This is a genomic window from Lichenibacterium minor (assembly GCF_004137685.1).
In the GTDB taxonomy this organism is placed as follows: domain Bacteria; phylum Pseudomonadota; class Alphaproteobacteria; order Rhizobiales; family Beijerinckiaceae; genus Lichenihabitans; species Lichenihabitans minor.
In genome coordinates this window covers 1-56739 of the sequence record NZ_QYBB01000007.1, presented here as the reverse complement: position 1 = coordinate 56739, position 56739 = coordinate 1, and the positions used below count along the sequence as shown (strand labels likewise).

Genomic DNA, 56739 nt, shown 5'->3' with positions numbered 1-56739 from the left:
CCCTGCAGGGAGGTGACGAGGTAGATCACGGGGCTCGCCGGCCGCAGCCCGATGTCGGGCGCCGAGGTCGAGAGCATGTTGAGGAACGAGTAGACCAGGAGGTCGAAGGGGTTCTCGGTCACGCGCTTGATCTCGCCCGCCGGCCCCTGCGTGACGCGGTCGAGCGATTCGGTGATGCCGTAGAGGGCCGCGAAGAGCACGATCAGCGTGCCGAAGGCGCGCATCACCCGCCACAGGCTTTCGCCGTAATCGCAGAGCCATTCCACGAAGGCGTCGGACAGCCAGTTGGCCCCGTGGCGCGCGGCCTTGCGCCAGTCGCGCTGCGCCCACCCGTGCAGCGCCGTTTCGCGCTCGTGCAGCTTGCCCATCAGCCGGCCCTTGCGGAACGCCCAGGACGCGCCGTCGCCGTTGCCGAGCGAGCGGAAGTTCTGTTCCAGCACCACGTAGGCGTCGCGGGCCGCGTGGAACTCCTTCGCCACCTCCTCGCCGACCGCGCCGCCGAGCTGTTCGGGGCGCAGGCGGGTGTTGTCGAGCCAGGCGCCGGCGAGGCGGGCGTGCTTCAGCGAGCAGGTTTGCAGGTTCAGCCGCGGCAGGCTGGCATTGCTGAGGTCCGCCCCGTCGAAATGCGCGCCGTCCATCGTGGCGCCGTCGAACTTCGCGCCGCGCAGCTTGGCGCCGCCGAACCTCGCCTTCTTCAGGCTGGCCCCGGTCAGGTCGACGCCGGCGAGGTTGGCGCCGGCGAAATCGGCCTCGTCGCACCGCGCGCCCTTGAAGCTCGCGTCGTCGGCCTCCGCCCCGGCGGCGCGCACGCCCCACAGGTCGGCGCCGGAAAAGTCGGCGCTGTCGAGCAGCGCGTCGACGAGCGTGGCGTAGCGCAGGTGGGCGCCCGCGAAGCGCGCGTCTTCCAGCATGGCGTCGGTGAAGTCCGCTTCCCCGGCGCTGGCACCCGCGAAGGACGTGCCGCCCATGTCGGCGCCGACGAAGCGCACCTGCTCCAGCACCGCTTCGCCGAGGTCGGCCGAGCGACCCACGACGTCGCTGAGGTCGGCACCGCGCAGGTTGGCGCCCCGAAGCTGCGCGCCCGCGAGGCGGCCGCCCGACAGGTCGACCCCGCTGAGCGCGAGCCCGCGGCTGTCCGCGTCCCACCAGGGGGGCGACGCGCCCTCGGGCGGCGCGACGGCGTCGCGCCCGCCCAGCAGGCCGGACAGGTCGCGGCCTCGCAGCGCTTCGGCCAGCGGCATCCGCCCGGCCTTCAAGCGGACCACGAGGCCGTCGTCGGGCGGCGGTGCCGCGGCGGGACGCGTTTCCGGATCGGTCATGCGCGTCGTCATCGCCCCCGCGGAGCCCGCCGGTCAACCCGCGCCGACGTGGGGTGGTTCGCCCCGCCGCGACGGGTTAGGACGGGCTTTCCCGCCGCAGGATCCCCGCTCCCCCATGAACCCCGTGATCGACGCCGTGCTGCCGGTCTTCGCGCTGATCGGCGTCGGCTACCTCGCCGGGGCCCGCGGGCTGCTCGGCCCCTCCGTCACCGACGCGCTGAACCTGTTCGTCGTTTGGCTGGCGCTGCCGGCCCTGCTGTTCGGCGCCACGGCGCGGATGAGCTTCGCCGACATCGACCATCCCGGCTTCGCGCTCGCCACCGGGGCCGGCATCGCCCTGACCTTCGGGCTGTCGATGCTGCTCGACCGGCGCCCGGGCAAGCGCCTCGCCGACCGCGCCATCGAGGGGCTCGACGCCGCCTACGCCAACACGGGGTTCCTGGGCATCCCGCTGGGGCTGGGGCTGTTCGGCCAGGGCGTGCTGCCCGCGCTCGTGATCTCGACGCTGCTGACCGCCTGCCTGCTGTTCGGCTTCGCCATCGTGCTGATCGAGGTCGACCTCGCCACGACGCCGAGCCTGCGGCGGACGTTCGGCAAGGTGGGGCGCTCGCTGTGCCGCAACCCGCTGCTGGCGTCGCCCGTCGCCGGTGGCCTGTGGGCCGCGACGGGGCTGCCGCTGCCGGTGCCGGTCGACCGCTTCGTCGCGCTCCTCGGCGCCGCGGCAGGTCCCTGCGCGCTGGTCACCATCGGGCTGTTCCTGCACGGGCAGCGCGAGCGCGCCGACCCGCGCGAGGTCGGGCGCCTCGTCGCCCTGAAGCTCGTCGCCCAGCCCCTTCTCACCCTCGGCTTCGCCTGGTTCGTGCCGATGCCGAAGCCCTGGTTCGACTCCGCCCTGCTGCTCGCCGCCCTGCCCACCGGCACCGGCCCCTTCATGCTGGCGAAGCTTTACGAGCGGGAAGCGGCCGCGACGTCGCGCGCCATCCTGCTGTCCACCGTGCTGAGCGTCGCCACGGTGTCGGCGCTGGTCGTGCTCATCGGGCGGTGACGCCGGGCGACCCCGGCCCGGACGTTCTAAATCGCACGATGCGTGGAATGGGGGTTCCGAAATGGCCGGGCCCCGCCTTATGATGGGCCACGGCGCCCGCGACGGGGCGGCGATCAAGGGAGGGACGGGATGGCGACGACGCTGGGGGTGGGGCTGATCGGCTCGGGCTTCATGGGCAAGGCGCATGCGCTGGGGTTCCTCAACGCCGACCGCGTGTTCGACCTGCCCGTGCGGACCGAGCCGGCGATTCTGGCCGACGCGTCCGATGCCGCGGCGGCCCGCGCCGCGGCGGCGCTCGGCTTCCCGCGCTCGACCGGCGACTGGAGGGCGCTGGTCGACGACCCCGCGGTCGGCATCGTGTCCATCACCACGCCCAACGTGCTGCACCGGGAGATGGCGCTGCGGGCCATCGCGGCCGGCAAGCCCGTGTATTGCGAAAAGCCGCTCGCCCCCACGGCCGCCGAGGCCGGCGAGATGACGCTGGCGGCGGAGCGCGCCGGCGTCGCCACGCAGGTCGGCTTCAACTACCTCAAGAACCCCATGGTGCGGCTCGCCCGCGACCTCGTGCGGGCGGGCGAGATCGGCGCCGTTCGCAGTTTCCGCGGCGTCCACGCCGAGGACTTCATGACGGACGCCTCCAACCCGTGGACGTGGCGGCTCGACCCGTCGGGCGGCGGCGGCGCGCTGGCCGACATCGGCAGCCACATCATCGCCCTGGCGCGCCACGTCGTCGGGCCGATCGCGGCGGTGACGGGCGAAACCGCCACGCTGGTCAAGGATCGGCCCTTCGAGGGCGGCACCCGCGCCGTGGAGGTCGACGACGTCGCCACCGCGGCCCTGCGCTTCGAGAACGGCGCCGTCGGCACGATCGAGGCCAACTGGATGGCCACGGGGCGCAAGATGGGGCTGGAGTTCGAGGTGTCGGGCTCGGAAGGCGCGATCCGCTTCACGCAGGAGCGGATGAACGAGCTGAAGCTCTACCGCACGCGGGACCCCGCCGGGGTGCGGGGCTTCCGCACGATCGAGGCCGGGCCCGAGCACGAGCCCTACGGGCGCTTCTGCCCGGCGCCGGGGCACGGGCTCGGCTTCAACGACCTGAAGGCCATCGAGGTCGCGGACTTCCTGCGCGCCATCGCGGGCGAGCGGCCCGGCCACGCCGACTTCCGCGAAGGCTGGGAGGTGGCCAAGACCGTCGAAGCCATCTACCGCGCGGCCCGCGAGGGCGGGTGGGCCACGGTGGGGTGAGCCCGCGCGACGCCTGAGCCGCCCCCGTCCCGCGCCGCAGGTCGACCCGCCCCGCCCCCGGCGGGCCGCTGCGACGCCGCGGCACTGGCGCCCCGCTCCCGCCGGGCGTTGACTGGGCCGTGCGCTCCCCGGGGCGCCGACGGCACATCGTGAAACGGGACGGGCATGGCGGGGATGGATGGGGAACGCGGAAAGGTGACGTCCCTGCCGTCGGGCCCCTACGTCGATTGGTACGAGACCTGGCTGGCGCAGCACGGCAAGCGCTCGAAAGCCGAGGCGGCGGCGCGGGCGAAGGCCGAGCGCCAGGTCAGGTTGATCGTCCGGCTCTTCGTCGGGTGGGCCGTGGTGGTGACGGCGGCCACCTTCGCGTCGATCTGGTGGATGCTGTGACGGGCTCACCCGACGCATCGGTCCGCACCATCGGCGAAGTGTCCGACCTGGGGGGCTGCAAGCGCCTCTCTTCGGAACCGACGAGGAGCGGCGGCGATCCGCGGCGAAAGCTGTGGATCGTCATCTCGCACCGGGACTGGCCCGCCCATGGCGAGCGCCGGGCGCCCCTCGCGGCTCCGCCGGACCTCGTATCCGCTCGTCGAACGCCGTCTCGGGAGCTCGACGGCTTGGAGCGCTCGTCGCGCTGAGCGTCGCCTGTCGAGCCCCGACGGCGATGGGCCGCCCCTCGAAGGGCCGCTGCCGCGGAGGTCGGCGCCGTCAATCCCCCTCGACCCGCCCCCGCATCGCCTTCACGTCGCCGCGGATGCGCTTGCCCTCGAGCCGCCGCTTCTTCGAGCCGAGCGTCGGCCGCGTGGGCCGGCGCGGCGGCGGGGGCGGCACCGCCGCCTCGCGCACCATCTCGACGAGCCGCTCCAGCGCGTCGGCGCGGTTGCGCTCCTGGGTGCGGAAGCGCTGGGCCGTCAGCACCAGCACGCCGTCCTTGGTCAGCCGCCGCCCGGCCAGCCGCTCCAGCCGCCCGCGCACGCCTTCGGGCAGGTTCGGCGAACCGCGCACGTCGAAGCGCAGCTGCACCGCCGTCTCGACCTTGTTGACGTTCTGCCCGCCCGCGCCCGACGAGCGCATGAAGTCCTCGTGCAGTTCGTCGTCGTCGAGCGCGATGCGCTCCATGATCCTGATCACCGGAAAGGCTCCATAGCATCGGGCGATCCTTACAGCTTCGGGTCCGGGGGCGCGAGCCGATCGGGGCGGGGCTTCACCGCTCCCCCAGCGCCCGAACCGCCAGCACGGCGGCGGACGCGCGGTTCTCGACGCCGAGCTTGGCGAAGACGGTCTCGAGGTGCTTGTTCACCGTGCGGGGGGCCAGCTCGAGGATGGCCGCGATGTCGCGGTTGCTCTTGCCGCGCGCGAGCCACAGCAGCACCTCGGCTTCGCGCGCCGTGACGGGGAAGCGCGCCTTCAACACCGCCTCGTCGCCGCGCGGGTCGTGGACGCTCAAGCGGAACAGCAGCTCGCCCGCCCCGACCGCGCCCACGAAGGCGAAGCTCAGCGAGGGCTGCCCCCCTTCCCCCGGCGCCAGCACGGGCGCATCGCGCCCCGCGAGGAGCCGTGCCGCGAGCCCTGGCGGCAGGGCCGCCCCGTCCCCCGGCGAGGCCGCGCGCAGCAGCGCCGCCGCCTGCGGGGTCGACCACAGCACGGCGCCGTCGGGCGCGAGCGCCACCAGCGCCGACCCCGCGGTGTCGAGCGCCGCACGGGCGCTCTGCGCCGCGCGGGCGTTGCCGAGGTGGACGCGGATGCGCGCCATCAGCTCGTCGAGGCGGATCGGCTTGGTGACGTAGTCGACGCCGCCCGCGCCGAGCCCCGCCACGACATGCTCGGTGTCGCTCAACGCCGTCATGAAGATCACCGGCACATGGGCGGCCGGGCCGGCCTTGAGCTGCCGGCAGCATTCGAAGCCGTCCAGCCCCGGCATCACCGCATCGAGCAGGATCAGGTCCGGCACCACGCGGCCGACCAGCGCCAGGGCCTGCGCGCCCCCGGTCGCCACCAGCGCGGTGATGCCGGCGCGCTCCAGCGCTTCCGTGAGGAAGCCCAGCGTGTCGGGCGTGTCGTCGACCACCAGCACGGTGTCGCGCAGCGGGGTCGAGGCCCCGCTCACGGCGCGAGCGCTTCGGGCGCGCGCATCCCTTCCGCGCCGTCGAGCAGGCGCGCGAAGCCGTCGAGGTCGAAGCGGGCGAGGCGCTCGCGCAGCGCCGCCGCGACGGGCCCGTCGCCGACCTCGCCGAGCTTCGCTTCGAGCCCGCGCACGTAGCCGATGGCGCACAGCCGGCGCAGCTCCGCGATATCCGCGGCGGCCAGCCCCGTCCCGGCACCGCCCGTCGCCGCGGCGGCGGGCGCCGGCGCGCCCTCGATCCAGTCGAGCGCCAGGAGCGAGCCCAGGAGGTCGATGAGCCGCGCGAGGTCGAAGGGCTTCGGCAGCGCGGCGTCGTGGGCCGCGCCCTGGGCTGCGTCCTGGGCCCCGTCGCGTCCCGGCGCGTCGCTCGCCGGCGCCCCTTCGCCGAGGTTCGCCGACATCATCAGGATCGGCGCGTCGAAGCCGCGGGCCCGCAGCGCCGCGGCCAACGCCCAGCCGTCCATGCCCGGCATGGACACGTCGAGCGCGAAGAGATCGGGCGCGACGTCGGCGACGAGCGACAGGCAGGTCGGCCCGTCGCGCGCGCTCAGCACGGCGAACCCGAGCGGCTCCAGGATGGCGCGCATCAGCACCGGCTGCTCGGGGTCGTCGTCGACCACCATGAGGGTGCGCCGCCGCCCGCGGTAGCCCGACACGGCACGCGGGGCCGCCGCGGCGGGTGCGGCGGCGGCCGACAGCATCAGGCGCACCCGGAACAGCGCGCCGCCGTCCGGCGGCTCGACGACCGCGATGTCGCCCCCCATCAGCTCGGCGAGCAGCCGGGTGATGGTGAGCCCGAGCCCGAGGCCCGGCACGGCGTCGGCCCGCGCCCGCGGCCCGCGGTCGAAGGGCTCGAAGATGCGGGCGCGGTCCTCGGGCGCGATGCCGGGGCCGCTGTCGGCCACGTCGAGCGTCGCCACCTGGTTGCGGTACGACACCGACAGGGCCACGTGGCCGGCCGGCGTGAACTTGATGGCGTTGGACAGGAGGTTGATGAGGATCTGCCGAAGCCGCTTCTCGTCGGTGCGGACCGCGGCGGGGAGCGCGTCGAGGCCCGACACGCGGAACGCGAGCCCCTTGGCGTCGGCCTGCAGCCGGACCATGTCGACGAGCCCGGCGAAGAACTCGGCGGTGCGGACGCGGTCGGAGCGGACCTGCAGCCGCCCGGCCTCGATCTTCGACACGTCGAGCAGCCCGTCGATGAGGCCGCTCAGGTGTTCGGCCGAGCGGCGGATGACGCGCAGGCCGTTCCGACGCGCCGGCGGGATGTCGCCGTCCCGTTCCAACAGTTGCGCGTAGCCCAGCACGGCGTTGAGCGGCGTGCGCAGCTCGTGGCTCAGGCCCACCACGTAGCGGCTCTTGGCCGAATTGGCCGCCTCGGCGACGTCGCGGGCGCGCTGCAGCTCGGCGTCGGTGCGGCGGTGGGCGGCGATCTCGTCGAGCAGCAGCGCGGTTTGGCGCGCGGATTCGTCCTGCGCGGCGCGGCGGCCCTCGCCCGACAGGGTGAAGAACCAGGCCAGCACGCCCGACACGATCGACAGGATCGCGAAGGCCGCCCAGAGCGTGCGGTCGACGACCCCGCGGATCGCCGGGCCGGTGGCGGCGGCGCCGAAGTCGATCAGCAGCAGCACGAGGCTGACCGTCGCCACGAAGCACAGGAAGGTGGCGCCGAACTGCACGGCGGAGCGGCTGACGCGCGTCCCCCAGCGCCGCGGCAGCAGGGCCTTGAGCGCCGCCATCACCTGAACGGGGGCGGTGGCGCGCGGCCGGCACAGGTCGCCGCAGCGGGCGTCGAGCGAGCAGCACAGCGAGCAGATCGGCCCCGCATAGGCGGGGCAATGCGCCATGTCCTCGGGCTCGAAGGGATGGGCGCAGATCGCGCAGGCGACGGAGGCCCGCCCGGCCCAGGACGCGCGGGGCCGGCGGGCGAGGTAGAACCGGCCGCCCGTGCCCCAGGCGATCAACGGCGCCGACACGAGCGCGGTCGCGAGCGCCACGAAGGGCGCGAGGGCCGCGGCGGCGTCCCCGAAGGCGCCCGCGGCGGCCAGCAGCGCCACCAGGGTGGCGAGCGCCATGGCGCCGCAGCCGACCGGGTTGATGTCGTGGAGGTGGGCGCGCTTGAACTCGATGCCGGGCGGCGACAGGCCGAGCGGCTTGTTGATGGCGAGGTCCGCCACCACCGCGCCGAGCCACGCCACCGCCACGACGGCGAAGAGCGCGAGGATGCGCTCCAGCGCGGCGTAGATGCCGAGTTCCATCAGCAGCAACGCGATGGCGACGTTGAACACCAGCCACACGACGCGGCCGGGGTGGGAATGGGTGAGGCGCGAAAAGAAGTTCGACCAGGCGAGCGAGCCCGCATAGGCGTTCATGACGTTGATCTTCAGCTGCGACACCACCACGAAGCCGGCGGCGAGCAGCGCCACGGCGTCGGGGTTCCCGAACACGTACCCGAAGGCGATACGGTACATCTCGGCCGGGTCGGCGGCGTGATCGGCGGGCACGCCGGCGCGCAGCGCCATCACGGCGAGCAACGAGCCGAACAGCAGCTTCGGGGCGCCGAGCACGATCCAGCCCGGGCCCGCGGCGAGCAGCGACCACCACCACGCCCGCGTGGCCCGCCCCGGGGCGGGCCGGGCCGGGAGGAAGCGCAGCACGTCCACCTGTTCGCCGATCTGCGGCATCAGGGCGAGGATCACGGAAGCGGCTCCGCCGAACTTCTGCAGGTCGAAGCCGCCCGCCGGCCCAGGCCCCGCGGCGAGGCCGCCGAACGCGGTCCAGTCGAGGATCGCCGCGCGGTCGTGCCAGGCGATGAAGCCGACGGGCAGCAGGTTCAGCCCGATCCACAGCGGCTGGGTGACGAGCTGGAAGCGGCTGATCCAGCTGATGCCGTGCGTCACCAGCGGGATCACCGCGACGGCGCTGACGAGGTAGCCCAGGGCCAGCGGCACGCCGAAGAACAGCTTCAGCGCCGTCGCCATGATCGACCCCTCGATGGCGAACAGCATGAAGGTGAAGGTGGCATAGACCAGCGACGTGACGGTGGAGCCGATGTAGCCGAAGCCGGCGCCGCGCGTCAGCAGGTCGACGTCGACGCCGTAGCGGGCCGCATAGACCGAGATCGGCAGGCCCGTGGCGAACAGCAGCGCGGCCACCACGAGCGTGGCGGCGAGCACGTTGGAGAAGCCGTAGGTGAGGGTGACGCTGCCCCCGATGGCTTCGAGCGCCAGGAACGAGATGGCGCCGAGCGCCGTCTGCGACACGCGCGACGACGACCAGCGCCGCGCCCCCTTGGCGGTGAAGCGCAGCGCGAAGTCTTCCAGCGTCTCGTCGGCGACCCATCGGTTGTAGTCGCGCCTGACGGGCAGGATGCGTTGGCGTCCGGTCATCGATCCCCCGTGCGGGCCCATGCAGGTTATGGGCCGGGAGGCGCGGGTTTGGCAAAGACGCGGTTCAGGGCGATCCGCCCGTCTCCGCCATGTCGGGCAGCCCTTCGCAGCAGTCGCCCAGCACGGCGAGCAGTGCCTTGACCCGCGCCGGGACGACGCGGCAGCGCCGGATGCGTCCTTCGCGGGCCTGGACCATCAGCCCCGAGGCGGCGAGCTGGGCGAGATGATGGGCCAGGGTCGAGCGCGGGATGGCGAGGCGTTCCGCGAGGTCGCCCACGCTCAATCCGGCGTCGCCGGCCTGCACCAGGAGGCGGAAGGCTTCGAGCCGCTGGGGGTGGCCGAGGTCGGCCAGGCAGCGCGCGGCCTCGGCGAAGCCGAGTTCCATCAGCCGCACCCCCGCAACGACGGCCGGTAGCGAGGTTGCGGCCGGACAGGCGATGCCGGCCAGGGCAGGACGGAGCGCACGTGGGCGGGGATGTCCCACCGCTCCAGACCCATATCGGCGAGATATCGGTCGCTCAAGGCTTCCAGCTCGGCTGAAACGCGGCGGCGAGCCCAGGCGACCTCAGCGGCGTCGCGGCAAAGCACCAGTGCGTCCCACATGGCCCTGCTCCTGCCCACACTTGACGACATAACTAGATATGTCGTTATATGAGGCAGCGTCAAGGGATGGGGAACGGAATATGACGACGACGAACGAGGAGACGACGGCGACGGGCAGTTGCCTGTGCGGCGCGGTCCGCTTCGCAGTCCGCGGGCCGTTGCACCCTGTCTCGATCTGCCACTGCGCCATGTGCGCTCGCTCAGCCACGAGCGTGGGCGCCTACACGGCTTGCGCACCGGACGACCTCGCGATCGAGGGCCGCAAGCTGCGCTGGTTCCGCTCGTCTCCCGTCGCCGAGCGCGGCTTCTGCTCCGCCTGCGGGTCTCAGCTGTTCTGGCGGCGGCTCGGCGGCGATCGGGTTTCCGTGTCGGCCGGCAGCCTCGACGACCCGTCGGGCCTCGTCTTCGGCCGTCACATCTTCACCGGGGGCATGCGCGAGGGCGCCTGACGGCAGTGCCCCGTGACCCCATATGCGCCCTGCCCGACCTCCACCCGTCACCGGGACGGGCGCGGAACGCGAGACCACGCCATGCCCCCACCCGCCCCCGGCATCTCGCTGTCGACCCGCCTGGAACTCAACGCCATCGCGGACGAGATCGCGGGTGACGGCGACACCTTTTCGGGCGCCCTGGCGCGCCGCCTCGTCGCCCTGCTGCCCCTCACCCCCAGGCCCAGCGCGGTGCAGTTGGGGGCGTCGTGGTCGGCGCCGGGCGGCGTCGCCGAAGCGCTGACCGACACCGGCCACACCGCTTCGGCGGGCGGCGGCGCGGAGAAAGGCGGCTTCACGCTCGGGTCGGACGGCACGTTCCGCGTCGGGCAGTGGAAGCTCGGCCACCGCCCCGGCACCGTCGAGATCGGCCGGGTGATGGAGGGGCGGGCCGAGCCGCGCCAGTGCCGCCTGCGCTACGACAGGGGGAGCGGGGCCCCCGTCGACATGCAGTGGCGGCGGTGGGTGCGGCTCGGGTTCGGCCGCGTGTCCGTGAGCGTCATGGCGGGGTGGCGGTTCTGGAAGCGGCCGGTCCCGTGACGCCGCTCACGGGCTCGGGCGTTCGAAGCGCGATCCGGCCCCGCCCCGGTCCGCGCGACCGATGTTCCGTTTCGCGCGTTGACCGCCGTCGTGCATGCAAGGCCCCACAGGGAGCCTGCCGATTCACGAGGGAGGACGAACCCATGGCGCCGATCCAACGCCGCACCCTGTTGCGCAACTCCGCCGCCGCGGCCGCCGCGGCCCTGACGGGCGGCACGGCCGTCGCCCAGACCGGCCCCGCGCCGGACGCCAAGCCCGCCGCCGCCCCGCCGCCCGGCGCGGCGCCGAAGGGCCCGCCGCCGGAGCCCGTCACCCATATCCTCGCCCGCTATGCCGCGACCGCGCCCGCGTCCGACATCCCTCCGAACGTCCGCCACGAGGCGGCGCGCACGCTGCTGAACTGGGTCGGCGTCGCGGTCGGCGGCTCGCGCCAGGGCGCGCCGAACCACGCCGTGAAGGCGCTGCTCCCCTTTTCCGGCCCCGCGCAGGCGAACCTGTTCGGCCGCGCCGAGCGGATGGACGCGCTGCACGCCGCGCTGGTCAACGGGATCTCGTCCCACGTGCTCGACTTCGACGACACGCACCTCCGGACCATCATCCACCCCGCCGGCCCCGTCGCTTCGGCGCTGACGGCATGGTCGCAATACCGGCCCCTGTCGGGGGCCGACGCCATGAACGCCCTGGTGATCGGCTGCGAGGTCGAGCTGCGCCTGGGCAATTCGGTGTTCCCCGAGCACTACGCCAAGGGCTGGCACATCACCGGCACCACGGGCGTGTTCGGCTCGGCGGCCGCGACCGGGCGCGCGCTCGGGCTGGACGAGCGCCGCATGACCTGGGCGATCGGCCTCGCCGCCTCGCAACCGGTCGGGCTGAAGGTGCAGTTCGGCTCGGACACCAAGAGCTTCCACCCCGGCCGCGCGGCGCAGAACGGCATGGTGTCGGCGCTGCTGGCCGAGCAGGGCTTCACGGCGTCCGAGGTCGCCATCGAGGGCTTCGACGGCTGGGGCCAGGCGATGAGCACCCGCCACGACTGGTCGGAGGTGACGGAAGGGCTCGGCACCCGCTACGAGATCGCGCTGAACACCTACAAGCCCTTCGCCGCCGGCATCGTCAGCCATCCCGCCATCGACGCCGCCATCCAGCTCCGGGACGCGGACCATATCCAGCCCGACCAGATCAAGTCGGTCGACCTCAAGGTCCACCCGCTGGTGCTGAACCTGATGGGCAAGACGGACCCCAAGGCGGGGCTGGAAGGCAAGTTCTCCATCTATCACGCGGTCGCGGTGGCGCTGGTGACGGGCCACGGCGGCGAGAAGGCCTTCACCGACGCCGCCGTGACGGACCCGCAGGTCGTGGCGGTGCGCAAGACCGTGACGGCGGAGATCGACCCCGCCATCAAGGCGGACCAGGTCGACATGACCGTGACGCTGAAGGACGGGCGCGTGCTGCACAAGTTCATCGAGCACGCGGTGGGCAGCCAGGCGAACCCGATGACGGACGCCCAACTCGCTGGCAAGTTCACCGACCTGTGCGACGGCATCCTGCCGCCGGACCGCGCCAAGCGCCTCCTCGACCTGTGCTGGGGCGTGTGGGACCTGAAGGACGTCGGCGAGATCGGCCGGGCCGCCGCCGCCCTGGCTTGAGCCTCCGGCGGGCGCCCAGGGATGACCCCTGGGCGTCACGGCACCGCGGGAGCGCCCGGCGTCGCGGCCGCGGTCGCAGCCCGCGGCCGGGGCACGCCGCAGCCGGGCTTGCCGGCGGCGACGTCCATCTCGCCGCAGATCTTCCGGGCCGTGCCGGTGCGGATGCCGTCGACCTTGCCGGCCGCCGCGGGGGCGGTCCGGGCGTCGCCGTCCTTCCTGGCGGCCAGGAACGCCCTCAGCTCCGCCGCTGAGCGGCGCACGTCGGCGGCGAGCGGGCCGTCGTTCGTGTCGATGACGAAGGGTTGGCGCCAGCTGTCGGGGCGGGCCCCGGCGGGGTGGAAGTCGAAGATCTGGCGCGGCGAGGGCACCGCCGAGGCCAGGACGGTCGGGACGGCGGCGGCCGGCGCTTCCGCGGCGTCGACGGCCGGCGCCCGCGCGGCGCCGCGGGGCCGCACCGTCCGGATGCCGGGGCGGGACAAGGGCGCCGCATCCGCCTCCGCGGCGGGAGCCGCCGCGGATCCGACCCGGCCGACGGCCTCGACGCCGCGGTGCATCTCGGCGCAGCCGGCGAGCGGCGCCGACGCCAGCGCGAGGGCTATGGCGAGCGCGGGACGGGCGATCGAGGTTCGGCGGTGGCGCATGCGGGGCTCCTGACGCGGCCGGAGATCACCACGGGCGGCACCCGCGCGTCCAGTGCACGGCCGTCGGTCCGCGCCGGAAAACGCCGCGGCCGGCGTCGGGAGCCCGCCGGCGCGGCGTCACCGCCCGAGGTGCCGATCGAAGAAGCCGGCGAGCTGCTCGAAGGCCAGCCGGTCCTCGGGGATGCGGTCGTCCCGGTAGAACTGGGCATGCGCCATGCCCTCGAACACCTGCAGGTCGGCTTCCACGCCGGCCTCGTGCAGCTTCTGCTGCACCCGCACCGTGTTGCTGAGCAGCAGGTCGCGCGTGCCCGTCGTCAGCATCGTGGGCGGGAAGCCGTGCAGGTCCCCGTAGACCGGCGACAGCATCGGGTCGGCGAGGTCGTGCCCCTGCGCGTAGAACAGCGTCGCGGCGTGGCAGAAACCGTCGGGCGACACCAGCACGTTGTCGACGAGCGCATTGGTGCGGAACGAATCGCCGCGCTTCGTCGCGTCCGACATGGGCGTGCCCGGCGCGATGGCGCCCGGCATCGGCAGCGCGTCCCGCTTCGCCCGCAGCACCGTTTCGAGGGTCAGCGCCCCGCCGGCGGAGCTGCCGAACACCCCGACGTTCGCGGGCGGCACGGTCGCGATGGCGGCCTTGTAGACCGTTTCGGCGTCGTCCAGCGCCGCCGGGAAGTAGGCCTCGGGCGGCATGCGGTAGTCGACGGCGATCACCGGCATGCGGGCGATGCCGGCCATCATCACGGCTTCGGGCAGCGCGGCGAGACGCGGGTTCAGCACGTAGCAGCCGCCGTGGACGTGGACCAGCAGCCGATGCGCGTTGGCCGGCGGCAGGTCGCGCGGGGTGACGCGGTACACCTTCACGCCGTCGATCGTGTCGGGGCGGATGTCGACGCGCAGCCGCTCCGCCATCGGGGCGACCTGCGGCCCGAGCCCGGCTTCGAGCTTGGCGGCGAGGTCGCGCCACCCGTCGGGCGTGGTGGGCGGGGTGTTCCAACCGTCGTGCAGCGGCTGGGCGATGACGGCCTGCAGCTCGGGGCTGACGGTGTCGGGCACGGGAAGCGTCTTGGCGGGCTCGTCGCGCGGCGCCAAGCCGTCGGCGGCGAGGACGGGGAGCGACAGGCCGACGAGGGCCGCGATGGACAGCGCGGCGGTGCGAAACGGTTGCATGGTCATGGTTCCCCCTGGGCCTTCGGCGCCGCGTCCGTCGCGTCCGTCGCCGGCCCGGCGGGATCGCCAACGCGCCCGTCCTTTCCCGGGCTCCCGCCGGGCCCTACACTTTCCGCCATGACCCTCGAACAGCTCCGCATCTTCGTCGCCGTGGCCGAGCGGGAACACGTCACGCGGGCCGCCGAAGCGCTGCACCTCGCGCAATCGGCCGTGTCGGCGGCCGTGTCGGGGCTGGAAGAGCGGCACGGGGCGAAGCTGTTCCACCGCGTCGGCCGCGGCATCGCGCTGACGGATGCCGGCGCCGTGTTCCTGGGGGAAGCCCGCGCCGTGCTGGCGCGGGCCGCCGCGGCCGAGCTGGCGCTGAGCGAACTCGGCGGGCTGAAGCGCGGCACGCTGAGCGTGATGGCGAGCCAGACCATCGCGGGCTATTGGCTGCCGCGCCACCTCGCGGCGTTCCGCGCTCTGCACCCGGGCGTCGCCCTCCGCCTCGGCATCGGCAACACCGCCGAGGTGGTGGCGGCCGTGCTGGCCGGCACCGCCGCCCTCGGCTTCGTCGAGGGCGCCCATGCCGATCCGGCCCTGGCGGGCGAGGTCGTGGCGCGCGACCAGCTCATCGTGGTCGTGGCGCCGGACCATCCCTGGGCGGGGAGGACCGACGCCGCCCCGCCCGACGCCCGCGACACCGAATGGGTGCTGCGGGAGCCGGGCTCGGGCACGCGCTCGGCCTTCGAGGCGGCGTTGCCGCCGGGCGCGGCGCCGCTGCGCGTGGCGCTGGAGCTGCCGTCGAACGAGGCGGTGCGCGGCGCCGTCGAGGCCGGCCTCGGGGCGACGGCCCTGTCGGCCTCGGTGGCGGCGCCGAGCCTCGAAGCCGGGCTGCTGGTGCGCGTCGCCTTCCCGCTGCCCGAGCGCGACTTCACCGCCATCCGCCACGCCGGGCGCTACGGCAGCCGCGCCGCCGACGCGCTGCTGGCGCTGACGAAGGGCTGAGCGCCGGGCGGGTTGGACGCCGCGGCGGCGGCGCCCCACATCGCGGGGGGCGGGGCGATCGTTCCCGCGCGGCCGCGGTCCACGCGGCGGAACCAGACCGGGAAGGCCCGCGATGCTCCATCTGTTCGGCAAGTCGGACGACCTCATCGTCCATGGGCGCGCGCCCTTCAACGCCGAGCCGCCGCTCGACCGGCTGCGCGCCTCGTTCATCACCCCGCAGGCGCTGCTCTACGTCCGCTGCCACGGCGACATCCCGGCGCTCGACGCGACGCACCGCGTGTCGGTCGGGGGCCTCGCGGCGACGCCGTTCGACGCCGACGCGGCGGAGCTCGCCGCCCGCTTCGCGCCGCACCGGGTGCGGTCCGTCATGCAATGCGCCGGCAACCGCCGCGCCGACATGCGCGCCGTGCGGCCCGTGTCGGGCGATCCCTGGGCGGCGGGTGCCATCGGCCACGCCGAATGGACCGGCGCGCGCCTGGCCGACGTGCTGCGCGCCGCCGGCTGCCGGGACGGCGACGGGCTGCACGTCGCCTTCGAATCGCGCGACGTGGCGGAAACCCCGGACGGCCCCGCGCGCTTCGGCGTGTCGATCCCGCTCAGCAAGGCGATGCACCCCGACGTGCTCGTCGCCTGGGCGATGGACGGCGAACCGCTGACGCCCGAACACGGCTTCCCGCTGCGGATCGTCGTGCCGGGCTACGCCGGGGTGCGCAGCCCGAAGTGGCTCGGCAGCATCACGGTGCAGGACCGCCCGTCGGACGCCTTCCAGCAGGCCAAGGACTACAAGCTGTTCCCGCCCGACATGCGGCCGGACACCGAGGACCTGTCGCGCGGCTTCACCATCGACGAGATGCCGGTGAACTCCGCCATCTGCGTGCCGGCGCCAGGTGCGGCGCTCGCGGCCGGGGGCGTCGCGGTCGGCGGCTGGGCGGCGGCCAGCGGCCGCGCCGTCGTGCGCGTGGACGTGTCGGGCGACGGCGGGCGGAACTGGACCCAGGCCGAGATCGAGGAGCACGACGGGTCCCCCTGGTCCTGGAGCTTCTGGCGGGCGACGCTCGACCTGCCGGCGGGCGAGCACGAGCTCTGCGTGCGCGCCTGGGACGCAGCCGGCCAAACCCAGCCCGCCCTCCCCGACGACACCTGGAACTTCAAGGGCTACCTCAGCGCCGCCTGGCACCGGGTGCGGGTCACCGCCGCCTGACGCCCGGCCGTCCGGTCCGGAAGGGCCTGGCGCGAGGCGACGGGGATGCCGTTCGGGGTGGGACACGGCCGCGCCCCACATCGGCCACGCTGCCTCGCCAGGCTGCGCCACCAGGGTGCGACGGCCCGCGACGATTTCGCCGTCGCCCCGGACGCGCCGCGGTGGAATTCGAGGTGGATCGGTGTTCCCTGTCCCGGTAGCATCGCGATGGGCCCGGTCCTGGCCCGGTGCACGCTGACGCCATGCGATACGATCTCAAGGAGCGGGCCGCCGCCGCCGTCGGGATTCTCCGGGCCGGGTCCCGGCACGTCGTGTATCGCGCCGCCGCGGCCGCGGCACTGCTCCTCGTCCTGCTGGTGGCGGGCGTGCTGTGGGGCTACTGGTCGAACCTGTACAAGGACGCCCAGTCGCGCTCGGGGACGCTGGCCTTCCTGCTCGCGGAGCAGACCACCCGCACCTTCCAGGCGGTCGACCTGACGCTGTGCGGGCTCGAACCCGTGCTCGACGCCGCGGCGGCCCGTCCCGACCATGCGCCCGCGATCGAGAAGCTGCTGGCCCAGCGCGTGGCCGAGCTCGACTTCGTCCACGCCATCTACGTGGTCGACCTGGCGGGGCGGGTGACGGAAACGTCCGGCGCCGTGACCGAGATCGTCGAGGATGTGTCGGCGCGCCCCTATTTCGCCGAGTTCCGGCGCGACCCGGCGTTGAAGTTCCTCGTCGGCCAGCCATTGTTCAGCAGCCCCGGCCGGCTCAGCGCCATCCCGGTGATGCGCCGCCTGTCGACGCCTTCGGGCGAGTTCGGCGGCATGATCGTGGCGAGCGTCGAGCCGCGCTACTTTTCCGACTTCTACCGCAACCTCGACCTGGGACGGCGCGGCTCCATCGACCTGTACCAGGACAACGGCTCGATCCTGCTGGCCTCGACCGGGGACGCGCCCGCCCCCGACGCACCGCCGCTGGCCGCCGCGCCGAACTTCGACATCGCCTCGACGCTGGGCAACTTCCGCTCGCGCGGAACCGTGGCGGACGAGCGGTTGATCGCCTTCCACCGGGCGGGCTCCTACCCGCTCGTCGTCGCGGTGGGCATCGACCTCGCCGACCTGTGGGGTCGCTGGTGGCGCATCGCCGCCCCCTCGATGGCCGCCACGGTCGCCATCGAGGCCCTGGGCTGGGCGCTGGCGGTGATGGGGGTGCGCCACCTGGAGGAGCGCCGCCGCGCGCGGAGCCGCGCCGTGATGGTGCAGAAGCTCGAAGCCCTGGGCCAGATGACCGCCAGCGTGTCGCACGACTTCCGCAACCTCCTCGCCGTGATGACCTCGACGCTGCGGCTGGTGCGCCGGCGCGGGCCGGACGAAACGGTGCTGCGCGCCGCCGAGGAGGCGCTGGAGCGCAGCGACAAGCTCATCGGCCAGCTCCTCGCCTTCTCGAAGCGCCACGACCTGCAGCTCCGCCCGACCTCGATCAACGCGCTGCTCGACGGGCTCGACGGCGTGCTGCGCCACGCCGCCGGGCCGGGCGTGACGCTCACCTGCGACAAGGGCGAGGACCTGCCCCTGTGCCAGGCGGACGGGACGCAGTTCGACGCCGCCCTGATGAACCTCGTCGTCAACGCCCGCCAAGCGATGCCGGGTGGCGGCCGGGTGACGATCACCACGCGCGACGCCGGCGCGCGCGGGGTCGCGCTCAGCGTCGCCGACACCGGCACCGGCATCGCGCCGGGCGACCTGAAGAAGGTGTTCGAGCCCTTCTTCACCACCAAGGCGGACACCGGCACGGGCCTCGGCCTCGCCCAGGTCTACGGCTTCATGAGGCGCATCGGCGGCGACGCCACGGTGGCGAGCCAGCCGGGCGTCGGCACGACCTTCACGCTGCTGTTCCCCTTGGCGGCGGAGCCGCGGAAGGCGAAGGCCGCGGCACCGGCGGCGTGACGGGCCGCTCCGGGGACGGGGCGGGACCGGCGGCGGGCTGCGTCGCCTAGCGCCCCGCCCCCGCCTCGATCATGGCGCGGATCCGGCCCGCCAGCGCGTCGATGGTGAAGGGCTTGGTGAGCATCTGCAGGCCGGGGTCGAGGTGGCCCTCGCCGAAGGTGGCGTCCTCGGCGTAGCCGGTGATGAACAGCACCGGCAGGTCGGGCCGCAGCCGCCGCCCCTGCTCGGCCAGCTGCCGCCCGTTCATGCCCGGCAGGCCGACATCGGTGACGAGAAGGTCGATGCGCTGGCCGTGTTCCCGCAGCAGCTTCAGTCCCGCGGGCCCGTCGGGAGCCTGCAGGGCGCGGTAGCCGAGGTCGACCAGGACCTCGACGACGAGGTCGCGCACCGACGGCTCGTCCTCGACCACCAGAACGGTTTCCCGAGCCGGGGCGCGATGCGGCGCGGCCGGGCCGGAGGGGGGGACGTCGCTCGCCGCCGTGCCGGCGAAGCGCGGCAGCACGATCCGCACGCGCGTGCCGCGGCCGGCCGCGCTGTCGATCGCGACATGCCCCTCGGACTGGCGCACGAAGCCGTAGATCATCGACAGGCCGAGCCCGGTGCCCTGCCCCATCGGCTTCGTGGTGAAGAACGGGTCGAAGGCCCGCGCCGCCACGTCGGGGGCCATGCCGTGGCCCGTGTCGGTCACCGTCAGGGCCACGTAGGCCCCGGGGTCCGGCCCGTCGGGCTCGGCCGCGTCGACCGTCACGTTGGCGGTCTCGATCGTCAGGCGCCCTCCGTCCGGCATGGCGTCGCGGGCGTTGATCACGAGGTTGAGCAGGGCGTTCTCGAGCTGGTGCGGGTCGCACAGCGTCGGCCACAGGTCGTCGGCCAGCGCCACCTGGAAGGCGATGGCCTCGCCGGTGGTGCGGCGCAGCAGGTCCTCCATGGAGCCGACGAGGCGGTTGGCGTCGGTCGGCCGCGGGTCGAGCGGCTGGCGGCGCGAGAAGGCGAGCAGCCGGTGCGTCAGGGCCGCCGCCCGGTTGGCCGAGCCGATGGCGATCTCGACGTAGCGGCCGACGTCGGCGGTGCGGCCCTGGCCGATGCGCCGCTGCATCAGGTCGAGCGCGCCCGTGATGCCGGTGAGCAGGTTGTTGAAGTCGTGGGCGATGCCGCCCGTGAGCTGGCCCACCGCTTCCATCTTCTGCGATTGGCGCAGGGCCTCCTCGGCCTTGGCGAGCGCCGCCGCGGCCTCCTTCTCGTCCGTGATGTCGCGCACGATGGAGTAGATCAGCCCCTCGTGGGGCACGGCGTTCCAGGAGAACCAGCGGTAGGAGCCGTCCTTGTGGCGGTAGCGGTTCTCGAAGCCCGGCACCGAAAGCCCGTCGCCCAGCACCGCCATGGCGCTGGCGGTGCGCCCCCGGTCGTCGGGATGGACGAGGTCGAAGAACGGCGTGTCGAGCAGGTCCTCCGGCGTCCAGCCGAGCGTTTCCGCCCAGGCCGGGTTGAGGCGCATGAAGGTGCCGTCGAAGCGGGCCACGCAGAACATGTCGCGCGAATGGCGCCAGATGCTGTCGAGCTCGTGGGTGCGCTCCGCCACCGTGGCTTCGAGCGTCCCGTTGAGCCGGCGCAGCGCCGCTTCGGCGGTCTTGCGGGCCGCGATGTCCTCGATGCAGACGACGCCGCCCGCGATGTCGCCCGCGGCGTCGCGGATCGGCGCCGCCGTGAGCTGCACCCAGGCCAGCGAGTCGTCGCCGCGCCGGTACAGGTATTCCTCGCCCGCCGAAGTTTCGCCCCGGGCGAGCGCCCTCACCAGGGGGTAGCGGTCGAGGGCGAGCCGCTCCCGGTCCGGCGTGTAAAGGATCCAGTCGCCATGCCCCTCGACCACGTCGGTGGGGATCACCCCATGGCCGAAGATGCGGTCGGCGCGCGGGTTCTGCCCCACGATGCGGCCCGAAGCCTCGGCGAACAGGATGCCGACGGGCGCCGCGTCGAGCACGGCCTTCAAGCGCAGGCGCTCGGCATCGCGCTCGGCCACCAGCGAAAGCTGGTCCCGCTCGGCCAGGATCTCGGCGGTGATGTCGCGCGACACGCAGAGCAGGCGCTCCGGCGCGCCGCCGGCGTCGACGATCGGCGTCACCACGACATCCCACCAGCGCGAATTGCCCTTGGCGGTCGCGGCGGGGCCCCGGAAGCGGCCGGACCCGCCGTGCCGCGCCGCCGCGAGGGCGCGCCCGATCGCTTCGCCCTCGGTGGCGGGCCACAGCTTCTCCCAGGGCCCGCCCAGAAGGTCGGCGGCATCGTCGACCTCCAGGGCCTGCAGGCCGCCGGCGTTGACGAAGCGCACGGTGCCGTCGAGGTCCATGACCACGATGCAGTCGCCCGACGACGCCAGCACGCGGCGGTTCAGCTCCTCGCTGGCGCGCAGCGCCGCTTCGGCCGAGCGCGACGCCGTGACGTCGATGGCGATGCCGGTCAGGCGCGGGGGCTTGCCGCCTTCCGCGCGGTAGCAGCGGCCGCTGAGCAGCAGCCACCGCGCTTCGCCGCCGTCCCGCGCGACGTGGAACTCGGACACGAAGTCGGTCCCCTCGGCGAAGCTCGCCCCCACCTGCCGCTGCACGGCGTCGCGGTCCGCGGGGTCGATGCGGCCGAGCAGCTCCTCCGGGCCCACGCCCGCCGCGGCTTCCGCCTCGGACAGCCCGAGGAAGCCGGCGAAGCGCGCATCGCCGCGCACGAGGCCGCTCGCCGCGTCCCAGTCGACGAAGCCGACGAGGCCGCTCGCCAGGGCGGCGTCGGAGCGCTCGCGGCTTTCGCGCAGGGTGCGTTCCGCGTCCCGCCGCTCCGTGCGGTCGCGCAGGATCTTCAGGAAGCCCGTGACGGCGCCGTCCTCGTCGCGCAGCGCCATCATCTCGCCGTCGGCCCAGAAGCGCGTGCCGTCGCGCTTCTGGTGCCAGCGCTCGTTCGTGCCGCGGCCGGTCGCGAGCGCGGACGCCATCTCGGTCGCGGGGCGGCCGATGGCGTTGTCCTCGGGCGTGAAGATGCGGCTCGCGGGCTGCCCCAGCATCTCGGCCTCGGTCCAGCCCATGATGCGGCGGGCCCCCTCGTTCCAGCCCGTCACGCGGCCGTCGAGGTCCGTGCTGATGATGCCGTAGTCGATGGCGCTGTCGAGCACATGGCGGCTGCGGGCGTCGCCGCGGCGCCGCTCGGCCTCGGCGCGCCGCCCCTGCTCCAGGGCCCGGTCGCGCTCCGCCACGGCGCGGCGCAGGTCGAGCTGCGCCATGACGGACCGCGCCAGGGCCTTGAGGATGAAGAGCTGCTGGCCGTCGAGTTCGCGCGGGCGATGGTCGAGCACGCACAGCGTGCCGATGGCGACGCCTTCCGGCGTCCGCAGCGGCACGCCGGCGTAGAACCGGGGGAGCGGGCCCGCGAGGCCGCGGAACGACGCGTCCGCCCCGGGCCGGGCCGCGAGGTCGGGCACGAGGAGGATCTCCTCCTCCTCCAGCGTCGCCGCGCAGAGCGGCGCTTCGGCGGGCAGCTCGCGGCGGCCGATGCCGACCTCCGCCTTGAACCATTGGCGGTGGCCGTCGATGAAGTTGATGTGGGCGATGGGCGTCCCGCAGGCCCGCGCCGCCATGGCGACGATGTCGTCGAACTCCGGCTCGCGGGCGGTGTCGAGGACCGCGTAGGCGTCGAGGGCCGCCCGGCGCTGCCGTTCGCGGTCCCCGGCCGAGCTATCGGTGGATCGTGGCAAGGGTCCTGGTCCCGTCGTCGGCACGGCAGCGCTTTCGCTGTCAATGGCTTAGCAAAATGGCGGCCCCGCGCAACGGGGCGCAGCACCGCAGCTCGAAACGCGCGTCAGGACGCCGGCCCGTTTCCGGCCAGCTCCAGCAGCGACGCCGCCGTGGCCTCGTCGGTGATCAGCACGGTCGGGCGCGCGAGGCGGATGGCGCCCAGCATGGCGTCCACCTTGCCGGGGCCGCCCGAGGTGAGGATCCGCACGGGCGCGGCCCGGATGCTGTCGCAGGGCACCGCCATCACGCGGGCGTTGACGGGATGGTCGAGCACGACGCCGTCGATGTCGTAGAACTGGTAGAGCAGGTCGCCGACCGCCCCGGCGGCGAGCAGCGAGCGGCGGTCGGCCTCGGAAAAATAGCCGAAGCCGAAGGACGTGTTGTCCGGCCCCATGCCGCCGACGCTCATCAGCACGGCGTCGAGCGCCCGGCCGAGGTCGAAGATCTCGCCCAGGCCGCAGCGCTCGATCAGCGCCCGCTTGGTGTCGGGGCCGTCCACCACGGCCGGGGCCGGGATGAGGAAGCAGTCGGCCTGCAGCAGCCGCGACAGCTGCCAGGCGAAGTCGGCGGGGTTGTATTGGAGCACCTTGGCGATGCCGCCCAGCATCGACACGACGGCCAGCCCCGGCAGGGGCCGCTCGTCGATGGCGTTGAGGGCCGAGATCAGCGTCCGGCCCCAGCCGACGCCGATCCGCATGCCGGGGCGCAGCATGTCGGACAGGGTGCGGCCCGTGGCGGCGCCGATCGGCAGGGTGGGGTCGGCCGCGGGCGAGGAGAGGGGCGCCACCACGGCCTCGCCGATGCCGAAGCGCCGTTCCAGCGCGCGCTCCAGCGCGGTGAGCTCGGCGATGTCGCGGCTGAGGGAGATGCGGACCTCGTGCAGCGCCTGCGCGTCCGACAGCAGGCGCACCACGGTGACGCGGCCGACGCCCAGCGCTTCGGCGATGGCGCTCTGGGTCATCTCCTCGACGTGGTACATCCAGGCCGCCCGCAGCCGCAGCCGCTGCGACCGTCGGCCGGATTGCGGCGTTCCTCCCGTGGGCGTCGCGGCGGGTTCCCCGCTGGCGGGTTCCCGGCTCCTGTCCTTGGCCATGGGCGACGTGTAGCGCGGGGACGTGGGGGCCACAACGATCCGTTCAGCGTTGCGACGGCCAGAGCAGGAGCCACCCCAGCACGCCCAGGAGCACGAGGCTGCCCAGGAACGCCCCGATGTAGACGTCCGCGAGGCTCATGCCCCGCGCCGCGGCGCGACGGCGGGCCGGTCGGAGCGGGCGGCGCTGGGGACGGGATGGCGCATGGGCCATCGCCTTAAGGGGGCCGGCCGGCCCTGTCGCTCACCCATGATAAGGCGCGGGGGATTTTCGCGCGTCGCCCGGGACGGACCCGGGGCGCGGCCGGAAACGTTCCCCGCCCGACGGAACGAGGAGGCGACGGCATGGCGATCGAGCGGCGGTATTCGAACCTGTTCCCCACGGGCGAGGCGGCCCACGCCTTTGAAACGGCCGTGCGCGGCGCCGCCCTGGAGGCGGGCCTGTCGGTCGGGCCCGGCGGCACGACCGACAAGGGCCTGCCCGGCGTCGAAGTCCTGACGGTGCTGACCGGCGACGCCGCCGGGATCGAGCGGTTCGCGGCGGAGCCGCACGACGGCACCCGGCTCGAACCGGCGGCCTGAGCCGCCGCCGCCCGCCACACCGTCAGTCCAGCAGCATCGACACCTGCACGGCGCCGGTGTTGCGCAGCACGCGCAAGGCCGCATGGCGCCCCACCTGGCGCAGCGTCACGTCGACCTTGGCCTCCGCGAAGCCGAGGTCGCGCAGGGTGATCTCCTCCAGAAAGGCGGGCAAGCGCGGGTTGCGGAAGCGGATCGCCCGCGCCGCCGGGTCGAACTCGATCCCCAGGCTGGCCTGCAGCAGCAGGAACGGCGTGCCGGCCGCCCAGGCCTGGGGCGCGCAGGCGACCGGGTAAAGGGTCGGCGCGGCACCACGGCGCCGGCGAAAGCCGCAGAACAGCTCCGGCAGTCGGCGCGAGTCGAAGCAGGCGGAAGCGGCGAACAGGGCCGAGAAGACGCATTCGGCCGCCTCCGCCTGCCCGGTGCGGGCGAGGCCCCAGGCGATCAGCGCATTGTCGTGCGGCCACACCGAGCCGTTGTGGTAGCTCATCGGGTTGTAGCGCGGCTCGCCCACCGCCACGGTGCGGACGCCCCAGCCAGACAGGAACTTCGGGCTCACCACCTCGGCTGCGATGCGGGCCGCGCGCTCGGGCTTGACGATGCCGGTCCACAGGACGTGGGCGGCGTTGGAAGTCCGCACCCGGCAGGGCTTCTTGGCGCCGTCGAGCGCGATGGCGTACATCCCGATCTCGTCGCACCAGAAGGCGGCGTCGAACCGGTCCCGCATCGCCTCGGCCTGCCCGCGCAGCGCGGCGGCGCGCTCGCCGAAGCCCAGCGCTTCGGCCATGCGGGCGCCGCCGTGGCGCGCCGCATAGGCGTAGCCCTGCACCTCCACCAGGGCGATCGGGCCTTCGGCCAGCGACCCGTCGGCATGGAACACCGCGTCCTGCGAGTCCTTCCAGCCCTGGTTCTGCAGCCCCGTCTCGTCGGCGCGGGCGTATTCGAGGAACCCGTCCCCGTCCCGGTCGCCCGGCCCGTCCATCCAGGCGAAGCCCCGCTCGATGGCTGGCCACAGGCCGCGGATGGCGTCGAGGTCGCCGGTGCGCTCGAGGTAGAGGCCGGCCAGCACGATGAACAGCGGCGTGGAATCGATCGAGCCGTAGTAGAGCCCGAAGGGGACCTCCTTCAGCGCCGCCATCTCGCCGCCGCGCATCTCGTGCAGGATCTTGCCCGGCTCGGCGTCCGCCTCCGCGTCGAAACCCGTCGCCTGGAAATGGGCCAGGCGGGCCAGCACGCCCCGGGCGACGGCGGGGTCGATCCACAGCATCTGCAGGGCTGTGATGATGCCGTCGCGGCCGAAGGTCGTCGAATACCAGGGGATGCCGGCATAGGGGTAGAGGCCCTGCGGCGTGTCCGTCAGCAGCATGTAGAGGTCGGCCGTCGAGCGGCGCAGGACCTCGTTGAACACCTCGTTGGAGGAGTCCACCGTCGCGACGCCGCGCATCAGCGCCTTGGCGGCGCGGTTGGCCGCCACGAGGCCCCGGCGGAACTCCGCCGTCTCGGCCGGGCGCGGGCCGGAGCATTCGGCCGCGACCGTGACGGTGAAGGACGCGCCGGGGTCGAGCGCGACCTCGTAGGTGGCAGCGCCGCTCGCGAGCCGGCGCGGCGCCGGCGCGAAGCGCAGCACCGCCCGGCGCGGCATCCCGTCGAGCCCCGCGTAGCCGAAGGCGACGCGGTCGCCCTCGGCCGCCTCCGACATCGTGCCGCGCGCGTCGCGACGCATGCCGCGCGCCTCGAACAGGTCGGAGAAGTCGCAGCCGAAGACGAAGCCGAGCGTGAAGGCGGCGCCGTCGGCGCCGTGGTTGACCACATGGATGCGCTGGTGCGCGGTCCCGCCCCACAGGTAGGTGGTGCGCACGACGTGCAGCGTGTCCTTGGCCAGGACGATGCGGCCGTCCCGGTACACGTCGGGGTTCGTGAGGTCGACCGTGAAGGTGAGGTTGTCGTCGCGCACGCCCGAGCCGAGCAGCAGCGGCTGCGAGCCGGCCAGCAGCATCTCGAAGCGCGACAGGTAGCGGGTGTCGTGGTCGAACAGCCCGTCCGGCCCGCCCGCGGAAGCGCCGATGTCGCCGAAGCTGTCGAGCACCGCGAAGGTGTCGCCATGCTTCAGCGTGTGGCGGGGCCGCGCCGCGGTGGCGGTCGCCGGGATGTAGAACGGCGTCCTTTCGGTGGGATCGGGCTTCGCGGGGCCTTCGGGCTCGCGGGGGAATCCGTCGCCGCTGGGATCGGTCATGTCGGGGGAGCGTCCCGGTCAGGAGGGGCGGGCCGCGGCGCGGGCCGGACCAGCCGCGTCGCGGGCTCGGGTGGGAAGCCGGGCGGAGCCGGCTCCCCTTCGGTCACTGCGCGACAGCGGACCGCCGGTGCAGGAGGGCGTCGCGGTCGAGCGCGCCGCGGGCCGTGCCCGGCGCGCCGACGCGGGGCACTGCATCGGCGACCTCCGCCAGCGCCGCCTGCCGGGCATAGAGGGCGAGGTAGTCGCGCGCCATGCGCTCGGCGGTGAAGCGCTCCTCGAAGCGGCGGCGCACCTTGCGGCGGTCCATCGCCATCACCTGCGGCACGGCCGCGATGGCCTCCTCGACCGAGCCGACGACGCGTCCCGTGATGCCGTCCTCGACCACCTCGGGCACGGAGCCGTGGCGGAAGGCCAGCACCGGCGTGCCGCAGGCCATGGCCTCGATCATCACGAGGCCGAAGGGCTCCGGCCAGTCGATGGGGAACAGGAGCGCCCGGGCTTCGCCGAGGAACCGCGTCTTCGCGCGCTCGTCGACCTCGCCGATGAATTCGACCCCGCCGCCCTCCTGCAGGAGGGGCCTGATCACCGCTTCGAAATAGCCGCGGTCGGCATCGTCCACCTTGGCGGCGATCTTCAGCGGGATGCCGAGGGCGCGGGCGATGCGGATGGCGCGGTCCGGCCGCTTCTCGGCCGAGATCCGGCCCAGGAAGGCGAGGTAGCCGCCGCGCGGGTCGTAGGACGGCCGGTGCAGGTCGGCGGGCAGGCCGTGCAGAACGGTGCCGGCGAAGTTGGCGTCGGGGATGGGGGCGCGCTGCGCGTCCGAGATCGACGCCAGCGGCATCTCCGGGAAGGCCCGGTAGAAGGGCCACAGGTCGGGGATGTCCTGCCGCCCGTGCAGCGTCGTCAGCACCTTGTCGGGCGTGGCGCGGAACAGGGGGAAGTGGAACAGGTCGACGTGGAAGTGAAGCACGTCGAAGGCGTCCGCGAGCCGGTGCACGCGCTCGGCCATCATCAGCGTGTGGGGCAGGTAGTCCCGCATGGTGTCGGACAGGCGGATGGCTTCCGCCGTGCAGGGGACGAGATCGGCGGCCGTGATGGAATCGCCGCTGGCGAAGAGCGTCACGTCGTGTCCCTGGCGCACCAGCTCCTCGGTCAGCCAGGACACGATGCGCTCGGTGCCGCCGTAGAGCCGGGGCGGCACGGATTCCATCAGGGGGGCGATCTGCGCGATTCTCATGCCAGGCTTCCGGAGCTCGAGGATCGACTGACGGTGTGATGGTCGCGGTCGGGAACCCCCGACCGCCGGGGAGCGCGAAGCCGCGCCGCAGCTCGTGCGGCGCGACGGGGCCGTGCCGGCTTGCCCGGCGCTCGGTCGGAAGCAGAACGTCGCGCCCGACACTGCGGTTCCTCGCCGCAGGGCCGGGCCGCGACCGAAGCGCGCGGCCGGGCCGGAACTCACCCCCGATGCCGACGTTGAACGGGCCCGAGGGTGTCGGCTGACGCCCCCCCGCGTCGTCCGAATCCCGCATGCGAGCCGACCGTCGGATGATCCCCGAACTCCCGCCCCACGATGCCTGCCTGTTCTTCGACGTCGACGGCACGCTGGTCGACATCGCGCCCACCCCGGACGCCGTGGCGGTGGCACCCGGGCTGCTGGACGACCTGGCCTCGGCCGAGCGGCTCTGCGGCGGCGCCCTGGCCCTGGTCAGCGGCCGCAGCGTCGCGCAGCTCGACCGCCTGTTCGCGCCGCGGCGCTTCACCGCGAGCGGCGTCCACGGGGCGGAGTTCCGCTTCGCCGACGGGCCCGTCTGGACCAAGGTCGAGCCGCTGCCCTCCACACTGCGGGATGAGATCCTCGCCGTCGCGCGGGACTTCCCCGCCTCGATCGTCGAGGACAAGGGCTTTTCCGTCGCGGTCCACTACCGCGCCGCGCCCGACACGGGGCCGCGGCTGCGCGACGCGCTGGACAGCGTCCGCGAAGCCCGGGGGGACGGCGGGCTGGTCCTCCTGCCCGGGCATTTCGTGTTCGAGCTGAAGCGGCCCGGCGTCGACAAGGGCGCCGCCATCGCGGAGCTGATGGGCCGCGCGCCCTTCGCGGGGCGGTGTCCGGTCTTCGTCGGCGACGACGTCACGGACCTGCCGGGGTTCGCCGCCGCCGAAGCGCGGGGCGGGCGGGCCTACGGGGTCGGCCGGGACCTGCCGGGGACGCGGGGCACCTTCGCCGACCCCGCCGCGGTGCGGTCCTGGCTCGGCGCCTTCGCGAGCCGCGGCGGCCGGCCCGCATGATGGGCACGCTCGACCCCTGGTCCATTGACGCCCTGCCCTTCGCCGCTAGGGTGACGGCGATCGGCGGGACGCCGTCGCGCAGGGCTTCCCCGGGGACCCGCAACTGGGAGGGGGCTCGATGAGCCGGCTGGTCATCGTTTCCAACCGCGTCACGGTGCCGGAGCCGGGCCACCCGCCGCCGCCCGGGGGCCTGGCGGTGGCGGTCCATGCCGCGCTGAAGTCGCGGCCCGGGCTGTGGTTCGGCTGGAGCGGCAAGATCGACGACGGTCCCGCCGTCGAGCCGCAGACGGTCGAACGCGACAACGTCACCTACGTGGTGACGGACCTGTCGACGGGCGACTACAACGAATATTACACGGGCTTCGCCAACCGCGTGCTGTGGCCGATCCTGCACTACCGGGTCGACCTCGCGGAGTTCAACCGCTCGGACCTCGGCGGCTACCTGCGCGTCAACGCGCTCTTCGCCGACCACCTGGCGAAGCTGCTGAAGCCCGACGACGTCATCTGGGTCCACGACTACCACCTGATGCCGCTGGCGCGGGAGCTGCGGTCGCGCGGCTTCAACAACCCGATCGGCTTCTTCCTCCACATCCCCTGTCCGCCGGCCGACCTGCTCTTCACCATCCCGAAGCAGGAGCAGACGATCGGGGCGCTCAGCCACTACGACCTCGTCGGCTTCCAGACGGAGAACGACCGCAACAACTACGGCCGCTACCTCGCCATGTCGGGCGGGCACCAGGGTCGCGACGGCACCTCCTATGCGGTCGACGGGCGGGTGGTCCGCATCGGCGCCTTCCCGGTCGGCATCGAGACCGCCGACCTCGCCGCGGTGGCGGCCGAAACGGTGGATTCCGGCTTCACGCGCGAGCTGCGCGACAGCCTGCAGGGCCGCAAGCTGGTGGTGGGCGTGGACCGGCTCGACTATTCGAAGGGCATCGTCCACCGCGTCGAGGGGTACCGGCACTTCCTCGAACACGAGGCCAATTGGCGCAACCGCGTGACCTACCTCCAGGTGACGCCGAAGAGCCGCTCCGAGATCCCCGAATACGGCGACATGTCGGACGACGTGAACAGGCTGGTGAGCGAGGTGAACGGCCAGTTCGGCGAAGCCGCCTGGACGCCGATCCGCTACATCAACCGCTCCTATCCGCGCGAAGCGCTGGCGGGGGTGTTCCGCATCGCCGCGGCGGCGCTGGTGACCCCGCTGCGCGACGGCATGAACCTCGTCGCCAAGGAATATGTGGCGTCGCAGGACCCGGCCGACCCGGGCGTGCTGCTGTTGTCGCAGTTCGCCGGCGCCGCCGCCGAGCTCGACGCGGCGCTGATCGTCAATCCGCACGAGACGGAAGGCATGGCGCAGGCCCTGCGGACCGCGTTGGAGATGCCGCTGGACGAGCGGCAGGCGCGCTTCGCTTCCATGTTCGAGCGCATCTCGCGCCAGGACATCGACCGCTGGGCCGAAACCTTCCTGGCCAAGCTGTCGGAAACCCGGCGGTCGTTCCTCATCGGGCAGCTCCGGTCGCTGTTCAACTGACGCCGGGCGACGGACGGACGGCGGCGCGCGTTCGCGCCTGCCAGCGGTCGAGGTCGGCGCGCAAGCTTCCGGCAAGGCGCCCCGCCCAACGTCGGCGGGCGAGGCGGGCGTCCGCCGCCCGAGGCTCACCCCGTGTCCATCGCCCCCCCGTCAGACATCATCCTGGACGTCGCCCAGGCGGCGGACCCACGGCGCCTGCAGGCCGCGACGACCAAGCTCAACACGATGGCGACGTCGTCCGGCGGCCAAGCGGTCGACTTCCACGCGCTGCTGGCCAGCGCCGCCGCGCCCAAACCCGCCGCCGCGGCATCGCCGGGTCCCACGACGCTGTTCCAGGGGCACGCCGGCACGGCGGCCTCCACCCTGTCGCCCTATCAGAAGTTCGAAGCCGTGCTGCTGCAAACCTTCGTGCAGGAGATCCTGCCCAAGGACGACAAGCTGTTCGGCGATGCCGCCTCGGCCGACGCTTATCGCGGCATGATGGCGGAGCAGCTCGCGAACCAGCTGGCGCGGTCGGGCCGGATCGGCATCGCCCGCATGATCGAGAAGGCGCACGGCCCCGGGTCGACCGCGTCGGCCGCCGCCCACGCGGTGACTGGCGCCGCGCCGGCCGCCGCCGCCGACACCGGCGGTCAGGACGCCTGAGCGTCGGCGGGCGCGAACGCGCGCCGCCGCTCGCACGACCCGGGCGCGCCAGCCCCGGTCCAGCCCACCCCCGCAACGTGGGCCCGGACGTGGGCCGCTCCGGCCGCAGAAACCCGACCGAGAAGGACGAAGCATGACGAAGGCGAAGGGCCAGGCGCTGGGGAGCATCTTCGGGACCGGCGCGCGGCGGCCGGCGGTCGCCCCGCAACCCGCCCCGCCGCCGTCGCCGTCCCCGGGCGCCGCGGCGTTATTGGCGGTGGTGGACCGGCTGGAATCCGTGCTCGACGCCGAAACGGAGGCGCTGAAGCGCAACCTGCCCGTCGACGTGGCCGAGTTCGGCAACCGCAAGCGCCAGGGCCTCCTGGAGCTGGGCCGCGCGCTGCGCACCGCCCCGGCCCTCGGCCCGCAGCCGGAGGTGCGCGAACGGCTGAAGCGCTTCGCCGCGGCGGCCGAGCGCAACCGCGCGGCCCTCGGCACCCAGCTCCGCGCCGTGCGCGAGATCGCCGACATCATCGGCCAGACCCTGAGGGACGCCGAATCGGACGGCACCTATTCGGCCGTGGCGGGGCGGGCGTGAAGCTGGTCTTCGCCGGGCTGTGGGTCACGGCGGTGGCGCTCGGCACCGCCTACGGCGTGGCGCTCTACCTGCCGGGCGCCTCCGACGCCGCCAAGGCCGCCGCGCCCCCGCCCCCCGTGCTGCAGTCGCAGAAGACGCGCGTCATCAACGTCCCCATGGTGATCGACGGCGCGCTGCGGGGCTTCATGGCCGCGCAGTTCGTGTTCACCGAGGACTCCAACGTGCTGAAGACGCTGCAGGTGCCGCCCGACGTCTACCTGCTCGACGAAGCCTTCCGCGCCATCTATTCCGACACGGCTCTCGACCCCCATCACGTCGAGCGGTACGATCTGCAGAAGCTCACGGCCCGCCTCGTCAAGGGCACGAACGACCGCCTCGGCGCGCCGCTCATCAAGGACGTGCTGATCGAGAACTTCTCCTACATCGACAAGGACGTCACGAAGGGTTGATCCGCCGTCCGTCCGATCGAGGACGGCGAGGGCTGATCCGCCGTCCGCCCGATCGGGGACGGCGGGAAGGAACGTCGCGCGGCGTCCGACCCGAGCCCGGTTCCCCGATCGCGAAACCATGCAGCGGAAACGGCGCGGCGAGCCGGCCGTTTCCATCCCGAAGGCACCCGGACAGGGGGCGGAGCTGATCCAGATGTCGGGTTTTCCTTTCCCGGGCGCCGCACCGCCCCGCAACAGGCTCGTCGGCTTCGGGCTGATCCTGGTGGTGCTGGGCTGGCTGGCCCTCGTCGCCGACTTCGCGCTCGCCGACGCCCAGCTCCAGCCCGGCAACCTCGTCGCCACGCTGTCGGTGAAGGGCGACATCGCCACCCTGGCCGAGATGCTGGTGCTGACGGGTCTCGGCCTGTCGATCCTGGGGGGGCTGCGCGAAGGCTTCGGCGCGCTGAACCGCTTCTTCGACGCGGTGCTGCAGCGCTCGTCCTCGCCCCGGCCGTCCCCGATGCCCGAGCCGCCCCTCGACGACCTCGACGACGAGATCGCCCCCCCGCGAAGCGCAGCCGAGCGCGTCGCGCCGGCCAACGTCATGCCGCCCGCGCCCGCGGTGGGGCGCAACTACCAGATCCTGCCGGACGGCTCGGTCGAGGTGGAAACCCTGCTCGGCACCCGCGTCTTCGCCAGCATGGACGAGGCGCGCGACTTCATCCGCTGATCGGGCGCGCTCACGCCCCCCGTCCACAGCGCGAGGGCGATCGCCCCCGCGGCGGCGGCGGCGACGGACCAGCCGACGAGGAAGCCGATCATGCAGCGGACTTCCCGCTGCATGTCTCGCCGGGCAGCGGCTTCGGCGGCGCGGCGCGCGTCCCCCTCGGCCCGCCAAGCCTCGTACCACGCGATGTAGAGGTTCGGTTCGGACCCGTCGGGACCATCCATGGCGTGTCGCTTCGTCGCGCGCGGCCGCGAGCCTCCGCGGGGTGTCGCTGGAGTGCCGCAGATGCGGGCTGGCATCAAGGCGCGAGGCTGCGGCTTGCCGCCCTCCCCCGCCATCGCGTAAGGCGGGCCGAGGCCCTGCCGCGCGGTGCGACCGGCGGCGTCCGGTGGAAGGACCCGATGACGAGCCGCGGCGACGCCGTTTCCCGACCCGCGCGGCGCCCCGCCGCCCCCTTGAGCCACCGCGTGGTGCTGGCCACCGGCTGGACGCGCCGCGGCCTCGCCCTGCTGGCGGGCGCCTGCGGGGCGCTCGCCATGGCGCCGGTGGGCTTCGTCCCCGCCATGGCGGTGTCCCTCACCGTCGCGGTGTGGCTGATCGACGGCGCCGAGCGCACCGCGACGTCCCGCTCCGGCGCGCGCCGTCACCTCGGGCCGACGCTGCGGTCGGCCTTCTCGGCCGGCTGGTGGTGGGGCTTCGGCTTCTTCACGGCCGGGCTGCACTGGCTCGGCGCCGCCTTCCTGGTCGACGCCGACAAGACGGCCTGGCTGATGCCGCTCGGCGTGGTCGGCCTGCCGGCCGTGCTGGGGATCTACGCGGGCTGCGCCTTCGCGCTCGCCCGCGCGCTGTGGTCGGCGGGCCCGGCCCGCCTGCTGGCGCTGGGATTCGCGCTGCTCGTCACGGAACTGCTGCGCGGCTCGCTGTTCACCGGCTTTCCGTGGAACGAGATCGGCATGGCGCTGGGCTCGAACCTCGTGCTCGCGCAGGGCGCGAGCGTCATCGGCCTGCACGGGCTCACCGCGCTGGCGGTGCCGGTGTTCGCCGCGCCCGCGACCCTGGCCGACCGGGACGGCGCGGGCCGGCGCAACCTCGCCCCGACCCTGCTGGCCGCGCTGACGCTCATCGGCCTCGCGGCGTTCGGCGTTTGGCGGCTCGCCGGGGGGCCGGCCGGCGACGTGCCGGGCGTCCGCCTGCGCATCATGCAGCCCGACGTGTTCGGCGACGGCGAGTTCACCTACGAGAACAAGGACGCGCTGCTGGCGAAGTACCTCGCCCTGTCGGACCGCGCGACCTCGCCGGACCGCACCGGCCTCGCCGACGTGACGCACCTGATCTGGCCCGAATCCCCCTTCCCGTTCATCCTGTCGCGCGACCCCGACGCGCTCGACGCCATCGGGCGCATCCTGCCGAAGGGCACCGTGCTGGTGACGGGGGCCGCGCGGGTCGAGGGGTCACAGGGCTCGCCCGCGAACCCGCCGCGCTACTTCAATGCCATCCAGGTCCTCGAACACGATCCCGCGTCGGGCGCGGCCGCGGTCGGCGACACCTACGACAAGGTGCACCTCGTGCCCTTCGGCGAATACACGCCCTTCCTGGGGTTGATGGAGCGGCTCGGCATCTCGCAGTTCGTGCCGATCCCCGGCGGCTTCACCCCCGGCCCCCGCCACCGACTGCTCCACGTGCCGGGCCTGCCGCCGGTGGTGCCCGCCGTCTGCTACGAAGCCATCTTCTCGGGGGGGCTCGTGCCCCGTGGCGACGAGCGCCTCGACCGGGGGGTCATCCTGAACGTGTCCGACGACGGCTGGTTCGGCCGCACGGCCGGGCCCTGGCAGCACCTCGCCCAGGCGCGGCTGCGCGCCGTGGAGCAAGGTTTGCCGCTGGTCCGCGCCGCCAATACCGGCGTGTCGGCCATCATCGACCCTTATGGCCGCATCCTCGAAGAGTTGCCGTTGGGAGAAGCCGGAGTGTTGGACGGTTTCTTGCCGAGAAGCATCGCCCCGACGGTTTTTTCTGAGATAAATCAGTTCATTCCGTCCATCGCCGCCTGTCTGTTGTTGACCGTCCTTTTCCTCGTGCGATACGGGGACGGACGGCGGCGCACGCGGAACTTGTGAGCGGAAGCGCGCCCCGCGCATCCGCGAGCGACCGCCGCCGCACGCGGGACCCTGCGACACCCCGACGGCGCATGGTGGTGGACTTGTCCGAAGAGCAACCCGTGAAGAAGCTGCCCAACCCCATCGACAAGCATGTCGGAAGCCGGGTCCGCACGCGGCGAATGCTGATCGGGATGAGCCAGGAACGGCTCGGCGGCGCTTTGGGGCTGACTTTCCAGCAGATCCAGAAATACGAGAAGGGCACGAACCGCATCGGGGCGAGCCGGCTCCAGCAGATCGCGGGCATCCTGAACGTGCCGCCGGCCTTCTTCTTCGAGCAAATGCCCGGCGAGGGGAGCGGCGCCGCCCCCGGCATGGCCGAGGAAGGCTCCGGCTTCGTGGTGGACTTCCTGTCGACCTCCGAAGGCCTCCTGCTCAACAAGGCCTTCGTGCGCATCAAGGAAGCGCGCGTCCGCAAGAAGATCATCGACCTCGTCACGGCGCTGGCGGACGATGCCGGATCGGCGCCGGCCGAAGACGCCGCGCCCAAGCCCGCCGACGCCGGGACCGCCGAAACCGACTGACGTCGCCGGCCGTCATGCTTCTGACGTTCTGTTTACCGAACGAAATGGCCGTTCTGGCTTGACGAAACGAACGGGCCACGCCAAACAGCGCCACCGAAGCTCATCGAGCGCGCGACGGCACCCGACACCAGGTTCGCCCGTCCCCCGTTCGACACCGATAGGGAAGCGCGGCGTGGCCCGTCAGAATTATCTGTTCACCAGCGAATCCGTGTCCGAAGGGCACCCCGACAAGGTCTGCGACCGCATCTCCGACGAGGTGGTCGACCTGTTCTTCGCGGAAGGCGCCAAGGCCGGGCTCGACCCCTACCAGATCCGCGTCGCCTGCGAAACGCTGGCCACCACCAACCGCGTCGTCATCGCCGGCGAAGTCCGCGGCCCCGCCATCGACCCGTCGGTCATCGAGGCCGCGGCCCGCTCGGCCATCCGCGACATCGGCTACGAGCAGGACGGCTTCCACCACGAGAACGCGAAGGTCGAGATCCTGCTGCACGCGCAGTCGGCCGACATCGCGGCGGGCGTCGACGAGGCCGGCAACAAGGAAGAAGGCGCCGGCGACCAGGGCATCATGTTCGGCTACGCTTGCCGCGAAACCCCGGAGCTGATGCCGGCGCCGATCTATTACGCGCACCGCATCCTCCACAACCTGTCGGACGCGCGCCGCTCGGGCGCCGAGAAGGGCCTCGGCCCCGACGCCAAGAGCCAGGTGACGGTGCGCTACGAGGGCGGCGTGCCGGTGGGGGTGACGCAGATCGTGCTGTCGCACCAGCACGTGGACGAGCACCTGACCTCCAACGACGTCCGGGCCCTCGCGGAACCCTACATCCTGAAGGCGCTGCCGGAAGGCTTCGTCACGAAGGACACGGTGTGGCACGTCAACCCGACGGGCAAGTTCTTCATCGGCGGGCCCGACGGCGACTGCGGCCTCACGGGCCGCAAGATCATCGTGGACACCTACGGCGGCGCGGCCCCGCACGGCGGCGGCGCCTTCTCGGGCAAGGACCCCACCAAGGTCGACCGCTCGGCCGCCTATGCGGCGCGCTACCTCGCCAAGAACGTGGTCGCTGCAGGCCTCGCGGACCGCTGCACCCTGCAGCTGTCCTACGCGATCGGCGTGGCCGAGCCGCTGTCGATCTACGCCGACCTGCACGGCACCGGGCAGATCGACGAGGCCAAGCTCGAGGACGTGCTGATGGGGGCCATGCGCCTGTCGCCGCGCGGCATCCGCGAGCACCTGAAGCTCAACAAGCCGATCTACGCCCGCACCTCGTCCTACGGCCATTTCGGCCGCGCCCCCGAGGCCGACGGCGGCTTCTCGTGGGAAGCCACGGACCTCGCCGAGACGCTGCGTGGCCACTTCGCCTGACACGGTCGAACCGGCCCTCGCCGAGGGCCGGCACCGGGCGGGCGTGCTGCACGGGCGGCGGGCCGGCCGCCCGCTGCGCAAGGACCAGCGCGCCCGCATGGCGCGCGACCTGCCGGCCCTGGCCGTCGACCTCGGCACCCTCGCCGACCCTGCGGCGCTGTTCGCGCCGGGGATCGCCGGGCTGCGCCTGGAAGTGGGGTTCGGCGGCGGCGAGCACCTGGCCTACGAGGCCGGGCGCTTCCCGGAGCTGGGCTTCATCGGCTGCGAGCCGTTCCTCAACGGGGTTGCGAAGCTCGTCGAGCGGGTCGAAGCGCTGGAGCTCGACAACGTCCGGCTCCATGCCGGCGACGCGGGCGAATTGCTCGACGCCCTGCCGGCCGCCTGCCTCGCGGGCGCCGACGTGTTCTACCCCGACCCCTGGCCGAAGCGGCGGCAGCGCAAGCGGCGGTTCCTGTCGGACGCGAACCTCGGCCGGCTGGCGCGGGCGCTGAAGCCGGGCGCTCCCCTGCGCTTCGCCACCGACATCGACGATTATGCGGGCTGGGTGCTGGCGCGCGTGCTGCGGTCCGCGGACTTCGCCTGGGACGCGCGCGAAGCCGGCGACTGGCGCGCCCCGTGGGACGGCTGGCCCTCGACGCGCTACGAGGCGAAGGCGATCCGCGAGGGACGCCCGCCGGCCTATCTCACCTTCCGGCGGCGGTAGCGGGGTTCCAGGGGCCGCAGGCCTCCAGCGCAAACCCAGCGGCGCCGATGTCGGCGATCGTTCTTCATCCCGCGCCGGGCGCCCCGCCCGGGGCTCGGGCGGACGCGAACTCCACCGCGATGTTCGTCCCGGCCAAAGCCGCCCGGGCCTCCTCGACGCGGTCCGGCGGCACCGCCACAGTGGCCACCATGCCGCGCCGCGGGTCCACGGCGGCCGTCGCCGTGGCGGCGATCCCCGCCCCCGCCAGCGCGTCCTCGACGAAGCGGCGCGTTTCCATCTCGCGCAGGGTCGGCTTGAAGATCTTGCCCACCGCGGTCTGCGGCAGCCTGTCCAGCACCCGCACGGCCTTCGGCCGCGCCGCGCGCTCGCCGACCTGCGCTTCCGCGAAGGCGAGCAGCTCCGCCTCGGCGGCGGCGGCCCCCGCGCGGAGCTGCACGTAGACGACCGGCAGTTCCCCCGCGTAGGGGTCGGGGCGCCCCACCGCGGCGGCGAGCTCGACGGCGGGGTGGCGGTACAGCGCGTCCTCGATCGTCGCGGGGTCGATGTTGTGGCCGCCGCGGATGATCAGGTCCTTGGCGCGGCCGGTCAGCCAAACGTAGCCGTCGGCATCGATCCGTCCGAGGTCGCCGGTGTCGAACCAGCGGCGCCCGTCGCCCCGGTCGACCCAGGAACCGCTGTCCTCCCCGCCGAGGTAGCCGGAGAAGACGTTGGGCCCCGAGATGCAGATCGCGCCCGCCTCGCCCGGGGCGGCGTCGCCACGGAAGGCGCCCGAAGCGTCGCGCAGCAGCGCCCGCACGGGCCCGAAGGGCAGCGCCAGCCCGACCGAGCCCGGGCGCCGCTCGCCCGCGAGCGGGTTGACGGAGGACACGCAGGTGCCCTCGGTCAGCCCGTAGCCTTCCAGCATCGGCACGCCGGTCAGCGCCTCGAAGGCGCGGATGGCGTCGGCCGGCAGGGGCGCCGCCCCGCAATAGCAGTAGCGCAGGGACGACAGGTTCCGCCCCGCCGCGGGCTTCTGCAGCAGCGCCGCATACAGGGTCGGCACGCCGCTGAAGGAGGCGACGCGGTGGTGTTCGACGATCTCCCAGAAGCGGTCCACCATCCCGGGGGCGCGATAGCCCTGGGGCGTCCCGAGCAGCACGCGGGCGCCGCGCAGGAAGGCGGCGAGGCCCGTGACCAGGGCGGCGTTGACGTGGAACAGCGGCAGCCCGCAGAAGGCCGTGTCGCCGGGCTTCGCCGCGTCGCCCGCCATGCGGCTCGCCATCCAGGCGTTGGCGACCTCGTTGGCGTGGGTGCGGACGGCGAGCTTCGGCCGGCCCGTGGTGCCGCCGGTGGGGAACAGCGACGACACGTCCCCGGCCGCCGGCGCGGCCGCGCGCAGCAGCCGGTCCGGCGGGGCCGCGGCGGCGAGGCGCCCGTAGCGGTGGAGCCTCGGCCGCCCCGCCCCGGGCGCGCCCCGGCGGGCGCGCAGGCTCATCAGCCGGGCGGGGATCCGCTTCCAGCCCGACACGTGGTCGGCGAGGTCGACCAGCACGACGTCCGTCACGGTTTCGGCCGCCCGCGCCGCCGCGAGCGCCCGGGCGGGGATGTCGTTGGTCGGGAAGGGCGCCAGCGTCACCACCACCTTGGCCTTCGCGGCGCGCAGGATGTCGGCGATGCCGTCCGCGTCGAGCAGCGGGTTGATCGCCAGCGCCCGGCCGGCCGCTTCCGCGCCCCACAGGGCGAAATGCGTTTCGGGGAGGTTCGGCAGCACGTAGGCGACGACGTCTGCCGGGCCGACGCCGAGGCGGGTGAAGACGTTGGCGGCGCGCGTCACCTCGGCGAAGAGCGCGCGATAGCTCCAGTCCCGCGTGCGCCGGTGGTCGTCGACGGCGAGGAAGAACGACAGGGCCGTGGCGTCGCCGAAGCGCTCGGCCGCGCGGCGGAACACCTCGTAGGTCGTGGCCGGCAGGTCGGCGGGCCAGCCCGCCGCCTCGATGGCGGCGATGTCGGCGGCGCCCGCCACCGGCGGCTCGGCCGGCCCCGCGCCGGTCATCGGCCCGGCCCGTAGCGGTGGAGGCCGGGGCCGTGGCGCTTCAGCCAGGCTTCGGCCTCGTCGGTCCGCGGCGCGAGGCGGCGCGTCACGCGCCAGAAATCCTCGGAATGGTCCATGTGGACGAGGTGGGCCACCTCGTGGGCGGCGAGATAGTCGAGCACGACGGGCGGCGCCAGGATCAACCGCCAGGAGAAGTTCAGCGCCCCCCGCGACGAGCAGGAGCCCCAGCGCGAGCGCGTGTCGCGCAGCGTGATGCCGGCCACGGGCCGGCCCACCGCGGCGGCGTGGCGGGCCACCGCGGCGGCGAGGTCGGCCCTCGCCTCGGCGGCCAGGAAGTGGAGCACGGCGCCCGCGGGATCGGGCGCGCGGGGCGACACCCGCAGCACGGGGGTGCCGTCGGGGCCCAGGCCCGGCTGGACGCGGCGCAGGCTCGTCGGGTCGAGCGCGATGACATGGTCGGTGCCGCGCAGGGGCACCGAGGTGCCGGGCCGGAAGGCGATGCGCTCCGGCAGGGCGGCGAGGCGCGTGCCGATCCATTCGGCGTTGCGCTCCGCGAAGGCCTGGGCCGACCGCAGCGAGGCGCGCGGCGGCATGGTCAGCACGGCGGCGCCGTCGGCGGCTCGCACCCGCAGCGTGAAGCGCCGCGCCGCCGCGACGCGCTTCACGGCGACGCGGTGGACGGCGCCGGCGTGGCACACGTCGAGGGTCTTGGGCTCGGGCGGGGCCGGCGCCCTTGCGGCGGCGGGACGGGTCCAGAACATGGGGATGCCCAGGCGAGGTCGCGGTGGGGGCGGAGCGGGAGCGCGGGGGCCGGCGCGGTTCCGCCGGGGCGAAGGTGCCGGCACCGTCCCCGGCAGCCCGGAACCGGCGCGCCCGACGCCGCGGGTCAGGCCGCCTCGGCGCGATCCACGGTCTCGACCCGGCGCGAGAACTCCACCATGCGGGGCACGATCTCGGTGCGGTAGCGCGAGCCGTTGAACACGCCGTAATGCCCGACGCCGGGCTGCAGGTAGTGCAGCTTCAGCGCGTCGGGCAGGTTGCGGCACAGCCGCTGCGCCGCGTTGGTCTGGCCGACGCCGGAGATGTCGTCCTTTTCGCCTTCCACGGTCATCAGCGCGGTGCGGCGGATGTCGCCGAGGTCGACCTTTTCCCCGGCATACACGAACTCGCCTTTCGGCAGCGACTGCAACACGAAGACCTGCTCGATCGTCTGCATGTAGTATTCAGCCGTCAGGTCCAACACCGACAGGTATTCGTCATAGAAGTCGCGGTGCTTCTCGGCCGAATCGCCGTCGCCGTTGACGAGGTGGTAGAACATGTCCTGATGGGCATTGACGTGGCGGTCCATGTTCATCGCCATGAAGCCGGACAGCTGCAGGTAGCCCGGATAAACCTTGCGGCCCATGCCCGGATAGGGGAAGGGCACCGTTTCCAGGCAGTTCTCGCGGAACCACTCGGTGCCGCGCTCCTCGGCGAGCCTGTTCACCGCCGTGGGGCTGCAGCGGGTGTCGATGGGGCCGCCCATCAGGGTCATCGAGGTCGGGTGGAGCGGGTCGCCCGTCTTCTCCATGTGGGCGGCCGCGATGATCAGCGGCACGGCCGGCTGGCACACGCCGAGCGTGTGCACCGGCACGCCGTCCCGGCCCAGCACGCGGAGGATGTCGATCAGGTAGGCGATGTAGTCGTCGAGGTCGAACCGGCCCATCGCCAGGGGCACCATGCGGGCGTCGGCCCAGTCCGTGACGTAGACGTCGAAGTGGGGCAGCAGCGCTTCGACGGTGCCGCGCAGCAGGGTGGCGTAGTGGCCCGACAGCGGCGCCACCACCAGCATCCGCGAGCGCGGGGCCGTGCCGCCGTCGTCATGCTTCTTGAAGTGGAGCAGCTTGCAGAAGGGCCGCTCCCAGACGACCGTCTCGGTGACGGCGAGCTCGCGCCCGTCGACCGTCGTGTGGTCCAGGCCGAAGACCGGCTTGCCGTAGCGGCGCGTCATGCGCTCGAACACTTCCGCCGCGGCGGCGATGTTGCGGCCGACGGGCGTGTAGGTCCAGGGGTTCAGCGGGTTCTTGAAGAGGAGGCGCGTGGCGTCCGAGACGGCACGGGCCGGCGCCAGCGCGAGATGGGTCATCTCGTACATGGGGTAAGTGATCTTCATCTGACCCACGACACACCCGACGCTGGAGTTCCGGAGCCGGGCATCCGCGCGCGGAGCCGCCCCTGCTGGCCCGAGGATAGCCCCTGCCGGGAGGACCGACAATCCGGCGTGTCACGATTAGCGCGCGATCGCGGCGCCATGCGGGGTCACTCGCCCATCTGCAGCAGCGTGCCGGCTTCGCGCGAGCGCCGCACGAACCACAGGAACGCGAGCGTGCCGAGCGCCATGAGGCCGAGGTTGATCGCGAAGGCCTCGGCCATCAGGTCGGCGCGGACCACGCCGTCGTTCAGGGCGGCCCGCAGCCCCTCGAAGACGTAGGTGGGGGGCAGGCACCAGGACACGGCCTGCAGCCAGCCCGGCAGCACCGCCACGGGATAATACACGCAGCTGAGCGGCAGCAGCAGGAACATGAAACTCCACGCCAGCTCCTCGGCGCCGAGCCCGTTGCGCAGCAGGAACCCCGACACGACGAGGCCGACGCTCCAGCTCGTCAGGATGAGGTTGGCGAAGAACAGGCCGAGCGCGACCCCGAGCCCCCACAGGTTGAAGCCGAAGAACAGCACGGCGAGCCCGGTGACGGGCACGACGCCGAGCGCCAGGCGCACGAGGCTCATCACCATCATGGCGGCCACGAACTCCAGCGGTCGCAGCGGGCTCATGAACAGGTTGCCGATGTTGCGCGAATGCATCTCCTCCAGGAAGGAGAGCGTGAAGCCCAGCTGGCCGCGGAACAACACGTCCCACAGCATCACGGCGCCGATCAGCGTCCCGGCGCCGACGGCGAGCCGCCCCCCCGAGCCGCCCGCCGCGGCGGCCTGGCCGACGAAGCGCTGGATGAACCCCCAGGTGACGAGCTGGACGGTGGGCCAGTACATGAGGTCGAGCAGCCGCGGCCAGGAGCCGCGCAGCAGGTAGGAATAGCGCGTCACCATGGCGGCGACGCGGGACGGCGAGAAGGCGGTCACGCGGCGGTTTCCTCCATGCTGTCGTTTCCCGTCCCCCGCGCGACGTCGAGGAAGACCTGTTCCAGCGTGTCGCGCCCGAAGCGTGCCTTCAGCGACGCCACCGTCCCGTCGGCGACGATGCGCCCCGTCCGCATGACCACGACGCGGTCGCACAGGCGCTCGACCTCCGCCATGTTGTGGGACGCGAGCAGGATGGTGGTGCCCCGCGCGCGCCGGTCGTCCTCGATCAGGCCGCGCACCCAATCGGCGGTGTCGGGGTCGAGCGACGCGGTGGGCTCGTCGAGCAGCAGCACGTCGGGGCTGTTCAGCAGCGCCTTGGCCAGCGCCACCCGTGTCTTCTGCCCGGCCGACAGGGCGCCGGCGGGCCGGTCCATGAAGGCGTCGAGCGACAGCTGCGCCGCCAGCGCCGCCACGCGGGCGCGGCGGTCCTTCAGCCCGTAGAGCCGGGCGAAGACGTCGAGGTTCTGCCGCACCGTGAGGCGGTGCGGCATGTCCACGTAGGGGCTTTCGAAGTTCATGCGGCCGAGCACGCGGTGGCGGTCTGTCGCCATGTCGGCGCCGAGCACGCGCGCTTCGCCCGACGTCGGCAGGATCAGCCCCATGATCATGCCGATCGTCGTGGTCTTGCCGGCGCCGTTGCCCCCGAGCAGCCCGCACACGGACCCGCGCGCGATCTCCAGCGTCAGGCCGTCGACGGCCGTGTGCCCGCCGTAGCGCTTGGTGAGGCTTCGGAGCGCGATGGCGGCCCCGGCTGTCGGTGGATGCTGCATGCGGAGGGTATAAGCGGTCCGCGCCGCCGAAACGAACCCGCCGTCGCACGGGCAAAACCGCGCGGTCGCCCCCGGCGGTCGCCGGGACCGCTATAAGCGCCGTCGAGCGCGACCCAGCGAGGACATCCCCCCGGCCCATGCCCAACATGATCGACATCGACCTCGGACGGCCGGCGCGACGCCTGCGCGTCGACACGCTGTCCCGCCTGCGCTGGCTCGCGCTGACGGGCCAGGCCAGCGCGGTGCTGTTCACCCAGCTCGTGCTGGGCTTCCCGTTGCCGCTGGCGGCCTGCCTCGCCGTGATCGGCCTGTCGGTGATCTGCAACGCCTGGCTCCGCTTCCATTACCCCGTCACGCACCGCTTGAACGACCACACCGCCACCGCGCTGCTCGGCTACGACCTCCTGCAGCTGTCCGCGCTGCTGTACCTGACGGGGGGCCTCCAGAACCCCTTCTCGATGCTGTTCCTGGCGCCGGTGATGATCTCGGCGGCGTCGCTGCCGCCGCCCCGCACGCTGCTGCTCGGCGGGCTCGCCGTGGTGGCGGCGACCGTGCTGGTGCGCTGGCACGAGCCGCTGCCCTGGCATCCGGGCGAGGAGATCCGCCTGCCCTTCCTGTTCTCCGCCGGGATCTGGTGCGCGGTGGTGCTGGGGGTGGGCTTCATCGGCGTCTACGCGTCCCGCGTCGCCGAGGAAGCCCGCCAGCTTTCCGACGCGCTGGCGGCCACCGAGCTCGTGCTCGCCCGCGAGCAGCACCTGACGCAGCTCGACGGGCTCGCCGCCGCCGCCGCCCACGAACTCGGCACCCCGCTCGCCACCATCACGCTGGTGGTGCGCGAGATGCTGGGGCTGGTGGCCAAGGCCGGCGCCATGATCGACGTGGCGCAGATCGCCGACGACATCCGCCTGCTCGACCAGGAAGCGCAGCGCTGCCGCGCCATCCTGGGCAAGCTGACCTCGCTCGGGACGGAAGACGCCGGGCCGCTCGAGGAGATGACGCTGAGCCACCTCGTCGAGGACGTGGCGGGGCCGCAGCGCAACTTCGACGTGGCCGTGACTGTGACGCCCATCGGCTTCGACGAGGAACCGGTCTGCGCCCGCAACCCGGCGATCCTGTACGGCCTCGGCAACCTCGTCGAGAACGCGGTCGACTTCGCCCGCCACGGGGTGCAGATCGACGCCCATTGGACGCCCGACATCGTCAGCGTGACGGTGCGCGACGACGGGCCGGGCTTCGCCGCCGAGATCCTGTCGCGGCTGGGCGAGCCCTACGTCACCACGCGCCGCGCCGGCGGCCGGGCGAAGTCGGAAACCAACTCCGGCCTCGGCCTCGGCCTGTTCATCGCCAAGACGTTGCTGGAGCGCTCCGGGGCCGTCGTCCGGACGTCCAACGCGTCGGCGCCCCAGACCGGCGCCGTCGTGTCCGTGACCTGGCCGCGCGACGCCTTCGAACGCGGCGCGGCGCGGCCGAGGTCCACCCCGTCGAAGCGGCCGAAGGAGCCCCGTGCCCCTGGTTTGTTCTGACGCGGGCCCCATCTAGGGTGGAGCGGCGTCCAACGCCGACAGCACGGCCCGCCCGAGGCGAGCGGCTCACCTGTCCCCCGGGGACGGGGCGCCCCCCGTCCTCCTGCCCGCGGCCTCATCAGCACGGGATCCAAGAGCATGAGCCTGCAGCCCACCCCCGCCGACGCCGGCGCCCCCCAGGTCCTCCACGGCGACGGCTCGCTCCTCATCGTCGACGACGACAAGCCCTTCCTGACCCGCCTCACCCGCGCCATGGCGAGCCGCGGCTTCCAGGTGGAAGCGGCGGAATCGGTCGCCGAAGGCCTCAGCGCCATCGAGAAGAGCCCGCCCGCCTATGCGGTGATCGACATGCGGCTCGCCGACGGCAACGGCCTCGACGTCATCTCCGAGCTGAAGAGCAAGCGGCCCGACGCCCGCGCCATCATCCTCACCGGCTACGGCAACATCGTCACGGCCGTGACGGCCGTGAAGCTCGGCGCCTTCGACTACCTCGCCAAGCCGGCGGATGCGGACGAGATCTACGGCGCCCTGATGGCGCTGCGCCACGACAAGGCCGAGGTGCCGGAGAACCCGATGTCGGCCGACCGGGTGCGCTGGGAGCACATCCAGCGCATCTACGAGCTGTGCGGCCGCAACGTGTCCGAAACGGCCCGCCGCCTCAACATGCACCGCCGCACGCTGCAGCGCATCCTGGCCAAGCGCGCCCCGCGCTGAGCGAAGCGCCGCGCGGGTTCCCCGTCAGGGATCCGCGCGGCCGCCCCAGCGGTCGAAGGCGACGGCCTGGAGCCTCGCCACGAAGGCGACCGCATCGGGGCCCGACCAGGGCCCCTCGTATCCGGCCCTCCGCGGCCGGCCTCCGACCCACCAGCCCTGCCCCGGCAGGGCGTCGGCTTTCCTGACCACCAGCACGGCCAGTTCGGGCTCGCCGGCGGCGCGGGCGGCCTCGTCGATGGCGTCGAGCGTCCCGCAGACCGCCCGCATCCTGGGGCGGCTGAACCGGTGGCCCAGCGCTTCGAGCAGCTCCGAATAGCTCATCGTCCGGCGCAGACCCGCGGACGCGACGAGGATGGCGCGGACGTGCTCCACGTCCGAAAGCGGCACCGCCGCGGCATCGGGCGACAGCCACGGCTCGTCCCCTCCCCTGCGGGGAAAGCCGGGCTTCGCGGGACCGGGCGATCGCGGCATCGCAACACTCACGATCCTGGTCCTCGGCACGGTGGCGACCGTCGTTCCCGCTCTCGCCGGGAGGGGTCCGACGAGCAGGCCACGACGCTTCGGTGGGCCTCCGGCGCCGACACCTTATCGGGGAGCAGGCTCCGGAGGCCAGTCCGTCGTGTTCCGCGAGGCGCCGGGTGGGCCAGGAGCGGCGTGCGACGGGTGCCCGGCCGCGCGGAACGCGCTATCGTGCCGGGAACGCGGCGGCGGGCGGGGCGGGATCGTGGGCATTCGAGACTGGCGCGGTTTGGCTTCCGGCACCGCGATGGCGATCCTGGCGGCCGCATCCGCTTCCGCCGCCGAACCGGCCCCGCAGCCGCCCTCCCCGGCGGCGCTCGCCGCCTTCGTGGCGACGCTGAAGCCGGCCGCGGACGCGCGCGGCATATCCCCCGCCACCTTCGACGCGGCCTTCGCTGGCGTGACGCCCGACCCCGCCGTGGCGGCGCTGACGCGGCGGCAGGCCGAGCTCAACAAGCCGACCGGTGCCTATCTCGCCGCCGCCGTGACGGCGGTTCGCGTCGCGGAGGGCGCGAGCCTGCTGTCCCGGTGGCACGACGACCTCGCCGCCATCGAGCGGCGCTTCGGCGTGCCGGGCGCGGTGCTGGTGGCGATCTGGGGCTTGGAAACGAACTACGGCGCGGCGCCGGGGTCCAAGGACGTGGTCCGCTCCATGGCGACGCTGGGCGCCATGGGCTTCCGGCCGGACCTGTACCGCGACGAACTGTTGGCGGCGCTCGACATCCTGCAGCGCGGCGAAGCCCCGCGCGACGCGCTCCGCGGCTCCTGGGCGGGCGCCATGGGGCAGCCGCAGTTCATGCCGTCGAGCTTCCTCAAATATGCGGTCGACTGGCGCGGCGACGGCCGCCGCGACATCTGGGGCGACCCGCCGGACGCCCTCGCCTCCATCGCCGATTTCCTCCACGAGCAGGGATGGACGCCAGGCCTGCCCTGGGGCTTCGAGGTGCGGCTGCCGCCCGGCTTCGACATCGGCGCGGCCGCCCGCGCCCCCTTCCCCGCCTGGGCGGCGCGGGGCGTCGCGCGCGTCGACGGCGGCGTCCTGCCGGAGGACGGCACGGGCATCCTGTATTTCCCCGCGGGCGCGCCGGGCCCCGCCTTCCTGGTGACGACGAACTTCTCCGTCATCAAGACCTACAATTCGTCGGACAGCTACGTGCTGGCCGTCGGTACCCTGGCCGATCGGATGGATGGCGGCCCCGCGGTTTCGGCCGCCTGGCCCACCGCGGCGCCGATCGGCCGCGACGACCGCATCGCGCTCCAGGCCCGCATGGCCGCGCTGGGCCTGCCGGTGGACGACCGCACGGGGCGCATCAGCCTGATGCTGCGCGACGCCATCCGGGACGCGCAGAAGCGCGTCGGCCTGGTGCCGGACGGCAACCCGACGGCGGCGCTGGTGCGGGCGCTGGCGCGGTGAGGGGGGGGGAGTACGGAGGACAGCTATCCGCGTCGAGAAGACACGTCGCCGCCCTGACTCGCCGGAGAACGACGGGTCGACCGGTCCAGAGAAATGCTTTCAAGGCGCCAACAACCGGGGGCGTCAAGGAGCGGAGGACATCGAGTCCCGCATCCGGTGCAGCCTCACGGGGGTATACCTCAACGGGGTACGGCGTCTCACTGCGGTATCGTTGAGCTTCCGGGACGGACGGACTTTGGCGCGGCACGATGGCGGCTCCAGCCGGTTTGTTTTGGGTACAGGCATATCGAACCAGACTTAGAACAACTGCCTTTCGATCTGAGTCGACCGAAGTCGCGGGCGAACTGCCGGTGGGGTTCCATGGTGTCGTGACCACGGAGGGCATGATGGCACGAGCCTTGTCGCTTGACCTGCGCGAGCGGGTGATCGCCGCCATGGCGGCGGGTGCCTCGTGCGGGCAGGCTGCGGAGCGGTTCGGGATCGCCAAGGCGAGCGCGATCCGCTGGCACGCGGGGTTCCGGGCCGAGGGCGGGATCGCCGCCGAACCGATGGGCGGCGACCGGCTCTCGCACCGGACCGAGGCCCATGTGGCCACGATCCTGCAGGCCTAAGCGGCGCGGCCGCAGATCTTTCTGCGCGAGGTGCGGGACGTGTCGGGTGAAAGCGGGGCCACGGCGAGCCTGAGCGGGCTGCCGCGCTTCTTCCGGCGCCACGGCATCACCCGTAAAAGGGATCTGCACGCCGCCGAGCAGAACCGTCCGGACGTGATGGAGGCGCGCCAGGCTTGGTTCGAGGGGCCAGTCGACCTCGCCCCCGAGCGCGTCGTCTTCCTCGACGAGACCGCGACCGCCACCAACATGGAGCGGCGCTATGGCCGGGCGTAGCCGCACGGCCACGACAAGGCCACCACCGTCACGGCCGCGCTGCGGGCGAGCGGCCCCCTCGCGATCGATCTCATGGACGGTGCCACGAACGGGGCGACACGGTGGTGATGGGCGACCGCGCCGCCCACAAGGTGGCCGGCGTCCGCCAGGCGATCGAGGCGGCAGGAGCGCAGCTGCGCTACCTTCCGGCCTGCAGTCCCGACTTCGATCCCGTCGAGAACGCCTTCGCCAAGCTCGAAGCCCTGCTGCGCACCGCGGCGGCCCGCACCGTGCCGGACCTTCGGGCGGCGATCCGCGAAGCCTTCATTTGTTTCAAACCCGACGAGTGCCGCAACGACCTCGCCACGGTTGGCTATGACGCAGAAGAACCAGCTTGAACGGCAACAACTCTAGCGAACACCGTCGTAAATCTTCATAGGAATTGTAGTTGCGCCGTAGTATCTGCCGATGATTGCCCTTCCCGGTGCCTCGCAGAAACGCTAAAGGGCCTCGGCACCATGATCGTTTCCGAACTCGACGGCGACCGAGAATGGCCATTATCGGCAGTGGGAGCGATCTCTGGACAACCCTCCCTCAGCAGGGAACATCGAGTGGCATGGGGAACTTGCGCCATCGGGTCGGCCCCACGGTGCATCATCGTTGTGCCGTGAAAAGAACCGGCTCGGATGATCGTCCTTGCTGGTTTGGCTGACTGGCCCATACTGATAGGGGACTATAGTTCAGCTCGGGTCGAGCAAGCCGAAAACAGCCACCAGGGCGATGGCGAGGATGCCAAGTGGCACCTCGGCCAAGGTGGCTCGGCGCAGCTTGGCAAGGCTGGTGGGTAGTTGCGGTACGAAGACATATCGGTTGAGGACAGCCAAGCCGGTCATCATGGCCACGGCTAGCACCTTGACGTCGAGCAGAACCTGATAGGGCGAGCTGAGGTCGATGGGCCACTGCTTGAGGATCAAGGCGGTGCCGGCGATCCCCGTCGCCACCACAAGGGCCACGGCGATGTGACCGGCCCGTGAGAACCGGCGGAGCGCGATCGCCGCCTCGGCACGGCTTTCAGATCTCCCGAGACAAGGCAGGATGGTCAGCACGGGAACGAGAGCGCCGAACCAGGCGCCGCTTGCCAGCACATGCAGGACATCGTTGGCGCGGTTCGCCACGCCGAGCCATCCCTCGTGCATGACGGCGTGGCCTGTCAGGCTCAGGCCCGCCAGCATCAAGGCCGCGGTGATGGCCGTTCCGGTGAGCTTCGCCCGTAGCGGAGCCATCCCGAGCAGCACCAGCAGCAGTGCTGCCGCTGCCGCCTGCGCGCTCCAGGCGTAGCCGCTGCTTGTGTCAGTCAGGACGCCGACAATCACGGCCGGGTTCACGGCATCGCGCCAGCCATCGCCGATCGACGCCGCCTCGACCGGCAGCTCGGCGGCGGTCGCCATGACTGCGGCGACCGCCGCCGCCGCCGCCCAAACCTGCAAACGATCAGCCACCGCGCTGCCGAGGTCCTTGGGGACCAGCCAGGCGAGATAGGCGCCGCCGCCCCACAGCAGTAGCGCTGCCGTGTCCTGGACGACGCGGCAGGCAGCCAGCGCGACCAGAGGCGAGGTCACGGCTTGAGGGTGAAGCTGTAGCTTCCATCCGTCTTGTGGCCGTCGGTGGCGAGCGCGTGCCATTCAACCTTGTAGGCACCCGGTGCGAGCGGGCCGGCGACGGGCACCACCAGCGTCTTGTCATCGCCCGGCGCCATCGCCGCAGTGCTGGTCGCCACGACTCCGGCGGGGCCGGTCACGACGACGCCCGTGAACTTGAGGTTCACGCCCTCCGAAAAGCCGAGGCGCAGCTCGGCGGGTGCTGCCGAGATCGTCGTGCCAGCGGCCGGTGTCGAAGCTTTCAGGTGCGCGTGGGCTGCCGCGGCACCGATCGAGCCGAGCAGCAGGGCAGTCGCGAGGCCGATGCGGACCAGAGAAGTTGTCATGGTGTCATCCTTCGAAAGATTGACGCGGGTGCGAGCCGCGAGGAGGCGAAAGGCTCGGCATCAGCCGCGGGCAAGGGCAAGGCTGCCGGTTGCCGTTGAGACGGGCATGGGGAAGGTCCTGAGAACCCACGGCTAAGCTGGCCCGCATGGTGCGGGCCGGCCGGAGCTGGAGAGGGGTCGGGTTCGCGTGAGGTCAGCTCACGCGGACGGCGGACCTCGGGACAGGCGCGGGCCGCGCAGGCGCGCGAGATGGGGCGACCAAGCGAGGGCGGCGGCGTGAGCGGCGTGATGCTCGACCGCGGCCGGTGTGGTCAGGACTGGCGCTGCCGGCAGCAACGTGGGGGCGAGGAGGGCGCAGGCATCGCAGCAATCGTGCTGAACGGGATGCGCCGGATCGGATGGGATCGACGCCTCACCCCGACCGGAGTGGCAGATCGGGACGGTGACGCCGGCCAGGCTGTAACTCGCCTCACTGGCCATCGCCACGAAGCCGCGCCCGACGCCGGTCAGGGCCAGGATCAGCATGAGGGTCGCGGCGAGAACGAACCGCGACCCGGATGGTCGCGAGGCTACCATCGGGGCAATCCATGGGACTGACGCGCCTTTGTCAATCCGCCCGTTCGCCGGCCAACTGCCCGCGGGCCTCAAAGGAGGGCTGGTCAACTCTGGCCGGAAGGCGGCGCAGGCCGGCGATCACGAGGAACACGCTGCTGCCGGCCAGCAGCAGCAATCCGCCGAACCAGGTCAGCACCTCGGGATGGTGGAGTAGGTCCGGCCAGTCCGGCCATATGATCGTGCCGGTCCAGAACCCTTCGGCGCTGAACTGGCAGAGGGGGGCGGCGGCCAAGGGGTCATCGGCGATGGCCTGCGTCAGCGCCCGCACGGCGGCGTGGTCCCCACGCACAAGCTGCAGGCGCACCAGCAGGGCTTGAACGCCAGCGAGATACGCATGGGCGCATCGGTTGAATGGGCTGTTTTCGTCGGTGATGCTGCCGGGCACTCGGCCCCAAAGGCAGGCGAAGGATTGATATTCAAGGAACTGCAGCAGCCGCCTGCCATCCCGGTCATCCCAAAGGAGCTGTTCAGCGACGCGCCGAGTGGCACCAGCCTCCGCAGCCATCGCCGGCATCTGCGGATGCATGACTGGCGGCACGAACAGGCCATTGTGTGGTCCGTTCGGATCAGGCAGGCGCCCGTGTGCGCCTACCGGCGACGAAAGCAGCCCGAGCACGACCGCTACGGTCCCCAGCAGAGCCGCGCTATGAGCTGGCCTAACACCCCGGCGTTGCAGCGCACCGCTCCTCTAACCACTGATTGTTTTTAGCATCTTATAGTATGTCGATCGCTGCGGGCTTTCCTTCGTACCCTGCGGGCGAGCGCTTTCGGGGTCACCTCCAAGCGGATCGCCGCCGCAGGCCATTAGGCACATCGTGACCTCGCCAGCCAAAACAGAATGTCATACCGGACCGACCAGATCGAACCGATGCGACGGCAAGGGTCCCAACCGAAAAGAAGCCCCCGGCGCCCGCACGGCGCTGGGGTCGAATGGTGCCGGTAAGGGCCGTTGTCGGAAGCGATCGTCCGACTCGGACGAGGAGCGGTCAGGCCGGTCTGGATCGTGATCGGGTCGAAGGAGACATTCGGCACGGCTACGACAGAACAACTGTCACTGGATGACGTGAGCTGGTGGCTCCTCCAGTCACCGGCCGCTCTAGCCGGCATGGAAGGTGAAGTTCTGTGGCCCGCTCGACATGAGCGAGTGCTGACTGTCGCCCACGAAGGTACCATTGTAGGTAGCCCCATTGATGTACAGGTTGCGGTCGGCTGCGGTGGAGCCGCCGTAAAGGTCGTTGAGGAAATTCACCGAAACCATGTGGGACCCGGCAGCCCAGTCGCCCAGAAGGTTCAGCGTGTCCGTGGCCGTCCCGTGCGCTGCATGAGCGGTCTGCGTCCCGCCGACCTGCTGGCCGTCGACCGACACCGTGTATTGCGCGTCGCCCTTGTAAGCATCCTCGCTCATCGACAGCACCAGCTTGTCGGAGCCGCTGCCCAGCGTGGTCGAGGTCGGACCGGACGAGGCCGTCGCCGTGGAGGTCGCCGTGGTGGTGGTGGTCGAGCTTACGTCCTGGAACACGAAGGTTTTGGCGCCGGTCGACATGAGCGAGTTCTGCGCGCCTGAAACACCCGCACCATCGTAGGTAGCCCCATTGATGTACAGGTTGCGGTCGGCTGCGGTGGAGCCGCCGTAAAGGTCGTTGAGGAAGTTCACCGAAACCATGTGGGACCCGGCAGCCCAGTCGCCCAGGAGGTTCAGCGTGTCCGTGGCCGTCCCGTGCGCCGCATGGGCGGTCTGCGTCCCGCCGACCTGCTGGCCGTCGACCGACACCGTGTATTGCGCGTCGCCCTTGTAAGCATCCTCGCTCATCGACAGCACCAGCTTGTCGGAGCCGCTACCCACCGTGGTCGAGGTCGGACCGGACGAGGCCGTCGCCGTCGTGGTCGTCGCCGTGGTGGTCGCCGTCGTGGTGGTCGCCGTCGTGGTGGTGGTCGGGCTCAGGTCCTGGAACACGAAGGTTTTGGCGCCGGTCGACATGAGCGAGTTCTGCGCGCCTGACACACCCGCACCATCGTAGGTAGCCCCATTGACGTACAGGTTGCGGTCGGTTGCGGTGGAGCCGCCGTAAAGGTCGTTGAGGAAGTTCACCGAAACCATGTGGGACCCGGCAGCCCAGTCGCCCAGCAGGTTCAGCGTGTCCGTGGCCGTCCCGTGCGCCGCATGGGCGGTCTGCGTCCCGCCGACCTGCTGGCCATCGACCGACACTGTGTATTGCGCATCGCCCTTGTAAGCATCCTCGCTCATCGACAGCACCAGCTTGTCGGAGCCGCTGCCCACCGTGGTCGAGGTCGGACCGGATGAAGCCGTCGCCGTGGAGGTCGCCGCGGCTGTGACGTTGGCCGTCGACGCCCCATACAATCCGGGATCGTTGGCATCCGGCGCCGAGACTGTGCCCTGCGTCACGGCCTTCGCCGCCGGGTCCTTGGAGAAAGCACGGATATAGTCGATCTTGGTCGTCATCGACCCACCGGCGGCGTTGGACTCCGTCGCGAGGTCGGCCAGCAGGTACATCGGGCTGTGCATGTCGCTCGGCGTCGCTTGGGAGCCCATCGCCTTGCCGTCGACGTAGAAGGTGATCCGGTCGGGCTCCCAGTCCATGCCGTAGGTGTGGTAGCCGGTGGTGCGGCTTGCGTCCTGACTGTAGACCTGAAGCGCGCTCGCGGGCGTATTGTCGCTGGTATGAATGGTGCTATACGTGCCGGGGTTGTTGTTCCCGTAGTGCTCCATCACGTCGAGTTCTTGGTTCGCCGTCGGCTTGTCCGGCAACATCCAAAAGGCATCCCAGCTGCCCGGTGCGCTGGCTGTCTGAGCCCGCATTTCGAAGTAGCCGTAGGTTTGGGAGAACGTTCCCTTGGTGCTGATGAGCCCCGATTCCCACGAACCTGGGTAGCCGGACGCCGTCCGATCTGGGACGGCTGTGATGGACAGAGCGCCACCGGCCACATTGAACGGGTCATACCCGGATCCCGCGTCGACGAAAGACGACTTACCGAAGCCGATATCCGATTCAGCATCGTAACGCCATTGCGGCCGGATGTCAGACCAAGTGGTGCCCGTGCCACTTTGAGAAATACTACGAGCGTTGAACTCGTCATCGAACGTCATCTTGTAGCCGGTCAGATCTACCATGCGAAATCTCATCGAGGGGAGTTGCCGCTGGGAGCCGGCGTTCGTGCGTCGGCTGGCGCTCCGACATTCCTCAAGGATGGCTCAAAATATGTTATCAAGATCTAAAAATGAGCGGTGAATTCCTAACGGTAGGTTATCTGCGTGACGTCTAGAATTTAGTCGCAATGATCATGAAACGAGCGGGCGCTATCTCACAATCACCGCAGAGAAGCGTGTGCGGTCGAGCATCGTCTTTTCGGAGATGGCGGTGGCGCGTCAGGCCGCTTGGGGTGGGCCAGGGCACGCTGCTCGATGATGTACATCTGCTTCGGGAGAGTTTACCGCCACTTTCCTACGACATGGACAGGTCGACAGCGGTAAGCCGGCTCCAACGACCACCTTCGATGATGTCCCTCTCGGGACTGGTCGGCCTCACGTGATGGCGTGAGGCACGAAGCGCGATCGATTGCCGGTGATCGCCGTCGCATCCTCTCGTATGCCCATCCCGCAGGGGCGGTCGCCGACGATCCACGATCCGACAACGGGCCGCATGCCATCGAACACGGGCAAGGGGTGAAAGGCCTGCAGCACGGCCGGGCCGGTATAAGGCCCACCCGTGCGCGACGACGCGGCGCCGCGTTCGACGATGGTGATGTTCGCACCCTCGCGCGAGTGGACCGGCTTCCTCACCCAGCTGTGCCCCAGCGCCTCGCTGTCAGCCTCACCTTCGAAGAAGGCGGGGAGCAGGTTCGGATGGCCCGGCGCGAGCCGCCACAGCAGCGGCAGGACGCCCTTGCTCGACAGCATCATCTTCCAGGCCGGCTCGACCATGCGGACCGTCGCCATCCCGGCCGAATGGCCGAAGGGGTCGCGCAGCAGCCACTCCCATGGGTACAGCTTGAACAGGACGTCGATCGGCGCGTCCGTGAGGTCGACGAAGCGGTCGCCCCTCAGGCCGATCTCGTCGATGCGCAACACGTCGACAACACGATCGGCCTGGACCGCGGTGTCGGCGAGATAATAGACCGTGCCCCGGTCCTCGACGTTGTCCATGGCGGCGAAGTGCAGCCGGCGGTCGGGCCATACCTCGCGCCACCGCGCAATCAACGCCTCGTGGATCGAGGTGAACTGGTCGGCGTCGCGAGGCAGCCAGCCCTGCGTCCGGCCGGCTTCCAGCCAATGCCACTGGAACACCGCGGCCTCATAGAGCGACGTCGGCGTGTCACCATTGAATTCCAGGAGCTTGGCGGGCCCGTCCCCGCCGAAGCAGAGGTCGAAACGGCCGTAGAGGGATGGCTCGCGGGCCCTCCAGCTGGCCGCGACGGCGTCCCACGCCATCTCGGGCACGCCGAGCTGCCGCAGCATGCGCCCGTCCTGCACCGCCCGGGATGCGAGCTCCAGGCACATGGCATGGAGTTCCGCCGTCGGCGCCTCAAGGTCGCACTCGACCTCCTCCATCGTGAATTCGTAACGGACCGTCTCGTCCCAGTAGGGCTCGTCGTCCGCGTATGCGAAGGCGAAGCCGAGGTCGGCGCAGATCCGGTCGAAATCCGGGCGCAAGGGCGAAGGGACGCGTCTCATTCGCCGCCCCCGCCGCCGCCATGGCCACCCCCGCCTTCGCCGCCGCCATGCCCCCCTCCGGATGCGGCCTCGCCCGTGCCGCCGAAGCCTCCGCGGGCCGTCGCGGCCTCGCCCGTGCCGCTCGTCGTTGCGACGGCATCGGAACTGGACGAGGATCCGGCGAAGGGCCACCACCCATGCGAGGAGCTTCCGCCACCTCCCGCACCGCCGCCATGGGCCGACGAGGCCGGCCGGCAGTCCTGGGACGGAGGATCACCCTGCCGGCACTCCGACCGTCGATCGCAAGCTGCGAGGGCCAATGGTCCGACCCCAATTACCAGCAGTGCGACGACCTTGCTCCGCTTCACGACAGGCCTCCAGGCGCAATTGCTGCGAACAATGGGCTACGCCTCATCCAGAGCTGCCTCAACAACATTCGAGAGCTAGGGCGTGGTGACGATTTAACTTTTTGATCCAGATCGCGATGGCGGCGAGCTTTACGAAACCCATGAAGTTGGCGAGGAGCGTGTCGTATCGGGTGGCAACGCGCCTGAAATGCTTGAGTTTGCAGAAGAAGCGCTCGACAGCGTTACGCTCTCGGTAAAGATGTTTGTCGCAGGAGCGCTGAACCTTGCGGTTGCGCTTGGGTGGGATGACGACCTCCGCTCCGCTCTCGACCATGGTGTCGGCGAGACAGTCGGCATCGTGACCCTTGTCGGCGATGACGGCACCCGCCTCGAAGCCCTCGATCAACTCCTGATCCAGGGCGATGTCGTTGCGCTGGCCCGGCGTATCGATGAGGCGGACGGGAAGACCCAGAGCGTCACTTTCGGCATGGATTTTGGCGCTCAGGCCGCCGCGAGACCGGCCCAGGCCCTGGGCATCCGCCCCCCTTTGTCCTGGCGGGCCCCCACGGCATGCTGATGAGCCCGCACAATCGTCGGATCGATCATCAGCCACTCCAGATCGGCTTCCTGTGCCACGGTGGCCAGGATGTCGTCGAGAACGCCCATTTCGATCCACCTGTCATAACGGCGCTTCACGCTTTGATAGTGCCCGTACTCTGCAGGCAGATCGCGCCAGCGCCCTCCGAACCTGGCCATGAACAGCAGAGCATCGACGAACAGCCGATTGTCGGTCCGAGGACCACGGCGTCCTTTGGTGCCGCCGGGCATCAGAGCCTTCAAGCGATCCCACTCATCGTCACGCAGCCGGTCACACATCATCGCTGATCCCCCCGAGATCAGCGATGAATCCCATTTCAAACCGCGTGGGGATTCCCAAACCTCAAATCGTCACCACGCCCTAAGAGCTTGACCCAAAAGGGTGGCTGACCTCGTCCTGGTTATATGATTCAGAGTTGGCGACCGAGCCAGCGGGATCGCCATGTGGACCGACGAACAGCGAGAAAAGTACAAGCGGCCGGGCGGTGGCTTCCCGAGCGACGTCACGGACGCGGAATGGGCGGTGCTGGGTCCGCTGATCCCGGATGCGACTCCCGGTGGCAGGCCGCGGAAAACCAACATGCGCTCGGCGATGAATGCGATCCTGTTTCTGCTGCGGACCGGCTGTCCATGGCGTTACCT

49 protein-coding genes and 1 pseudogene (1 of these 50 only partly in view) are annotated in these 56739 nt (G+C 72.1%); 25 read left to right on the top strand and 25 right to left on the bottom strand.

All coding sequences use genetic code 11. The features are described from left to right. Nucleotides 1-1319: the 5' portion of a pentapeptide repeat-containing protein gene (locus tag D3273_RS08310; protein WP_129225375.1), read on the bottom strand. The gene continues 64 nt to the left of window position 1, outside the view; only the first 1319 of its 1383 coding nucleotides appear in the window; the start codon lies at nucleotides 1317-1319; the stop codon falls past the left edge of the window. Between the two features lie 115 nt (nucleotides 1320-1434). Between D3273_RS08310 and D3273_RS08305 the strand changes: the two genes are divergently transcribed. The 3 genes from D3273_RS08305 to D3273_RS08295 all read left to right on the top strand — a co-directional run bounded on the left by D3273_RS08305 (nucleotide 1435) and on the right by D3273_RS08295 (nucleotide 3999). Then, nucleotides 1435-2364 (top strand): AEC family transporter, encoded by a 930-nt coding sequence (locus tag D3273_RS08305; protein ID WP_129225373.1) that lies wholly within the window; start codon nucleotides 1435-1437, stop codon nucleotides 2362-2364. 129 nt (nucleotides 2365-2493) lie between these two features. Continuing rightward, complete coding sequence (locus tag D3273_RS08300) at nucleotides 2494-3609, top strand: Gfo/Idh/MocA family protein (RefSeq protein ID WP_129225371.1); 1116 nt, start codon at nucleotides 2494-2496, stop codon at nucleotides 3607-3609. A gap of 195 nt (nucleotides 3610-3804) precedes the next feature. Further along, nucleotides 3805-3999, top strand: coding sequence for a hypothetical protein (locus D3273_RS08295; RefSeq protein ID WP_129225369.1), 195 nt, complete (start codon nucleotides 3805-3807; stop codon nucleotides 3997-3999). Between the two features lie 318 nt (nucleotides 4000-4317). Here the strand turns inward: D3273_RS08295 and arfB are convergent, their stop codons facing one another. From arfB to D3273_RS29920, 5 genes are all read right to left on the bottom strand, one after another. Then, nucleotides 4318-4740, bottom strand: coding sequence for an alternative ribosome rescue aminoacyl-tRNA hydrolase ArfB (gene arfB, locus D3273_RS08290; protein WP_129225367.1), 423 nt, complete (start codon nucleotides 4738-4740; stop codon nucleotides 4318-4320). Between the two features lie 73 nt (nucleotides 4741-4813). Further along, the gene (locus D3273_RS08285; protein WP_129225365.1) at nucleotides 4814-5716 is read right to left on the bottom strand and encodes a response regulator transcription factor; all 903 of its coding nucleotides are present in this window, start codon (nucleotides 5714-5716) and stop codon (nucleotides 4814-4816) included. Continuing rightward, nucleotides 5713-9120 (bottom strand): hybrid sensor histidine kinase/response regulator, encoded by a 3408-nt coding sequence (locus tag D3273_RS08280; protein ID WP_129225363.1) that lies wholly within the window; start codon nucleotides 9118-9120, stop codon nucleotides 5713-5715. Before D3273_RS08280 ends, D3273_RS08285 begins: the two co-directional genes overlap by 4 nt. 64 nt (nucleotides 9121-9184) lie before the next feature. After that, a complete protein-coding gene (locus D3273_RS08275) occupies nucleotides 9185-9505 on the bottom strand; it encodes an ArsR/SmtB family transcription factor (RefSeq protein WP_129225361.1) in 321 nt (106 codons plus the stop codon). Beyond that, nucleotides 9505-9723: a YjiS-like domain-containing protein gene (locus tag D3273_RS29920; RefSeq protein WP_165359425.1), complete on the bottom strand. Its 219-nt coding sequence runs from the start codon at nucleotides 9721-9723 to the stop codon at nucleotides 9505-9507. Before D3273_RS29920 ends, D3273_RS08275 begins: the two co-directional genes overlap by 1 nt. Before the next feature lie 80 nt (nucleotides 9724-9803). On the opposite strand from D3273_RS29920, the gene D3273_RS08265 reads away from it, so the two are divergent. From D3273_RS08265 to D3273_RS08255, 3 genes are all read left to right on the top strand, one after another. Beyond that, the gene (locus D3273_RS08265) at nucleotides 9804-10172 is read left to right on the top strand and encodes a GFA family protein (protein WP_245501069.1); all 369 of its coding nucleotides are present in this window, start codon (nucleotides 9804-9806) and stop codon (nucleotides 10170-10172) included. Between the two features lie 81 nt (nucleotides 10173-10253). Then, nucleotides 10254-10751 (top strand): hypothetical protein, encoded by a 498-nt coding sequence (locus tag D3273_RS08260; protein WP_129225357.1) that lies wholly within the window; start codon nucleotides 10254-10256, stop codon nucleotides 10749-10751. Between the two features lie 143 nt (nucleotides 10752-10894). Further along, nucleotides 10895-12394 carry an MmgE/PrpD family protein gene (locus D3273_RS08255; protein ID WP_129225355.1) on the top strand — a complete coding sequence of 500 codons (1500 nt, stop codon included), beginning with the start codon at nucleotides 10895-10897 and terminating at the stop codon, nucleotides 12392-12394. Between the two features lie 35 nt (nucleotides 12395-12429). Here D3273_RS08255 and D3273_RS08250 read toward each other — a convergent pair whose 3' ends face one another. Together D3273_RS08250 and D3273_RS08245 are read right to left on the bottom strand one after the other, a co-directional pair. Continuing rightward, entirely contained in the window at nucleotides 12430-13035 is a 606-nt protein-coding gene (locus D3273_RS08250; protein WP_129225353.1) for a hypothetical protein, read from the bottom strand. A gap of 117 nt (nucleotides 13036-13152) precedes the next feature. Further along, the gene (locus tag D3273_RS08245) at nucleotides 13153-14205 is read right to left on the bottom strand and encodes an alpha/beta hydrolase (RefSeq protein ID WP_207210738.1); all 1053 of its coding nucleotides are present in this window, start codon (nucleotides 14203-14205) and stop codon (nucleotides 13153-13155) included. Between the two features lie 117 nt (nucleotides 14206-14322). On the opposite strand from D3273_RS08245, the gene D3273_RS08240 reads away from it, so the two are divergent. The 3 genes from D3273_RS08240 to D3273_RS08230 all read left to right on the top strand — a co-directional run bounded on the left by D3273_RS08240 (nucleotide 14323) and on the right by D3273_RS08230 (nucleotide 18321). Next, nucleotides 14323-15192, top strand: coding sequence for a LysR family transcriptional regulator (locus D3273_RS08240; RefSeq protein ID WP_129225349.1), 870 nt, complete (start codon nucleotides 14323-14325; stop codon nucleotides 15190-15192). Nucleotides 15193-15304: 112 nt separating this feature from the next. Next, the gene (locus tag D3273_RS08235; RefSeq protein ID WP_129225347.1) at nucleotides 15305-16393 is read left to right on the top strand and encodes a molybdopterin-dependent oxidoreductase; all 1089 of its coding nucleotides are present in this window, start codon (nucleotides 15305-15307) and stop codon (nucleotides 16391-16393) included. A 242-nt stretch (nucleotides 16394-16635) separates the two neighbouring features. After that, nucleotides 16636-18321, top strand: coding sequence for a sensor histidine kinase (locus D3273_RS08230; protein WP_129225345.1), 1686 nt, complete (start codon nucleotides 16636-16638; stop codon nucleotides 18319-18321). Nucleotides 18322-18367: 46 nt separating this feature from the next. On the opposite strand, the gene D3273_RS08225 is transcribed toward D3273_RS08230, so the two are convergent. Together D3273_RS08225 and D3273_RS08220 are read right to left on the bottom strand one after the other, a co-directional pair. Then, on the bottom strand, nucleotides 18368-22051 hold the full coding sequence (locus D3273_RS08225; RefSeq protein ID WP_129225343.1) for a PAS domain S-box protein: 3684 nt from the start codon (nucleotides 22049-22051) through the stop codon (nucleotides 18368-18370). A gap of 104 nt (nucleotides 22052-22155) precedes the next feature. Beyond that, the gene (locus D3273_RS08220; protein WP_245501068.1) at nucleotides 22156-23217 is read right to left on the bottom strand and encodes a sugar-binding transcriptional regulator; all 1062 of its coding nucleotides are present in this window, start codon (nucleotides 23215-23217) and stop codon (nucleotides 22156-22158) included. 309 nt (nucleotides 23218-23526) lie between these two features. Between D3273_RS08220 and D3273_RS08215 the strand changes: the two genes are divergently transcribed. Continuing rightward, on the top strand, nucleotides 23527-23763 hold the full coding sequence (locus tag D3273_RS08215; RefSeq protein ID WP_129225341.1) for a hypothetical protein: 237 nt from the start codon (nucleotides 23527-23529) through the stop codon (nucleotides 23761-23763). Nucleotides 23764-23785: 22 nt separating this feature from the next. Here D3273_RS08215 and D3273_RS08210 read toward each other — a convergent pair whose 3' ends face one another. Then, the gene (locus tag D3273_RS08210) at nucleotides 23786-25993 is read right to left on the bottom strand and encodes an amylo-alpha-1,6-glucosidase (RefSeq protein WP_129225339.1); all 2208 of its coding nucleotides are present in this window, start codon (nucleotides 25991-25993) and stop codon (nucleotides 23786-23788) included. A gap of 103 nt (nucleotides 25994-26096) precedes the next feature. Continuing rightward, nucleotides 26097-27230 (bottom strand): glycosyltransferase family 4 protein, encoded by a 1134-nt coding sequence (locus D3273_RS08205; RefSeq protein WP_129225337.1) that lies wholly within the window; start codon nucleotides 27228-27230, stop codon nucleotides 26097-26099. 308 nt (nucleotides 27231-27538) lie between these two features. On the opposite strand from D3273_RS08205, the gene otsB reads away from it, so the two are divergent. The 10 genes from otsB (at nucleotide 27539) to trmB (ending at nucleotide 36933) form a co-directional block, all read left to right on the top strand. Beyond that, nucleotides 27539-28279, top strand: coding sequence for a trehalose-phosphatase (gene otsB, locus D3273_RS08200; RefSeq protein WP_207210737.1), 741 nt, complete (start codon nucleotides 27539-27541; stop codon nucleotides 28277-28279). A 118-nt stretch (nucleotides 28280-28397) separates the two neighbouring features. Continuing rightward, on the top strand, nucleotides 28398-29813 hold the full coding sequence (locus tag D3273_RS08195; protein WP_129225333.1) for an alpha,alpha-trehalose-phosphate synthase (UDP-forming): 1416 nt from the start codon (nucleotides 28398-28400) through the stop codon (nucleotides 29811-29813). A gap of 132 nt (nucleotides 29814-29945) precedes the next feature. Continuing rightward, nucleotides 29946-30458, top strand: a complete 513-nt coding sequence (locus D3273_RS08190) for a rod-binding protein (RefSeq protein ID WP_129225331.1) — start codon at nucleotides 29946-29948, stop codon at nucleotides 30456-30458. Between the two features lie 133 nt (nucleotides 30459-30591). Then, complete coding sequence (locus tag D3273_RS08185) at nucleotides 30592-31035, top strand: flagellar protein FlgN (protein ID WP_129225329.1); 444 nt, start codon at nucleotides 30592-30594, stop codon at nucleotides 31033-31035. Continuing rightward, the gene (locus tag D3273_RS08180; protein WP_129225328.1) at nucleotides 31032-31484 is read left to right on the top strand and encodes a hypothetical protein; all 453 of its coding nucleotides are present in this window, start codon (nucleotides 31032-31034) and stop codon (nucleotides 31482-31484) included. Before D3273_RS08185 ends, D3273_RS08180 begins: the two co-directional genes overlap by 4 nt. A 193-nt stretch (nucleotides 31485-31677) precedes the next feature. Next, entirely contained in the window at nucleotides 31678-32193 is a 516-nt protein-coding gene (locus D3273_RS08175; protein WP_129225327.1) for a hypothetical protein, read from the top strand. Between the two features lie 398 nt (nucleotides 32194-32591). Continuing rightward, nucleotides 32592-34304 (top strand): apolipoprotein N-acyltransferase, encoded by a 1713-nt coding sequence (gene lnt, locus D3273_RS08170; protein ID WP_129225326.1) that lies wholly within the window; start codon nucleotides 32592-32594, stop codon nucleotides 34302-34304. Nucleotides 34305-34375: 71 nt separating this feature from the next. Beyond that, nucleotides 34376-34867, top strand: coding sequence for a helix-turn-helix domain-containing protein (locus D3273_RS08165; protein ID WP_129225325.1), 492 nt, complete (start codon nucleotides 34376-34378; stop codon nucleotides 34865-34867). A 172-nt stretch (nucleotides 34868-35039) separates the two neighbouring features. Further along, complete coding sequence (metK, locus tag D3273_RS08160; RefSeq protein ID WP_129225324.1) at nucleotides 35040-36230, top strand: methionine adenosyltransferase; 1191 nt, start codon at nucleotides 35040-35042, stop codon at nucleotides 36228-36230. After that, the gene (trmB, locus tag D3273_RS08155) at nucleotides 36214-36933 is read left to right on the top strand and encodes a tRNA (guanine(46)-N(7))-methyltransferase TrmB (RefSeq protein ID WP_245501067.1); all 720 of its coding nucleotides are present in this window, start codon (nucleotides 36214-36216) and stop codon (nucleotides 36931-36933) included. Before metK ends, trmB begins: the two co-directional genes overlap by 17 nt. Nucleotides 36934-36997: 64 nt before the next feature. Here trmB and D3273_RS08150 read toward each other — a convergent pair whose 3' ends face one another. From D3273_RS08150 to D3273_RS08130, 5 genes are all read right to left on the bottom strand, one after another. Continuing rightward, nucleotides 36998-38965, bottom strand: a complete 1968-nt coding sequence (locus D3273_RS08150) for an acyl-CoA synthetase (protein WP_129225323.1) — start codon at nucleotides 38963-38965, stop codon at nucleotides 36998-37000. Next, a complete protein-coding gene (locus D3273_RS08145; protein WP_129225322.1) occupies nucleotides 38962-39726 on the bottom strand; it encodes a M48 family metallopeptidase in 765 nt (254 codons plus the stop codon). The genes D3273_RS08150 and D3273_RS08145 overlap by 4 nt, the downstream gene beginning before the upstream one ends. 125 nt (nucleotides 39727-39851) lie before the next feature. After that, a complete protein-coding gene (locus D3273_RS08140; RefSeq protein ID WP_207210736.1) occupies nucleotides 39852-41117 on the bottom strand; it encodes a polyhydroxyalkanoate depolymerase in 1266 nt (421 codons plus the stop codon). A 146-nt stretch (nucleotides 41118-41263) separates the two neighbouring features. Beyond that, nucleotides 41264-42049: an ABC transporter permease gene (locus tag D3273_RS08135; RefSeq protein WP_129225621.1), complete on the bottom strand. Its 786-nt coding sequence runs from the start codon at nucleotides 42047-42049 to the stop codon at nucleotides 41264-41266. A gap of 29 nt (nucleotides 42050-42078) precedes the next feature. Next, the gene (locus tag D3273_RS08130; RefSeq protein WP_129225321.1) at nucleotides 42079-42852 is read right to left on the bottom strand and encodes an ABC transporter ATP-binding protein; all 774 of its coding nucleotides are present in this window, start codon (nucleotides 42850-42852) and stop codon (nucleotides 42079-42081) included. A gap of 137 nt (nucleotides 42853-42989) precedes the next feature. Here D3273_RS08130 and D3273_RS08125 point away from each other — a divergent pair, with 137 nt between their 5' ends. Next, the gene (locus D3273_RS08125) at nucleotides 42990-44375 is read left to right on the top strand and encodes an ActS/PrrB/RegB family redox-sensitive histidine kinase (protein ID WP_129225320.1); all 1386 of its coding nucleotides are present in this window, start codon (nucleotides 42990-42992) and stop codon (nucleotides 44373-44375) included. Nucleotides 44376-44513: 138 nt separating this feature from the next. Then, entirely contained in the window at nucleotides 44514-45089 is a 576-nt protein-coding gene (locus tag D3273_RS08120; RefSeq protein WP_129225319.1) for an ActR/PrrA/RegA family redox response regulator transcription factor, read from the top strand. Nucleotides 45090-45113: 24 nt separating this feature from the next. Here D3273_RS08120 and D3273_RS08115 read toward each other — a convergent pair whose 3' ends face one another. Next, nucleotides 45114-45560 carry a hypothetical protein gene (locus D3273_RS08115; RefSeq protein WP_207210735.1) on the bottom strand — a complete coding sequence of 149 codons (447 nt, stop codon included), beginning with the start codon at nucleotides 45558-45560 and terminating at the stop codon, nucleotides 45114-45116. 277 nt (nucleotides 45561-45837) lie between these two features. Here D3273_RS08115 and D3273_RS08110 point away from each other — a divergent pair, with 277 nt between their 5' ends. Further along, nucleotides 45838-47022, top strand: coding sequence for a lytic murein transglycosylase (locus D3273_RS08110; protein ID WP_165359424.1), 1185 nt, complete (start codon nucleotides 45838-45840; stop codon nucleotides 47020-47022). Between the two features lie 386 nt (nucleotides 47023-47408). After that, nucleotides 47409-48283, top strand: a pseudogene (locus D3273_RS08105) (transposase). A 342-nt stretch (nucleotides 48284-48625) separates the two neighbouring features. Here D3273_RS08105 and copD read toward each other — a convergent pair. From copD to D3273_RS08065, 7 genes are all read right to left on the bottom strand, one after another. Further along, entirely contained in the window at nucleotides 48626-49504 is an 879-nt protein-coding gene (gene copD, locus D3273_RS08100; RefSeq protein ID WP_245501066.1) for a copper homeostasis membrane protein CopD, read from the bottom strand. After that, complete coding sequence (gene copC / locus D3273_RS08095) at nucleotides 49501-49869, bottom strand: copper homeostasis periplasmic binding protein CopC (RefSeq protein WP_129225315.1); 369 nt, start codon at nucleotides 49867-49869, stop codon at nucleotides 49501-49503. Before copC ends, copD begins: the two co-directional genes overlap by 4 nt. A gap of 198 nt (nucleotides 49870-50067) precedes the next feature. Beyond that, nucleotides 50068-50394 carry a DUF2946 family protein gene (locus D3273_RS08090; protein WP_129225314.1) on the bottom strand — a complete coding sequence of 109 codons (327 nt, stop codon included), beginning with the start codon at nucleotides 50392-50394 and terminating at the stop codon, nucleotides 50068-50070. Between the two features lie 82 nt (nucleotides 50395-50476). Further along, entirely contained in the window at nucleotides 50477-51100 is a 624-nt protein-coding gene (locus D3273_RS08085) for a hypothetical protein (RefSeq protein ID WP_129225313.1), read from the bottom strand. A gap of 480 nt (nucleotides 51101-51580) precedes the next feature. Further along, nucleotides 51581-53614 (bottom strand): carbohydrate-binding domain-containing protein, encoded by a 2034-nt coding sequence (locus tag D3273_RS08080; protein WP_129225312.1) that lies wholly within the window; start codon nucleotides 53612-53614, stop codon nucleotides 51581-51583. 411 nt (nucleotides 53615-54025) lie between these two features. Then, nucleotides 54026-55174, bottom strand: a complete 1149-nt coding sequence (locus D3273_RS08075) for a glutathionylspermidine synthase family protein (RefSeq protein ID WP_129225311.1) — start codon at nucleotides 55172-55174, stop codon at nucleotides 54026-54028. A 405-nt stretch (nucleotides 55175-55579) separates the two neighbouring features. Beyond that, a protein-coding gene (locus D3273_RS08065; protein ID WP_245501065.1) for an IS5 family transposase occupies nucleotides 55580-56379 on the bottom strand; the annotation gives its coding sequence in 2 pieces (ribosomal slippage) (nucleotides 55580-56040 and nucleotides 56040-56379; 801 coding nt in all). 160 nt (nucleotides 56380-56539) lie between these two features. Here D3273_RS08065 and D3273_RS08060 point away from each other — a divergent pair. Then, the coding region (locus D3273_RS08060; protein ID WP_165359423.1) for a transposase at nucleotides 56540-56739 on the top strand (200 nt) is incomplete at its 3' end.

What these genes read in the sequence shown, in the direction of transcription:
- D3273_RS08305 (WP_129225373.1), top strand. Translation starts at nt 1,435, where the DNA reads ATGAACCCCGTGATCGACGCCGTGCTGCCGGTCTTCGCGCTGATCGGC.
- D3273_RS08300 (WP_129225371.1), top strand. Translation starts at nt 2,494, where the DNA reads ATGGCGACGACGCTGGGGGTGGGGCTGATCGGCTCGGGCTTCATGGGC.
- D3273_RS08280 (WP_129225363.1), bottom strand. Translation starts at nt 9,120, where the DNA reads ATGACCGGACGCCAACGCATCCTGCCCGTCAGGCGCGACTACAACCGA.
- D3273_RS08275 (WP_129225361.1), bottom strand. Translation starts at nt 9,505, where the DNA reads ATGGAACTCGGCTTCGCCGAGGCCGCGCGCTGCCTGGCCGACCTCGGC.
- D3273_RS29920 (WP_165359425.1), bottom strand. Translation starts at nt 9,723, where the DNA reads ATGTGGGACGCACTGGTGCTTTGCCGCGACGCCGCTGAGGTCGCCTGG.
- D3273_RS08265 (WP_245501069.1), top strand. Translation starts at nt 9,804, where the DNA reads ATGACGACGACGAACGAGGAGACGACGGCGACGGGCAGTTGCCTGTGC.
- D3273_RS08260 (WP_129225357.1), top strand. Translation starts at nt 10,254, where the DNA reads ATGCCCCCACCCGCCCCCGGCATCTCGCTGTCGACCCGCCTGGAACTC.
- D3273_RS08255 (WP_129225355.1), top strand. Translation starts at nt 10,895, where the DNA reads ATGGCGCCGATCCAACGCCGCACCCTGTTGCGCAACTCCGCCGCCGCG.
- D3273_RS08250 (WP_129225353.1), bottom strand. Translation starts at nt 13,035, where the DNA reads ATGCGCCACCGCCGAACCTCGATCGCCCGTCCCGCGCTCGCCATAGCC.
- D3273_RS08245 (WP_207210738.1), bottom strand. Translation starts at nt 14,205, where the DNA reads ATGCAACCGTTTCGCACCGCCGCGCTGTCCATCGCGGCCCTCGTCGGC.
- D3273_RS08240 (WP_129225349.1), top strand. Translation starts at nt 14,323, where the DNA reads ATGACCCTCGAACAGCTCCGCATCTTCGTCGCCGTGGCCGAGCGGGAA.
- D3273_RS08235 (WP_129225347.1), top strand. Translation starts at nt 15,305, where the DNA reads ATGCTCCATCTGTTCGGCAAGTCGGACGACCTCATCGTCCATGGGCGC.
- D3273_RS08230 (WP_129225345.1), top strand. Translation starts at nt 16,636, where the DNA reads ATGCGATACGATCTCAAGGAGCGGGCCGCCGCCGCCGTCGGGATTCTC.
- D3273_RS08215 (WP_129225341.1), top strand. Translation starts at nt 23,527, where the DNA reads ATGGCGATCGAGCGGCGGTATTCGAACCTGTTCCCCACGGGCGAGGCG.
- D3273_RS08210 (WP_129225339.1), bottom strand. Translation starts at nt 25,993, where the DNA reads ATGACCGATCCCAGCGGCGACGGATTCCCCCGCGAGCCCGAAGGCCCC.
- D3273_RS08205 (WP_129225337.1), bottom strand. Translation starts at nt 27,230, where the DNA reads ATGAGAATCGCGCAGATCGCCCCCCTGATGGAATCCGTGCCGCCCCGG.
- otsB (WP_207210737.1), top strand. Translation starts at nt 27,539, where the DNA reads ATGATCCCCGAACTCCCGCCCCACGATGCCTGCCTGTTCTTCGACGTC.
- D3273_RS08195 (WP_129225333.1), top strand. Translation starts at nt 28,398, where the DNA reads ATGAGCCGGCTGGTCATCGTTTCCAACCGCGTCACGGTGCCGGAGCCG.
- D3273_RS08185 (WP_129225329.1), top strand. Translation starts at nt 30,592, where the DNA reads ATGACGAAGGCGAAGGGCCAGGCGCTGGGGAGCATCTTCGGGACCGGC.
- D3273_RS08175 (WP_129225327.1), top strand. Translation starts at nt 31,678, where the DNA reads ATGTCGGGTTTTCCTTTCCCGGGCGCCGCACCGCCCCGCAACAGGCTC.
- lnt (WP_129225326.1), top strand. Translation starts at nt 32,592, where the DNA reads ATGACGAGCCGCGGCGACGCCGTTTCCCGACCCGCGCGGCGCCCCGCC.
- D3273_RS08165 (WP_129225325.1), top strand. Translation starts at nt 34,376, where the DNA reads ATGGTGGTGGACTTGTCCGAAGAGCAACCCGTGAAGAAGCTGCCCAAC.
- D3273_RS08150 (WP_129225323.1), bottom strand. Translation starts at nt 38,965, where the DNA reads ATGACCGGCGCGGGGCCGGCCGAGCCGCCGGTGGCGGGCGCCGCCGAC.
- D3273_RS08145 (WP_129225322.1), bottom strand. Translation starts at nt 39,726, where the DNA reads ATGTTCTGGACCCGTCCCGCCGCCGCAAGGGCGCCGGCCCCGCCCGAG.
- D3273_RS08140 (WP_207210736.1), bottom strand. Translation starts at nt 41,117, where the DNA reads ATGAAGATCACTTACCCCATGTACGAGATGACCCATCTCGCGCTGGCG.
- D3273_RS08135 (WP_129225621.1), bottom strand. Translation starts at nt 42,049, where the DNA reads ATGGTGACGCGCTATTCCTACCTGCTGCGCGGCTCCTGGCCGCGGCTG.
- D3273_RS08130 (WP_129225321.1), bottom strand. Translation starts at nt 42,852, where the DNA reads ATGCAGCATCCACCGACAGCCGGGGCCGCCATCGCGCTCCGAAGCCTC.
- D3273_RS08125 (WP_129225320.1), top strand. Translation starts at nt 42,990, where the DNA reads ATGCCCAACATGATCGACATCGACCTCGGACGGCCGGCGCGACGCCTG.
- D3273_RS08120 (WP_129225319.1), top strand. Translation starts at nt 44,514, where the DNA reads ATGAGCCTGCAGCCCACCCCCGCCGACGCCGGCGCCCCCCAGGTCCTC.
- D3273_RS08115 (WP_207210735.1), bottom strand. Translation starts at nt 45,560, where the DNA reads ATGCCGCGATCGCCCGGTCCCGCGAAGCCCGGCTTTCCCCGCAGGGGA.
- copC (WP_129225315.1), bottom strand. Translation starts at nt 49,869, where the DNA reads ATGACAACTTCTCTGGTCCGCATCGGCCTCGCGACTGCCCTGCTGCTC.
- D3273_RS08090 (WP_129225314.1), bottom strand. Translation starts at nt 50,394, where the DNA reads ATGCTGATCCTGGCCCTGACCGGCGTCGGGCGCGGCTTCGTGGCGATG.
- D3273_RS08080 (WP_129225312.1), bottom strand. Translation starts at nt 53,614, where the DNA reads ATGGTAGATCTGACCGGCTACAAGATGACGTTCGATGACGAGTTCAAC.
- D3273_RS08075 (WP_129225311.1), bottom strand. Translation starts at nt 55,174, where the DNA reads ATGAGACGCGTCCCTTCGCCCTTGCGCCCGGATTTCGACCGGATCTGC.